This is a genomic window from Alkaliphilus crotonatoxidans, from assembly GCF_054658015.1.
This window is the reverse complement of the sequence record NZ_BAAHXS010000004.1, coordinates 1,038,090-1,095,760: the sequence shown is the minus strand read 5'-3', so window position 1 is coordinate 1,095,760 and position 57,671 is coordinate 1,038,090. Positions and strand designations below refer to the sequence as shown.

The following is a 57,671-nucleotide window of genomic DNA, read 5'->3' as shown; positions in this document are numbered from 1 at the left end:
TGTAAAAAGCTGCTCCCTCTTTGATACATATATTTTTATTTTAACTTTTTATCCATTGACAGTCTCTAATGTTCCCAAAAATGTTTATTTTTCATCATAATTAGGTTATTCTCCAAAATATACTCTGAAAGCTGAATTTCTGCCATGGCCCGTTCATAGCCGGCTCGGCACTGTTCAATATCAACAGGTTCACCCGTTTTTATATTCCAGGCCTTACTATTTTCAAAAATCCCATCCCGGGCCATAATAAACATCACATCATCTTGAATAAAGGAGCCCTTAGCTGTGTGAATTTGGTTGAGGGCAAAGGAATCTGTAGTGTTCAATAAATCCCTGCCAATAAGGGTGAAGGGGCTTATATCGATCCCCATCAAATTAGCCACCGTTGGCAGAAAATCCACTTGACCTCCAACTCGGGTAATTTCTTCTTGTATGCCTGAATTAGGCACATGTATAATCAGAGGTACCCTTAGCATTTCATCCTCTAAATACTCCTTGCCAAGAAATTCCTCTATATGGGCCGAGCTTTCTTCATCATGGAGCTTAATACCATGGTGATCACCATAAATAATAATGATGGAGTTTTCGTAAAGGCCCGCCTCCTTGAGGGCTTCTATAAATTCCCCTATGGCCCTGTCAAGGTAATTAACTGTTTGAAAATATCCACCCAAAATTGTATCCTGATAGGTTTCATCCAATTGCAGTCCCTGATCCTCCTCCTCAATTGTATAGGGGTAATGGGAGGTAAGGGTGATATAAAAGGAGTAAAAGGGTTCTTCAAAGGATTTTAAATGGGTGATGGACTGCCGGAACAGAGAACGGTCGCTTAAGCCCATCCCAATTATTTCATCCTCCTCCAAATCCTCAAGACTTATAAAATTATCGACCCCCAAGGTGGGATAAAAGTTATTTCGGTTCCAAAAGCTCTCTTCATTACCATGGAAGACTGCCGTTTGATAGTTTTGCCTTTTTAACAGCTTGGGAAGGCTCACCAGGTCCTTTTCTTCATATTGCTTATAGCTGAAATTTTTCAGGGAAGCATGCAAGCCCGTCTGGGAAACAAATTCGGCATCAGAGGTATTTCCCCAGCCCACCTGTTCATAATATCGAGAAAAGAAAAAGGAATCATTTTCTATCAGATTATTTAATACAGGTGTAATCCATTGCCCGTTTGTCTGTTTTTGCAGTACGAAGCTCTGCAGTGATTCCGCCTGAATTACAAAGACATTTTTTCCCCGGGCCAGACCAAAATATTGACCGTTATCTCTATGGGGCTCTTCTAAAATTTCCTGTATCATTGTCTCCTCTACAGGATGGGCTTCAACCTGTCCCATAAAGGATAGAAGGTCATAAAAATGGTAATTGATCATTCCCAGGTTAAAGGGGGTATAATAGCCCTCTTCCCTGCCAGGTAAGCCACTGCTTCCACCCCAGGCAGAGAAAATCATTAATATGATCACCAGATAGGTAATTAATCTATTTTTACGCTTTAATTCAATTGGTACCCAGGCCTCTTTCCTGGCAATGATGAATAGAAGAATAACATCGCCAAAAAATAACAGGTAATCAAGCCGCAGCAGGGAGCCTACACTGCTGGAAACGCCCTTCAGGTGCTTGGCCTGGTAAAAGATATGTACCGGAAGCAAGGTATAAAAGTGGCTGAAATACATGGTGTTGGCAAAGAAAAGAATAGACAGAATTAAATGGGTGCCCAGTAGGAACTTGATCCTTTTAGGCTGCCTCACCATGTTTACCAGCAAATAGATGCTGGCAGCGGTTAATCCATTTAATAGGGTAATTTGCCAATAGCCTTCTGTAATTCCCATAAAGCGATGAAAAACCATCAGCTTTAGCACCGTAATGATCGTTAAAAAAATCACTTCCCGATAGGGTCTGAGATCAATGAATCGTTTATTTGTCATACTACCGCCTCCGTAGACTTCAACAATCTTCCAACCTACATTTTAACACAAGTGATGGGAAAGTAAAAGTCTACTCTGATTTGACGGTATTGTCTATTTTTGTTTTTCCGTTAAATGCTTCCAATATCGGGCTGGCATCAGGCTTCTTTGGAGTTTTGGATTTCGCCTTTCAGGAATGGCAATATGCTTAAAATAGGTTTTCCATAGCTCCTGGAAATGGGATTCTTCAGCAGCCATTTCAGGAAGCTGCTCCTGGGACACATCGGTAAGAATCCATTCCCGACCGTTATAAAGGGCCCCCAGGCCCCTTTTCAAATCGTGGATTAACCAAGGCTGATCAGCCATTCTCCTGGCAAAATGGGGAGCAATCAGGGCAACAATATTGTGGTCGGGCTCGATGGGGGCATAGTATAGGCCCCTTTCCAACAGTTGAAACCTAACAAGCCCCAGCATTCGATGGGTTTCTCTGCTGACCTTCAGATTGATTTGATGCACAGGCAGCACATCATCATGGATCAGATTAAGGTCTACCTTGGGCCCCAGCTTCCATCCCAGTCTTAAATACCGGTAGATAATGGTTCCCGCCTGGGGCACCTCTGAAAGGAAGACGCCATATACATTTCTTAGGGCCCGTCTTGATATTTTATTGCCTATGGAATGATATACCCGGTCGGCCTTTTCCTGTTGGGTTGTGATAAATCGGGTATCATCCACCAGATTAGGCTGAAAGGTGGCCTGCTGCATGATCTGATCTGGCCTGGGCCCGGTATAATAGGCCTCATATATCGCTGTTAGCAGGCCCTCAAAGGTACCGTCATATAAATAAATAATCATTATAGCTCACCCGTCACAATGGTTTGTATATTTTCCAGCTTGAGGGGTACCAGCTGGTTTAAGAAGGAAAGCTGCTCTCCCTGATCCATTTGAAAGGATTTTTTTACGGGGGGAGCAATTAGACATTGGCGAATTAGGTTTTCCTTCATACCCACCTCACCATAGTATTTTCCTTGACAGGTAATAAAGTACTTTGCCCTTTTCAGCACTACTCCTATTTTCTTCAAGCCATCAAAGCTGATGGGTGCCATTCTTCTGGCGGCAATAATTCGCTGGGCCGATTTCACTCCAATTCCCGGCACCCTTAAAAGCATTTCAAACTCTGCCCGGTTAATCTCTATGGGGAACTGGTCAAGGCTTCTGAGGGCCCAATCAGACTTGGGATCAAGGGCAATATCAAAATTAGGCTGGCTTTCATTTAAAAGCTCCCCTGAGGTAAAGCCATAAAACCGTAAAAGCCAGTCTGCCTGGTAAAGCCGGTGCTCCCTCAGGGTGGGGGGATTGGTAAAGGCGGGCAAATTGGGATGGGTCACCACCGGTACATAGGCGGAATAGTAAACCCGCTTCATTTCATAGCGATTGTATAATCCCTCTGAAAGCCTGAGGATATTAAAATCGTCGTCTCCGGTAGCCCCTACAATCAGCTGGGTGCTTTGGCCGGCCGGCACAAAGGAGGGCGCCCTTCTGAATTGTCTTCTCTCCTCTTGGCTTTGATGAATCTGGTGTTGAATCAGGCCCATGGGCTTGAGAATGGCCTCCTTTTTCTTTTGGGGGGCCAGGAGCTTTAGCCCCTGACTGCTGGGCAGCTCGATGTTTACACTCATCCGGTCTACATATCTGCCGGCCTGGGCGATCAGCAGGGAATCGGCCCCGGGAATCCCCTTCATATGAATATATCCATTGAATCGATATTCTTCCCGCAGAAGCCTGGCGGTATTTAGTAGCAGCTCCATGGTATAATCGGGGTTTTTGGTTACGGCAGAGCTTAAAAAGAGGCCCTCGATATAATTACGCCGATAAAAGTTGATGGTCAGTTCTGCTATTTCCTGGGGAGTGAAGGTGGCCCTGGGCACCTGATTTGACACCCGGTTAATGCAATAGACACAATCGTAGACACATTCGTTGGAAAGTAATATTTTCAGCAGGGAAATACACCTGCCATCGTCGGACCAGCTATGGCAAATCCCACAGGCAGCAGCATTGCCGATTCCTCCCCTTGTATTTTTTCGATTACTACCGCTGGAGGAACAGGAAACATCATATTTGGCTGCATCAGCAAGGATTTTCAGTTTATTTTCCATATCCATCGGGACCCCTCCACCCCATTAAAATTTATCTATATTTTATCATAAATAACGAAAAAATCAAACATATGTTCGATTAATTTTAAAAATATTTTCTTCCATTAGCCTGTCCTGTATTGATCAAATCATGTCATCAAAAAATTATTAAGGGAATGGTATCTGCTGTCAATATCCATTCCCATCAAGCTATCGTCGTTCCTCTAATTCCTTCAATACGGCCTCCAGCGGTATTTCCCGTTCATTCAAAAGCACCAGCAGATGGTACAGTAGATCCGCCGTCTCGTAAACCAGCTCCTTTGTATCGGGATTTTTGGCCCCAATAATTACCTCAGCGGTTTCCTCCCCCACCTTCTTTAGGATTTTATCGATTCCCTTCTCAAAGAGGTAGCTGGTATAGGAGCCCTCCCTGGGCCGGTCCTTACGCTGGGCTATGACCCCATAGAGCTCAAACAAAATATCCCGGTTTAAGGACGCTTCACCGGCATCATACAGGCGATTAAAAAAGCAGCTTCTGGCCCCCGTATGGCAGGCATTTCCCCTTTGAACCACCCAAACCAGCAGGGTATCCTGGTCACAGTCATAGTCTATGGCCTTGACCATTTGAATGTTTTCAGAGGTCTCTCCCTTGTGCCACAGGGCCTGCCGGCTTCGGCTGAAAAACCAGGTTTCCCCTGTTTCCAGGGTTTTTTGAAGGGACTCTAAACTCATGTAGGCCACCATTAAAACCTCTTTTGTATGATATTCCTGCACCACGGTAGGAATCAAGCCTGCTTCATTGTACTTTAGGTCCTTTAGGTCAATCATTTTGACAGCCTCCTCATTTGAATACCCTTTTGGGCTAAGTAATCCTTTAGCAGGGGGATTTCCACCTCTTTAAAGTGAAAGAGGGATGCCGCCAGGGCAGCATCGGCCGCCCCCTCGGTAAAGGCTTCGTAAAAATCCTCCATGGTACCGGCTCCCCCGGAGGCAATAACAGGAATGGTTGCCTGTTGACTGATTTGTCTCGTGATTTCCAGGTCATAGCCTGCCTTGGTTCCGTCCTGATCCATGCTGGTCAACAGAATTTCTCCTGCTCCCAGGTTCTCTACCTTCTTAGCCCATTGAAGGGCATCAAGACCCGTATCCTGGCGTCCCCCCTTGACATAGACATGGTAGCTTCCATCCCTTTGCCTTTTCACATCAATGGCCACCACCACCGCCTGGCTGCCAAAGCGCCTGGCACAACGCTGTATCAGCTGAGGGTCTTTGACGGCGGCTGAATTAAGGGACACTTTATCGGCCCCGCTTTTCAAAACCTCCCGAAAATCCTCCAGGCTCCCAATACCGCCCCCCACCGTAAGGGGAATAAAGACCGCCTCGGCTGTACGCTTTACCACATCCAGCAGGATCCCTCTTTCCTCATGGGATGCTGTAATATCTAAAAAAACCAGCTCATCTGCCCCCTGCCGGTTATATTCCACCGCAGCAGCCACCGGGTCCCCTGCATCAATTAAATTGACAAAGTTTACACCCTTTACGACCCTGCCCCGCATCACATCCAGACAGGGAATAATTCTCCTGGCAATCATTTAAATTCCCCCAATTCAGCTAAGTCAATCCGTCCCTCGTAAAGGGCCTTCCCCACAATAGCTCCTTCAATTCCCATTCTCTGTAAGGCAGTCAAATCCTTTAGGCTGCTTATTCCCCCCGAAGCAATTATCTCGAGCCCGACGGCCCCTTTAAGGTTTTCTAATGCCTCAAAATTGGGGCCCGAGAGCATTCCATCCCGGCTGATATCGGTATAGACAATACGCCTTACTCCTTGTTCCTCCAGCCTCATGGCAAAATCCACGGCTTTGATACTGCTGGTCTTCACCCAGCCTTCGGTGGTTACCAGGCCGTTTTTGGCATCGATTGAAACCACAATTTCTTCAGAGAACCGCTTCAGGGCTTCCTTCAGCATCACCGGGTCCTCCAGGGCCTTTGTCCCCAATATGACCCGTTTGATGCCCAGGGCCAGCCATGCCTCTATATTTTCTAAACTCCGTATGCCACCGCCAATTTGAATGGGAATCGTGGCCGAAGTCACCATCTCCTTTACAATTTCATAGTTCCGGGCCCTTCCCCCAAAGGCCCCGTCCAGGTCCACCACGTGGAGCCACCGGGCACCCTTTTCCTGCCACAATCGGGCTACCTCCTGGGGCCAGTCGTAATAGACCTTTTCTTGATTTTTAAGGCCCTGGGTTAAACGAACACATTTGCCCCCCTTAATGTCAATGGCGGGATAAATTATCATACAATCACCTGCCTTAAATTTGACAGTATTTTCAGCCCCGTTGCCCCGCTTTTTTCAGGGTGAAACTGCAAACCATAAAGATTTTCTCCCTCCACCAGGGCCGGTAAGGGGTTGCCGTAATCCGTTACGGCCTTTACTACTGTGGTATCCTTCACAGCTGCATAGTAGGAATGTACAAAATAGACAAATTCTCCTTCCTCCACGTTCCTTAAGAGGGGGCTTTCTCCCCTGATCACCAGTTGATTCCATCCCATGTGGGGAACCTTGTTTCCCGGTGGAATTTTAACAATATCCCCCGAAAGCAGGGAAAGTCCCCGGCAGGGCTCCCCCTCCAGTCCATATTCAAAGAATAACTGCATCCCCAGACAAATCCCCACCAGGGGTTTACCCTTTTTATATTCCTTGAGAATCAGCCCATTGAGCTGCTGCTGCCTCAGCTGCTCCATGGCATCGGCAAAGGCTCCCACACCGGGAAGAACAATGGCCCTGGCATCGACTATGACCTTTTTGTCGTTGGTTACCACTGCATCAAGCCCCACCTGCTGAAGGGCCTTCTGGGCACTTCTTAAATTTCCCATTCCGTAATCTATTATCGCAATCACACTCACTCCTCCTTAGATTGACCCATCACAGGTGCCCCTTGGTGGATCGAACCCCCTCTATCCGATCATCCATTTCTGCTGCCTCCCCCAGGGCTCTACCAAAGCCCTTAAACAAGCTTTCAATGATATGATGATTATTTTTCCCGTGTAAAAGCTTCATATGAAGGGTGATGCCACTGTTAAAGGCCACGGCCCTGAAAAACTCCTCCACCAATTGTACTTCAAAGCTGCCAGTAAATTCCCCAGTGAAGGCCACATCATAATGAAGATAGGGTCTGCCGCTAATATCCAGTGACACCATGGAAAGGGCCTCATCCATAGGAGTGAAGGCCGTTGCATAGCGCTTTATTTTCGCCTTATCCCCCAGGGCTTCCTGAATCCCCTTCCCCAGTAAAATCCCCACATCCTCTACGGTATGGTGATAATCCACCTCAAGGTCACCCAGGGCTTGAATTTCCAAATCTAAAAGACCATGGCGGGCAATTTGCTCCAGCATATGGTTAAAAAAGCCGATGCCTGTATTGATTTTTCTCTGGCCCCCACCAGATAGAACCAGCCTTAAGTCGATACTGGTCTCCTTAGTTTGCCGTTTACCTTCAAATTGTCTCATCCCACTGCTCCTTCCGACATTGGTGTCACATTCAAATATTCATCCAGAAGCCCCAAGAAGGTGTTATTTTCCTTTTCTGTGCCAACGGTAACCCTAAGACAGCCGGCCAGCGGCCCCTGCTCCCCAAAATACCGTACCAGCAGCCCGTTATGGAACAGATGCTCATAAAGCCCCCTGGCCTTCTTCAGTTTAATGAGAATAAAATTCCCATGGCTTTCAAAGACCTCAATTCCCTCAATTTCCCCCATGAGGGCCTCCAGCCGCCTTCGTTCTGATAAAATTTCCTCGATCATTCCTTCCAGGGCGGCCTTGTTTTCCAAGCAGACCAGGGCAGCCTGCTGATCTAAACTGCTGACATTGTACGGGGGCTTAACCCGATTTAATATATCAGTGACTTCCCTTGAGGCAATGCCATAGCCCACTCTGGCCCCAGCCAGGCCGTAGGCCTTGGAAAGGGTTCGTAAGACCATTAGATTATGATAGTAGCCGGTCAAGTCTACGACGCTTTCACCATAGAACTCGTAATAGGCTTCGTCTACCACCACCAGGCCATTGGTACATTCAATGATCTTAATAATTTGCTCCCGGGGAATCACTCCCCCCGTTGGATTGTTGGGATTGGTCAAAAACACGATTTTGGGTCTATTTTCCCCTATGGCCCTTAAAAAGCTGGACAGGTTAAATTTAAATTCTTCCTCCAGGGGAACCTCCATGGTTTCACCCCCTGCAATTTGGTTGGAGATTTTATACATTGAAAAGGTTGGGGCCTGGGTTAATATTTTGTCTCCCGGATCAATAAAGGCTTGAAGAATCATGGAAATTAATTGATCTGACCCGCAGCCTACGATTATTTTTTCCGGGCTCACCATTAATTCCTTTCCAAGAACCTTCCTTAGCTCCCGGGCATCGGAATCGGGATATTGATTGACGGGTACCTCCATCAAAGCCCGGCCGATTTTTTGATTAAGCAAATAGGAAGCCCGGGTATTTTCATTGGCATCAAGCCTGATCATCCCCTTCAGCTCCTTCACCTCATAGGGGGTTAGCTGCTGAACACTTTTTTTAACCAATTGATTCATCATGATTATCAAACCTCACTTTTATGGCATTTTGATGGGCAGTCAGCCCCTCCTGCCGGGCCAGGGTCATGATCTCCGACCGAATGGCCCCCAGGGCTTCCCTTTCATAATAGATCACACTGGATTTTTTTATAAAGTCACCCACCCCCAGGGGTGAAAAGAACCGGGCGGTACCACTGGTGGGCAGTACATGATTAGGGCCTGCCATGTAATCTCCCAGGGGCTCAGGGGCATAGTGGCCTAGGAAGATGGCCCCGGCATTTTCAATATGGTTCATTAGCTCAAAGGGCTTTTCCACACATAGTTCCAAATGCTCCGGTGCAATGAGATTCGATAGGTGGGCCGCCTCAATCAGGTCCTTTGTAATAATAATTGCACCATAATCAGCCAAGGACTTTTCGATAATATTTCGCCTTTCAAGGAATGGGACTTGCTTCACCAGCTCCTGCTTAACAGCGGCGGCCATGGCGCTGCTATTGGTGATACAGATGGAGGATGCCAGTTCATCGTGCTCTGCCTGAGAAAGTAAATCGGCCGCCACATAGGCAGGATTGGCACTTTCATCGGCAATAACCAGTATTTCACTGGGCCCGGCAATCATATCAATATCTACATAGCCATAGACCAAACGCTTAGCTGTGGCCACATAAATGTTCCCTGGCCCCACAATTTTATCTACCTTGGGTATGGTTTCGGTTCCAAAGGCCAGGGCCCCCACCGCCTGGGCTCCGCCAACCCGGTAAACCTCTCGGATTCCCAGCTCCCGGGCTGCCACCAGTACCCCCGGATTCACCCTTCCTGTGGCCATGGGGGGTGTCACCATGGTAATTCGCTTTACCCCTGCCACCTTTGCCGGAATGGCATTCATCAGCACCGAGGAGGGATAAGCCGCCGTCCCCCCTGGAACATAGAGGCCTACACTGGACAAGGCTGTAATTTTTTGGCCCAGCACAACCCCCTTTTCCTCATAGGCAAACCAGGAATTTTCTTTTTGGCGACTATGGTAGGCTGTTATCTTTTCTATGGCCAGCTGCAGGGCCTTTACAAAATCCTTAGGCAATAGGTCGTAGGCCTCTTCAAACTCTGCCTCTGAAACAAGCAGGTCTGCCGAGGTTATTGTGACCCCATCAAAGGCCCGGGTATATTCCAACAGGGCACCGTCGCCCCTTTCCATAACACCATCCAGAATTTCCTGTACTTTTTGATTATATTTTTTAAAATCCAGGTCATTACGGGTATTGAACTGCTGCTGAAGGGCCTCATAATCAAGTTGGCTGTACTGATAGGTTTTAATCATTTTTTGTCCCCCTTAAAAAATACTTCTGTTGATTGCCTCTACTATTTTCGTAATGGGCTCCTGCTTGGTTTTGTAGCTTACCTTATTCAGCACCAGCCTGGCACTGACTTGGGCTACCTCCTCTAAAATCACCAGGCCGTTATCCCTTAAGGTATTGCCGGTTTCCACAATATCTACAATTACATCGCTCAGCCCCAACAAAGGGGCCAATTCCACAGAGCCCTCCTGCTTAATAATTTCCACCGATTGGCCTTTATTGGCAAAATATCTCCTGGCCACGTTGGGATATTTAGTAGCCACCCTCATATGCTTGGCACAGCAGGCCTGGGGCCTCCCTGCCACGGCCAGACGGCATGCTCCAAACTTTAGATCAGCCACCTCATATAGCAGCCTTTCCTGTTCAAGGAGTACGTCCTTCCCCACTACGCCCATATCCACCACCCCATGCTCCACATAGGTGGGAACATCCAGGGCCTTTAACAGCACCACCTGAATTTGGCTGTGGGGTAAATCAAATACCAGCTTTCTATTTTTTTCCCTTAAGGGACTACAGTCCAGGTGAATCCTTTCCAGTAAGGCAATTGCATCCTCTGCCAGGCGTCCTTTAGCCAGGGCCAGCTTAATTGTCTCCATTACCTTTCCCCCTGTACTGGCACCACCGAAATGGTACCGTCTTTTTTCACATACCAAATCTCGTCAACCTTTCTTCTTATGCAGTAATCCTTTATGTCTTCAGCCTCGGTTAAATGGCTGGCCTCTGCAATATATCCTTCTGCTCTGGCCTTTTTTAATACCTGGGCCTGAATCCTGTCTGCTGCCTGGTTAACCACCAGTACATGTATTTCTTGAGATTCCTTTAGCTTCTGTTGAATTTTTAATGCCTTTGTTATTTTATTGAGTATAAAGGCAAAGCCAATGGCAGGGCAGGTGAGGTCAAATTCATCTAATAATTTGTCATACCGGCCTCCGCTAACCAACACCACGCCTAAATCCTTAGTATAACCCTTAAAGACAATTCCGGTATAATACCCAATATGGGAAACCATACCTAAATCCAGGGAAATGTAGTCGTAATAGCCGTAGGCCTCAATGATCTCTACCACCTGGGCCAGCTCCTTGGCCCTTTCCCTTGCTTCTTCTGCCAAATTCAACTGCTTCAGCTCCCTTAACACCCCCTTGGGGTCTCCAAAGAGCCGGGGCAGCTTCTTTAATATTTGAGCGGTTTCCCCCTTAATTGACAGCCCTTCTATTAAACGGTCTATTTCTGGTAGATTCTTATTTTCAAGGGCATTCATTAACTGCTCCCTGGCTTCAGATTCCATGGCCAATCCCCTGATCATATCCTCTAAAAGGGTAATTTGCCCGATTTCCATTTGAAAATCTGACAAACCCAGGTTTAACAGACTTTCAATGGCGGTAATGATCACCTCAGCATCGACCTGGGGGCCCCTAACGCCAAAAAACTCTACCCCTGCCTGACGATACTCTCTTTTTTTCCCTGCCTGCTCCCGGTCAATTCGAAACACATTTTGAATATAGCAGAGCTTTAGGGGGTGAACAAAATCCTTCATCTTGGTGGCCACCAATCTGCCGATGGGAATGGTACAGTCGGGCCTAAGAACCAATAGACTGCCATTGGTATCAATTAGCTTGAACATTTTGTCCCCGTTTTGGTTTAAGTAATCCTGAGAAAATAAATCATAGTATTCCAGGGTAGGGGTGCTGACCTCCATATAGCCCCACCGACGGAAATCCTTCATCAGGGCGTTTTCTATTTCTCTACGGTAAAAACAGTCATCTATCAATAGATCCTGTACCCCTTCGGGGAGTAACACCTTTTTTGATCCCATGCTTCATCGCTCCATTGCTTTAATTAATTAAAGTGATAGTTTAAGAAAGTACTTGTTTATGATTGTACCTGCTGCATTTAAATTTGTCAATGGTTATTTTATTTCTGGTTTTTGGAAAAACATTTGATAATTTAGCAAAAAGTGAGAGGAGAGAAGAAGATTGTAAAGGAAATGGTTATTTTATTGAATAGGCGACTGTTTCTTTATAAAGAAAAATCAGCCGCCCCTTATGTACCATTAGTATCGGTAATATTCAATTGTTCATCAGCCTTTAGCCTTAAACAGGCCCAGAACACTGTTCCATTTTGCTGATTGTTCAGGATACAAGGACGATAGAAGGTTGTCCTTCACAGCTTTACCCATAGCATTTTTGACCTCGTCAATGGTGGCTTGAACAATCCTTTCCTTTGCAGCAAATGCTTCATCTGATTCCTTTATTGCCTCATTTAGGCTGGTCAGTCTTGAAGTGTGATTGGCCATATCCTTTGTATAGGCCTTTAAAATAGCCGATAGCTTTGTTGGGTCGGCCCAGTCTTGATCACTGTACCCAAGATATTTCTGGGCGTAAAGCTTTAATGGGTTTGCCTTAGGCTTAATGGGCCCTATGTCTGAATTGTAGAAAACCAGATAGCCCTTATCACGCATTTCCGACCTTTCAGCAAATTGATTGATCCCCTCTAAAAAGGATTGTGCTTCCTCGGGGTCGTCCAGGTAATTCTGCGCTATATATTCTGCCAGCTTCATACCGGCTTCCCTGTTAATGGCCCGGGTCTTCACATCCTCGTCCCTCTGACTGAAAATCATATCACCCAGCTCCTGGGCCAGCTGTTGAGGATTTTCAGCCTTTCCATCCAGCATATTGAATATAAAGTGCTCCACTGTTCCTTCCATAAAGGGTTTTACCTGAACCTCAATTTGTCCCTCCTGTCTGATTGGCCCTATCAACGATCCTTTTTCCAGCATTTTCAAGGTTTCAAAATCTAAATGGGAAACTTCGTCATAGCTGCCTCCAAACTTTTCTTTCATATAGTGTTGCAGCGCCTCACTGCTTATTGATGCTCTGACGGTTTCCCCTTCGTTAGCTGTCCCTTGTATATTTCTGCTGTCATGAAGTCCCGTTGACTTATCAACCTTGATTGTCTTATCGGTATAGGGAATATAGCTGATCTTTAGTGCGTCCACTGAAATGACCTCCTGTCCGTGGTATCGTTATCCTTAGTAATCTTTCACATATATAATCGGCATTTTTTGCACATATGTTTAAAGCCATCATTAATTTTTTGTGATGAGAGTTTGAAAGGCACAAATTTAAGACAGGACTAATATTTTATATTAAACGCTAATATCAGCGGGCCTGATTGATTCAAAAAAGGGGAGGCTGCTGGAATTAAATATCTTGCCTTGATGAATTGGCTGTGTATTTAATTGTAATGGGGGTAACTTTATAGTAAACAGGTAATGGGATGAAAGGAAAGGGGTTGAACTGTATGACTGTGCATAAGGGAAAAAACACGGTAGCAAGGGGAAGGCTTCATAATTTAATCAATGATCCCCTTTGGCTCTATATGCTGGGAATTACCTCCTTGTCGTTTCTACTGGCCGATTCCGCTGCCGGCTATCTGCTATCTTCTCTGCTGCTGGGGTTTACCCTTGTAAGTATTTATATTCTTTACATCGGTGGGGGTACCAGGCTTCATGACAGGGTTTTACAGCAGCTTAGCAGTTTTAATAACCAGTATACCATCATCTCGTCGGTTGAGTTGACAGATGGTAGTAAAAAGGGGTTTTTTGATTATATTCTCCTTTCGCCTAAGGGTATTTTTAATATTCGGGTGCTGGATTTTGAGGGTACCATGACAGGTTATGAAAATGATGAGTATTGGGATTATGTTAAGGTAATCAGCCCCTATGATGTCATCCGGAAAAGGGTAAATAATCCCCTGCATTTTCTACAGTACAGCCATGGAATTATTGAAGGGCTTTTGGAACGGCAGCATATTAAATATATTCCTCTGCAATCGTTTTTTGTAGTGAATAATTCCGATGCAACGATTGAAACCAACAGCTATGTTCCCATTGTTCGGGTGAAGGAACTGGCTGATTATATCGAAAATCATCAGGATCGCTCTAATATGACGGCCATTCTCAAGGAGCTTGAGGAGCTTTTCCTTTCAGGCCCCCATATTAAATACAAGGCTTCTAGCCTTTCAACAGAAGGCTAATGGCCTAGGGGGCTCATATCTATAGGAGATAAGATAGGGCTATTGTCGATATAGCCTTTTCTTTTTGCAGATTTGTATGGGCTACCAGACATTAAGGGCCATAACCAAAATAGCTGGAATCGATATAATCGATAATAAGGTAGATAGCGAAATGATCTGAGCCCCATAGGCATAATCTGCATTATACTGTTGGGCGAACATTGCCATTACTACCCCCGAAGGGGCTGAACTGGCAATTAACAAAACCATTTTCAAGGTTTCATATTGACTTGGCACCAATTTTAAGGCAAAAGCAATTACTGCTGGAATAATGATTAGCTTGATGGCACAGGTTTTATAGACCATCCTTCCCTTGAAAATTGATAGGAAAGGGCTTTCTGCAATGTAGGAGCCCAGTATAAACATGGCTAAGGGTGTATTCAGGCTGGCAACGATCCTAATGCTTTCTGACAGGGCATCAGGCAGGGGCCATGGAGATAGGAATACCAGCAGTCCAATTCCAAGACCTTTGAAGGCAGGAGTAGTCAATATTGCCTTAGGATTAAAGGTGTCTCGTTGACCCGAAATTAAATAGATGCCATAGGTCCAGGAATAGATATTGTAGGCTACGACAACCATTGTTAGATAAAAGACCGCACTGCTCCCCAGCAGCCCCTGTACCAAGGGAATACCAAAAAAACCTACATTGGGAAAGGCAGCTGGAAACTGCTCAAATCGGTTTCCCTTCCCTAAAAAGATTCTTGCAATAATAAATCCAATTCCCAGCACAACGAAGCCTAATGCCAGGGCTAAGGCCAATTCCTTTAATTTTGTTAAAGAAAATTCAATATTGAAGGCATTGATAATTACAATCGGTGTAACGGTCTTTAATAGAATATTAGAGATTTGTCTGCTTCCCTGCTTGTCTAATAGTTCTTTTTTTATCAAAATATATCCAAAGGCCATTAGAAAAAACATAATCATAATCTGATTCAGTATAATATGAATTCCCATATAGTCACCTCAACTAGTTTAAATAGTCTTAAATAAAAAGCACTACATTAATAATTATATTAATTAAGCCCATATCCTCCCCCTTTTTTCATTGAAAAAAAACCAAAGGGAAATAGGCATATTTTTTTGATGCCTTGGTCTTGACATAAATTAGCCCGTCGGTTGTGACGGGTACCAAATCATGGAATTAAATTTCTTTGAAGTCAACCAATATTTTACCTTATTCTGATAACAAGTGCAAATAATTTCAACAAGCAGGTGAACAAGCAAATGGCCTTCCTGCATCATGACAGGCCGGACCTTTGTAAAAGAAAAGAACTACCCCGTAGGATAGCTCTCGAATATGATATTCACTTTAATTGAATAACCTGCTATTTTTCTAAAATTCCCACCACCATTTTGACAAAGCATTCCCTTAAAAGGGGTAGTTTAGCCAATGGCTTGAAAAATGATCGTAAGGGTACCTCCCGATAGTATAAAAGCTGAAAATCAGTTTCCTTAATCAGTCGGTTAAACCACTTAACTGTCATCCCATTAATGTAGGAAAAATATTCTTCTCCCTGGTCGTTGACATCGATACGAAATTTGATCCGTTCTTCTCCATCGGGCAGATCCTTTACCTGATCCTTATAAACCTCGATAAGGGTTTTTTCATCAAAGAATAGATGTACCCAAGGAAAGCCAATGGCATCACTTAAGTGGGCACCAAAGGGATGGTAATAAGGAGGGAAATTCACATATAACCTTCCCTTCGGCCTCAACACCCGATGACATTCCTTTAAAACCGCCAGGGGCTGATCGACATGCTCCATGGCATCATTCATGATGATGGTATCAAAGGTATTTTCCTCAAAGGGCAGCTGGGCAGCATCCCCCAATACAAATTGAAATCGGTCTGCCAGCCCTTTATCCGCCGCCAATTGATTGGCCTCTGCCTCATAACGGGGAACCACATCGATTCCATAGACCTTTCTGGCCCCCTGGGAGGCATAATATAGCGTTTTTCCCGCTGCACCACAGCCAATGTCTAAAATAACCTTATCTAAAAACATTTCCTCCTTAGATACCCGTTCCAGGTAAAACTTCACTGTTTCTTCGCCCTTTTCAAACTGCCACTGGGCGTAGCTCTTTACCCCTTGATTTTGCAGATTAAAGGGGTGTACCGGCAGGGGAAACAGTTTATTAATTGATTTCAGTAGCTTTGTCTTAACCGCCATGGAATAACCTCTTTCTGACTATTTACTGTCAATAACAAAAATATGATCAACGATAAATTCTCCCTTTTCTGTCTTACCGGTGACCAGTACAACGTCGCCCTCTTTTAGTCCGCTTAATTTTGTGGTTCCGGTTTTTTTACTGTAGGTGGTTTTATCGGTAAGGATCAGCTCCTTAATTACTCTTCTTCCATCTTCCAGGCACTCTATTTCAATATACCTGCCCCGACTGTCGATATAGTCGATGACTCCATTGAGGGTGTCTGTGGCCACCTTCCTGGAGGTATAGATGGACACCACGGTTTTTCCTTCAATCTCGATTTCTACAAAGTAATTAACTCTTAAATCATAGATTTCTGCTTCTTTATCACCTATTTCAATTTCCACATCTTCCCCAAGGATAAATTCCTCAAGCTGCCCATCGGCTGACTCAACCTCCAGGGTCACCTGGTCAGTACCTATGGCCATGGTTCTAATGTAACCCTCCACTTCCCTTCGGATTACATCGGCTTCTACAAGCTTTACCTTGCCATATTCCAGTTCAACCCTTACTTCATCATAGAGTCGAAGGCTGGAAAATTTGGAGCTCTTTCGATCCCTAATGTACTTTGTAGACTTATCCATGTAGATAGTGATCACTTCGTCATCCCTGGTGGTGATTTCAAGATATTGATCATTTTCTGAACCCTTATCGGTAATTTCTCCGTCTACATAGGTTGTCATGCTTCTTCCCTGTACCTCTATCACCTTGTCGTTCTTTTGAATCAGCCTGACAATGTCCCCTTCTTTAAAGGAAGAAAGCGATGTTTCCCTTCCATTGAGGGTCACCTTTGTATTATCTGGTACGGTGAAAACACGAGTGGCATCCTTATCATTCCTCAGGGTAAGTACATTGTTGCCTCCAGTCAGGTATCTTACAAAGTATCCCTTAAAGGATTCCTGGCTGGTTTCTCCATGGATCTCCTTTACCATACCGTCTTCCAGTATGATTTTTAAGTAATGACCTTCCTTTAGATCAGAAAGCCTGGAATTTTTTCCGTCAATCCATACTCTATTGTTAGACTTAATTTCATAGGTATGTAAATGGTTTGACTTATCAATCATACTCAATATAGTTCGCCTGGAGCCTTCCATTACATTATTGAAGTATCCTGCTGTATCATACTCCTTGGCTTCTTCCTCATCATCTTCTTCCTCTTCCCTTATGTCTTCATCGGTCTTGCGATCCAATTCCTCTTGATATTCGTCCAGAATCTCGGCGGCTATAGAAATCAGCTTAGCTGTCTCGCCTCGGGTTAGATTATTCAAGGGTAGGAACTGACCTCCATTACTGGATTGGCTCAATAATCCTTCAGTAAGCATCATGTCTACATAGGCCTTGGCATTTTGAGGAATAAACATTTCGTCATCATAGGGAATGGTATAGGCAACCTTCGGTTCCTTTCCTCCGTAATATTCCAGTACACGGCCGATTAAAATCACCATTTCAAATCGTTTGATATTAGTAGGATTTCCATTAGTCATAAATTGATTCAATTCATTTTCCAGTACAATGTTCTCGCTGAGCATAAAGGCAACATATTCCCTGGCCCATTGAGGAATATCATGGCTATCTAGCTGAGATTGGTATTTAGCTGTATAGTTTTCTGTATCAGCATCATACTGTAAAAGCTTAGACAGCATTGTAATGGTTTCAAGACCAGAAATGGGATTATCGGGTCGATAGGTAGAATCACTATAGCCGCCGGTTATTTTTCTTTGATAGATATCCTTAACAAATTCCTCTGACCAATGATTCTTAATATCTGTAAAAATCAAGCTCTGGGCCATGGCCATATTGCCCATCAGCATGACGGCAATCACAACAAAAATAATCAAACTCCTTAATTTTTTCACCTTTAAGTCCTCCCTTACTCTTTAATATCCACTTTAATTATTTCTACATTTATACTGTTTTTCCTGCATTTTTCTCAGGAGCCCTTCAACAGATCAGATTATTCCCTGTCGCTCCACCACCAAACCAACGAAAAACCCACTGCAAACAAAAGAATGACCCAAATGTTAAATTCATGGGGCAGCAGCCCTCTGCAGGAACCAATGATAATACCTGCAAAGAAGTAGGAAACCAGCCCCTTATAGCGTTCATACATCTGCTCTAAAAACTTTAACAAAAGAACGATGCCAATGAGACTTCCCAAAGCAAAAATAATCAATGGCAAAAAGTTTAATTCTTTAATATTAAACAGCATGGTATCGTAAATTCCCATTAATATCAGCACAGAGCTGCCGGGAACCCCCGGAATTACCATGGCGGCACTGGAAAGGGCTCCGCCAATCATTAGAATCCACCAGTCAACCTTATCACCTGCTGTTAAAATACTGATGGGCTCTCCCACCATCACAAACCCAACAATAAACCCGGTAGCCATCATCAATAAATGTCTTTTCCCCATTTTAGGACAATCCTTTAATACCGACTTAATGGAGGCCAAAAGACAGCCCAAGAGAAAAGCCACTGTAACATCACGATGGGCCTCAAATACTATGGCAAAGAGGGAACCGCTGGCAAAGATTCCAGCAATTACGCCCCCGATCATGGGCAAATAAGGCTTTATATTTAACTTAGCCAGATCCTTTATCATTTTTTCATAAATACCTAGAATCACAAAAACAGTTCCACCGCTCATTCCCGGTAAAACGATAATAAAACCAATAATAAAACCTTGCAATATAGGATGCATGTTGTCCTCCTTCGGAATGCAAATATTAGGTTGTCTCAATTGGATATACAGATATAAATTGATTTGTATTATTTCAAGATTTCAGGCCCTATTTCCTTCCTGGTAATAAAGATTTAATAATTTGTATTTTTCAGTCATAACATTCCCATCTGTTGCCAACACTAAGGGAAACACCGGGGGTGAGACTATGACAAAGGATCGTTGGATTCAATTTGTGAAATTACTCTATAAGCGCTTTCAACAGGACGAAATTACTGCCCTAAGCGCCCAGATGACCTATTACCTGATTCTTTCCTTTTTTCCCTTTTTAATTTTTCTCATCACCTTAGTCACCTATACGCCCCTGTTGACCGAGGCATCTCTTTACCCATTGTCTAACATTTTGCCTCAGGAGACATACTTTTTAATTATGGAGGTGGCCATGGAGGTGATTTATAGCCGTAGTCTAACGCTTTTATCCTTTGGAATGGTCACCAGCCTGTGGGCGGCCTCCAATGGTATGGGTGCCATTCTTCGGGGAATCAACAAGGCCTATAACCAGGTAGATCACCGTTCCATCATCGGCCATCGCCTGTTGTCCTTAGGCCTAACCATTGGTTTTATTATCGTGCTGCTGACCACCTTCATTCTCCTTGTATTGGGTAGAGGATGGGCCAGCAGGCTCTTCAGGCTTTTGAGTTTTTCCCCGTACTTTTTGCAGGTTTGGGATTATATACGATATGGCATTTCACTCCTGATCATGTGGCTGGTTTTTACCGCCCTTTACCGCTATGGCCCCCATCGCCCCACCAGCTTTCGCGAGGTATTGGCTGGTTCCACCTTTGCCATTATCGGATGGGTGGGAATCTCTTTAATTTTTTCCTTCTATGTGGAACGCTTTGCCAATTTCACCTACATGTACGGCAGCATCGGCGGCGTATTTGTTTTGTTGATATGGCTCTATATCAGCAGTATTATTCTGCTTTTGGGGGCAGAAATCAATGCTGTATTGAGTATCGAAGAATTTTAGGTTATGATGGCACTATGGTGGTATAAATATCGTTAAAGGAAAAATAAGGGGGATCACGATGAAGATTACTCAGCTAAAACAGACAAAGGGGCTCCACTTTATTACAGAGCTGATGCAGGATTTCAGGGATAAAGAGATTACCGCCCTGGGGGCCCAAACGACCTATTACTTGATAATTTCCTTTTTTCCCTTTTTGATCTTTTTAATTACACTGATCAGCTATACGCCCCTGTTGACCCATCATTCCTTATCTACGCTTTCAAATGTTCTGCCTCAGGATACCTATAATTTTGTCATGGATATTATTTTTGAGGTATTGGAAAGCCGCAGCCTGGCCTTACTATCCTTTGGTATGCTTACGACCCTTTGGACAGCTTCCAATGGGGTGATGGCCTTAATTAAAGGAATCAATAAGGCCTACGAACAAAAAGAGAGCCGTTCCCTCATAAAGGTACGGCTGCTTTCAATTTTCTTTACCGTCGGACTGATTTTACTGATTGTTTTTGTATTACTGCTTTTGGTTTTAGGCAAAGCCTTAGCCCTGGTTGTGGCGGACTTTTTTGGCCTTTCCCATTATTTTTTACCCCTTTGGAATATTCTTCGCTATAGCAGTGCTCTGTTGGTGATGGTGTTTTGCTTTACCATATTGTATTCCCATGGCACCGCCAGTGGGTTTACTCTTAAGGCTTCCTTACCGGGAGCGGTGGCTGCTACACTGGGTTGGATATTGATTTCAACAGGCTTTTCTTATTATGTCAACCAATTCGGAAGCTATACGAAAATGTATGGCAGCATTGGCGGTATTTTTGTTTTACTCCTCTGGTTATATTTAAGCAGTATTATTTTGCTGCTGGGGGCCGTCATTAATCATATTCTTCAAAAACAAAAACAGGGGGCCTGTTAAGCCTTTAAATAGCCTGGCAGCTGCATATCAATTTTTAATATATGGTTTTTCAGCCATTCTACTAAAAAATTGATCAGCTCTATTGAGATCTCTGCCTGTCTTTCGTCGACGTCCTTATCAAAAAGCTGCTGCACCTTAGCCACAAAGGCACTGTGCTGTGCCCGGTGATTTTTAAAATATGACCAAAACCGGGCCAACTCCTCATCCTTTAGACTCTCCATATGATTTTTCATTAACTGCTCTTCATGATTAAAATGCTCCTGGGCGTACTGCCTTAGCTCTGTCAAAATCTCCATAATCTTGTCGTAGTTGTCAAATTCCAGCTGGGTTACAACCTGATCATTTAAATCATTGATCAGCTTCACCAGGTACTGGTGTTGATCATCAATAACATTCATACCCGTTTCATAAATTTTTTCCCAAACAAGCATTAAAATCCCCTTCCCTTGATATGATTTATCCTAATTTTATCATGTTTCACAGAAAATACAATTTTTTTCAACAAGATATGCTAGAAATTTTTTCATAAAAAAACTGTTGATAAGTTCTATCGTAATATAAAACTTATCAACAGCTTTCATCTTTATCCACCGTTCAAATACTTTATCGAATGGCCTTTAATTTAACGATATCATTCCAATTTTTAGAGGTCACCAGCTCCACCGCCGTCAAGTCCTCTCGAATGGTCTTCACCTCTGCTTCAACCCTGGCCAGGGTATGATTCATCTGGTCCATTTGGGCCCGCTGCACTTCACTGGCATGCTCTAGGGCCCTGAGAATACCGGTATGCTCACCTAAAAGCTGGGTATGCTGGCTTAAAATACCTTCATGCCTGTTTAAGATCTCACTGTGCTGATTTAGAATCTCACTGTGCTGATTTAGAATCTCGCTGTGCTGATTTAGAATCTCGCTATGCTGATCTAATATCTTGCTGTGCTCATTTAAAATTTCAGTCTGTTGATCCAGCTTTCCGTTTATTTGCTCCAGCAATGCTAAAACTTCACCGTCCATCTTACCACCCCTTTTCTTTACAGTGATGATAGCTATCTATAGTATACCATTTTAAAGCCTGTTCAACAACAAAGTCAGCCATAAATGTATTTTGTTTCCATCCATTTTATCACCACTTCAGGGTTATCTTTGCCTTTTCCCCGTAGTGGGTAACGGTATAAAGCTGATCCTCCTGTTTAACCCTTAGGTTTTCACCAATTACTTCAACATCGGTGTTGGCCGTAAACTTCAGCTCCTGCATACCAGGGGTATCAATCTCCAGCACCATTTGATTTTCCTCCTGATTAAGCTTCAAGGGCCCGTTGACCATGTGGAGTACGATGGGCATTGCTTCAGGCTCAGGGGCTTCCCTTAAAAAGCTAAGGCTGGTCTTATCACTTACACCAATATATAGACCTCCCTTGGCAGCGTATTGTATCACTGCATCACTTACGAGATTTCTATCCTTCATGCTTTCTCCCAGTTCCACCTTAATTCCGCCGGTACCAAGATATTCCTCCGCCAGCTCCGCCGGCACCTGACTGGTATCGGGAATAATCACCAGCTTGTCGTCTTCGACCTGAATTTCATAGGAGGTATAGAAACCATTGATAAAGGACTTAGCCATTTGTTCTTCCGTTACAAAGGCATACTGATACTTACTTCTAATTGTTTCAGCCACTTGAATCATATTTTTTAAATGATCCAGTCCGCCGGCCCCTTCTGTAATTTTGTACTCAATATGCTCAAAAAAGCTCAATGGAAGATCCATCTGGGCCAGATGATCATAGACCTCCAGGTAATAGCCGATATAGGGTGCCGGCGTTGACATCACCAGTGGTAATCGTTCTTTCCCTTCCATCATCATAAAGGGTATAGGCCAAATGTAGTCGGGCCCAAAGGTCGGGTCAGAGGGGGCATTGGGGGTTTTAAAGGCCAAATCATGCCAGATATTATATTCCATCATATTTTTAAAGCTCTGAACAGGATTGTCAATATTCACCCGCCAGGTATGTTGATTCGTACCGGTATATTTCCATGGCAGCCCAAGCTTTTTAAAGTTCTCTTGGTGTAAGGCCAGCTCTAATTTTTCCAATTCACTGTCTTTATGACTGTGGAAATAAATGTGGGGCATAATGGGAATATAGTTTTCCCTGGCATAATCTAAGGATTTTAGCAGTTCCTCCCGGTGGGGAAAGGTTTCAGACGATGTGTCATAGGCCAGGGCAAAGCTCAACTGTCCTGTTACCAGATCCTGAACCCCGTTTCCATTGTAGTCGATTAAAAAGGGAACAACATTTTTTCCGGTATATAAGGTGTTTTTACCATAGATATTCTTCCTGACGGTGGGCAGGGTTCCTTCACTCACCAGGTTGTTTTCCTCACGAAGGAAAATGTGTACGTCACCTGTTCCGTCTCCCACCAACAAATCTATACTTCCGTCTTGATTATAGTCTCCACCGTGGGGAGCAGCAAAGGAAGCCACCTTAATGGGCTCTGAGCCTGCTTTAAGCTCCTCAGGATCACCAAAGCTTAATTGCCCTTCTATCATCATGCCCTTTAACAGATAAACATAGCCCTCGGCATCCCCCACCAATAGGTCAACAATACCATCGCCATCAAAATCCACTGCAAAGGGGGCAGCATCCCCCTCCATCCTTAAAGCCTCGCCTTTATGGTTTTTAAGGGGTTGAGGCATTTCAAAGGTGTTGGACTGATTTATCAGCAGCCATAGCTCACCGGCTTCGTTTCCAACAATTAAATCCAGCCTGCCGTTAGCATTATAGTCTAGCACCGTGGGGGCTGTATTGGCGCCCAGCTGTATGGCTTTACCATTTTTATGGGTTAAATCAACGCCATCTCCATAAACCGGTTCCTGGGCTGTTCCTCGATTAATAAGCAGCTTCAGCCTGCCATCGTGGGTTCCCACGATGATGTCCAGCAACCCGTTTCCATTGTAATCAACAAAGTAGGGATAGGGCCGAAAGTTTTTGTCAATGGCGGAATAATAGCTTACCTCTTCAGGATACTGACCAAAGGTAATGTAGTCCCCTTCGGCATTCTTAATAAATTGCCCGTTCGAATAGTAGGATTCCTCCTCCTCACCTATAAAAACAGGCTCGGTGTTGGTTCCGATATTGGTGTGGTAGGTCAAGGTACCATACCATTCTCCCCAATCGTATGAACCCCTCACCAGGGTAAAGGTAGGAATTTGATTATATTCCTTCAGCATATCAATCCAGGTGATCAGCTCGAGGTTTTTAATTGAGGTCAGTACTTCGTAGTGATTTTGCCATGCCATTACGGGGCTTCCGTTTACTCCCATGACCTTTTTCAGTGCAACGCCATACTGCTCCTTGGCCACATAGCCCATTAATTCATTCAAAAGCTGGCTATTTCCCGATGAATAGAAAAATTGAAAGTATTGATTTGCTTCTCCTCGCTCCTGAAAATCATAACCGGTGATGTATTGGCTGTAGTTGGGCAGAAAATCAGAAAGGTTAATAACCCTTCCCTTTCCCTGTTCCTTAACCGACAGCAGGGATTGGCCTTCTGCACCAATGATCATTTGCCCTGAATTTAGCTTAGCAGCCTCAAAGGCTGTAGGTTTTTTTACATGACTCCTGTAATCCTCCTCGAAGGCTCTGGCCACCTGTTGAATCCCCTCATAATTGACCCCTAACTCAGGATATTCCAGGGTCGTTTCCATTAGGTCAATCTTCTCTCCCGGTACTACCCCCGTAAAGCCTTTAGGAAGCATGTCCATCAGCTTGTGGGGGAGGATTAGGGTGCCGCCTTCCGTCACAAAGCTTCTTAACCTCTTAATCATCTGCTTGTCCTGCTTTATGCTGGTAACGGCATCGTGAAGGTAGACGACATCATAATGATCAAGGTCTTCAGCCTTCAATTCCTCCACCTTTACCACATCCAAATTCAGCCCTACCACCAAGCTCTGGCTAAGCTGCTGGTAGAGAGGCAAATAGCTATCATCCTCCTGCACCAGTAGCAGCCTGATTTCATAGTTAACGCCCTTCGTAAGGGGATCTTCAATAGATAACTCTGTTCTGGTACAGGCAGTTATAATAAACGTCGGAATCAACAATAAAATGATCAAAGCCTTCCATTTTTCCTTCATTCTCAAGGTGAACCCTCCTATGTCGTAGTTTATATCTTCAATCATTATACCATAAAAAAACCTTCTGAGTTGACAAAGCCTTTAATGTAACTTTAAATATAAAATAGATCTAGGGTCTTATTCGTATTTAAAAACCTTTTCCCATTGCTTTGAAATTGATTCTCCATTCCTCCTGTGATATAATTATCGCCAAATATATAACAAGATTGGTAGTTAACAACATGAACACGATAAAAAAGGAGAGACGCAACATGAATCGCAGTACAGACATATTTAATCAAAATAAGCTGGTTTTAAAACTAATGTGGTTTTCCCTGATTCTCGGAATATTGGTTTGCGTACTAAATAAAATTCCCCAGCAGACCCTTTTGATGCTGATTGTTACGGGTCTGATTCTAGTTTCTACGGGTACTTTTTGTACCTATAAACGGCTTTGGGAAAAACAGGTTCGCTACATCATTCTAATTGGCCTGTCGGTTGTTTCTTACCTCATTATTTCTTCCAATCCCCATATGGGTAATTATTTAATGCTATTTTACTGCCTAGGGGTCATTACACTCTATCACGACCATCTATTAATTATCTTGATTGGCATGATTAATTTGGCTTTGACCAATTATTTTTATTTTCAATTTAAGCCAGTAATGTTTCCTTCCCTTGAAATTAAACATCTGGTATCGATGAATTTATATTTGGTGCTGTTAACCCTGGTTTTAGTCTTCCAGACCAGGCTAGGAGCCAATATGAGAAGGTCCCTTACCGACCAAAGTAACCAGTTACAGCAAGACAAGGAGGCCCTTGAGGGGATGTTTAATGAGATTCAGGGGATCGCCGCCACCCTGGGCAGCTTCAGTGGTGCCATGGCGGAGCAGGTCGTTGAAATTGGGGAAATTGCCAATGAAACCACCTGTATGTATCAGGAAATTGTCATGGGCTTTGAACAGCAAACAAAAAGCGTTAACGACATTAACCACTCGATACAATCAAGTGACCAGGCCATTCAAGCCCTGGCCGAGGCCTCTTCCTCCCTGAAGGAGCTGTCAGTTACAACGGTGGATATTTCAGCCAAGGGAAATGAGGAGACACATAATCTAAAGCACGAAATAGATGTGGTGGGATCAAATGTTGAGGAAACGGTGAAAATTATGGTAGATTTAACAAATCAGTCCCAGCAAATTGGTGAAATTTTAGGCGCCATTAGCCAGATAGCAGAGCAAACCAATTTATTGGCCCTCAATGCAGCCATTGAGGCAGCCAGGGCAGGGGAGCAGGGCAGAGGCTTTGCCGTGGTGGCGGAGGAAATCCGTAAGCTGGCGGAAAGCTCTAGAAAATCTGCCGAAGAAATCGGCCATATATTGGGCGACATTCAGGAAAAGTCCAGTGATGCATCAAATAAGGTTCAACGGGTATCTACCTCCTTTTATTCCAGTAAATTGGCGGCGGAGAAGACCGAGGGCTTCTTTAAGGATATTCATGATCATATTCATTCTGTACTGACCATGGCAGCAGAAATGAATACTCGGATTAAGCATTTGGAGGAAAGCTCACAGGTCATTACCAATGAAGCGGTTTCCATTGCCGGCGGAATACAGGAAACCTCTGCCGCCATTGAACAGGTCTCGGTCAGCATTGTTGAACAGGGTAAGGGAATAGAAGGGATCGTGAAGGAATTTAAAGAGCTTGATCAGCTTGGAAATCAGTTGAATGAGCTTGTACATAGAAAATAGAACGGTAACCACTCACAATAAAAATAGCACCTACTTAGGTGCTATTTTTATTGAACTGCTATATCATTCTACAATATTTTGAAATTTAACTAAGCGCTGACTTTACCCTTTCGTATCTTTGACTTTAAGAAGCTTGAAAAGTCGTCAAATAAGGTATACATAACCGGTACCACCACCAACGTCAATACGGTTGAAAGTGCTAAGCCGCCAATTACAACGATGGCCATGGGGGCCTGTAATTCTGCTCCATCACCTATGCCCAGGGCCAGGGGAACAAGACCTAAAACGGTGGTCAGGGTGGTCATTAAAATAGGTCTTAACCTTATGGGCCCTGCTGTCATAATGGCCTCTGTTCGGTCCTTCCCTTCTTTTCTCAGGGTATTAATATAGTCAATTAACACAATCCCGTTGTTGACGACGATACCTGCCAGCATGATAATTCCAATGAAGGCAACCACACTGAAGGCCTTGCCCGTTAAGAACAGTGCCAGGGCTCCCCCTGAAAAGGCCAGGGGAATGGTAAACATAATGATGAAGGGATTTAGCAACGATTCAAACTGAGCTGCCATCACCATATAAATTAACAGTATGGCCATGACCAGGGCTGTAAAGAGCTGCCCAAAGGCCTCCATAATCTCTTCATTTTCACCACCGAATTCATAATGATAGCCCTCCGGCATTTCATATTCCCTTAAAGCCCTATTTAAATCCTGAGAAATACTGCTTACATCACGGCCGACAATCTGGCTGGTCACACTGACCACCCGTTCCTGGCTCACCCGATTAATTTGGATAGGGCCCTTTTCAATGGTCACCTCTGCCACTTGATTTAAGGGAACACTAACCCCCACTGGCGTTGCAATGGTTAAATACTCAAGGCTCGCCAGGCTGCTGGTAGCGTCATACAGCGGTTTAATAACCACATCCAGCTCTTCTCCCTGGTATCGATACTTTGTGGCTGTCATGCCAGAGGTTTCACCTCGAACGGCGGAGGCCACTTGGGCTGCAGTTAAGCCATATACCGCTGCATTTTCCTTATTTACCAGTATTTCCACCTCTGGGACTGCATCACTTAGACTGGTTTTCACCTCACGGGTGCCCTCTACAGATTCTACAATCCTTTTAAAGTCATTTGATATTTCCTCTAAAACCTCCAGCTCGTCTCCCTTAATGCTAATACTGATGGGCGTACTGCCCGCTCCCATAACATTTGTAATGGAGGACTCAATTACAGATATTTCGGCTCCTGGTATATCCCTGACCAAGCCTCGGATTTCCTCTGCCACATCGGCAGTGGCCCTGGATCTTGAGTCCCTTAATACAATGGAAAGGGAGCCGGAGGCTCCTGAAGAGCTGCCTCCCATTAAAATACTTCCTCCACCAATACTGGAATAAACATATTCAATGTCTTCTATTCCTGTCAGTTTATCCTCTATGGCTATGATTTTTTCATCCACCTGTTGAATACTGCTTCCTAAGGGCAGCGTTACATCAATATTGATTCGCCCTTCATCCATAGCCGGGAAGAATTCCATCCCTACCCCCACCAGGGAGGCGATGCTTACTACAAAAATAACGGCAGCTAAAATGACCGTACCTTTTCTGCGTTTCAGGCCTTTTGCCAGAAGCCTTTGGTAGCTTTTCTCTACCTTGGCAAAAAGTCTGTCAAAGGCTTCATAGATCACATTCAAACGTTTTTTCTTCTTCTCCTGCCCCTCATCGTCCACTGTTAAAATTTTCGATGACAGCATGGGAATCAGGGTCAAGGAAACCAGTAGGGAAGCAATTAACGATAGGGTCACCGTCATGGAGAAATCTTTAAATATACTTCCAACCATTCCTTCAACAAAGACAATGGGAAGGAATACCGCAATGGTTGTAATGGTTGAAGCCGTTATGGCCATGGCCACCTCGGTTGTTCCCTTGATGGCAGCCTCTGCCTTGGAATAGCCCTCGACTCTGAGGCGGTAGATATTTTCCAGTACCACTATGGCATTATCCACCAGCATACCCACTGCCAGGGCCAAACCTCCTAAAGTCATGATATTAAGGGTAATACCATTAAAATACAGCAGAATAAAGGAGGCAATTACTGAAATGGGGATGGATGTTCCGATAATTAAAGTTGTTCTAATATTCTTTAAGAAAATATATAAGATTAAAATCGCCAACAGCCCACCAATAATTACATTCTGCACCACGTTGTTGATAGAATCTCTGATCATGGCTGAATTGTCGGCTATAACACTGATCTGTACTTCAGGGTACTCGGAGCGAAGCTTTTCAATTTCCCTGTTGATGGCGTCTCCCACCTGAACTGTATTTTTACCTGATTGCTTTTGTACGGAAATGTTAATACTGTTGTTTCCGTTGCTTCGGGAAATACTGCTGGTTTCCTTATTAGCTAAAACCACATCGGCAAATGTTCTTAAATTAATTACCTCTCCCGAAGACAGGGTAATGGGGGTATCCTTAATTTCCTCTAAGGATCTGAACTCTCCTACAACACGGATTGTCAGCTTTTGATCGGCCCGATCAACATTTCCGCCGGGCAGATTTAAATTTCCTGCTCCCAGAAGCTGGGCCAGCTGGCTGCTGTTGATTCCATACCCCAACAATTGCTCCTGATCAACAATAACCTGAATTCCCTCTGTGATCCCCCCCTGGATGTCTACCGAAGCCACTCCGTCCAGTCGCTCAAATCTTTGCTTAAAGGTATCTTCAGCCAGGGTTTGAAGGCCTGCCAGGTCTGTACCGGCCGATAGTGATATTTGATAGATGGGGGTGGAATTGGGGTCAAGCAGCATAACCATGGGGTCATCCGCATCCTCCGGCAGCATTCCCTTGATCAAGTCCACCTTCTCTCGCATGTCCAGGGAAGCAAAATCCATATTGGTTCCCTCGTTAAATTCCGCCAATACGATGGAGGTACCCTGTGAAGTCATGGAGCTGACCTCCACAATGTTTGAAACAGAGGCAATGGCCCCCTCTACTGGCTTGGTAATCAGACTTTCTACCTCCTGGGGCCCCACGCCCGAGTAGGTTGTGTACACAATGGCAATGGGAAATTCCATTTCAGGATACAGGTCGATGGGTAAGCGTGTCAGGGAAATGGCCCCCAACAGTACCACCACTAAAACTATCATGGTGATGGTAACGGGCCTTCTTACAGCTAATTTAGATAAGTTCACCGCTACTCACCCCTTACTACCTTTACTCTTTGGCCATCTTCAACATAATGTTGTCCCGAAACAATAACAGCATCGCCTTCATTGATTCCTTCGATAATCTCGACATAATCACCTGTGTCTAATCCAAGTACTACTTCCCTTTCAACTGCCCTTTCATCCTCCACTACATAGACAATATTGGCTTCATCCCGTTCAAGGACTGCATTACTCTTGACCACAATTGCCTTAGGAATAGAGGCGGTATCCAGCAAGACCTCGCCGTTCATACCGGGCCTTAAAAGCCCCGATTCATTGCTGATATTGATTTTTACAGGATACAGCTGAGTTCTTTGATCAACCGTAGGGCTGATAAATTCGATAACACTATTAAAGGAATCCTGGGAAGCAGCCGGTACGTTAACCTCTACCGATTGCCCCACCTGAAGCTGATTCACCATATTTTCTACAACATTTAACTGAATGTATACGTTGCTTGTATCAACGATCACCGCTGCCGCCTGGCTGTTGGTGGCAATCTGCCCTACCTTTACATTAATGGCAGAAACAACACCGTCAATCGGTGCCTTTACAATTGTATTATTAAAGCTATTCTTTGCCTGGTCATGGGCGATCTCTGCCTGCCTGTATTGTTCTTTAGCCTGCTGCAGTGATACCTCTGCCTGGGCAACCTGGGTCTTTGAAATCTCTAAGGGTTTTTCTGAGGCTGACAGCTCTGCCTGCTCTAATTGTGTAATGGAAACAGCCCCTTCCTCATACAGTCTGCGGGTTCGCTCCAGGTTCAGCTTTGCATTATCCACCTGTTCCTGGGTCATCTCATAGTTTAGCTGAGCAGTACGCAGGGCATTTTCGGCCTGGTCTACAGACTTAGAAGCCAGACTTAAGGAGCTTTCAGCCTGGTCCAGGGAGTTTAATATATCTGTTTGTTCTATGGTAAAAAGCACCGTATCCTTTGTTACCTTATCGCCCAGTTTAACATTAATACTTTCAACGATTCCCATGGTTTTGGGAATGACGTTGACCTCCTCGTTGGTGGCAATCTGCCCCCTGAGCCTTACCTGATTGGCGATTTCACCTTCAGTGGCAATTTCTGTTTCTACTGCCACATAGTTTTCATCATTTTCGCCCTCGCTTCCGGCTGTTCTGGCACAACCACTTCCTATGACAATTACCATGACCAGCATGACCATTATCAATAAATAGGTAACAGCTTTTTTTAACATTTATATATCCTCCATTTCTATAATTGTATCCAATCATACAGTACTGGCATTTGACTTGATCAATATGTTAAGACAGCCCTTTAATCCGCTATTTTATGATTATATTACACTTATGTTAGAAGTACAATTTACTGGGTTAATTTTTAATACATTTTTAATAAACCCTACGCCCCTTCATATGTTAAATTGTCCAAATGCAGAAGGACTGCCGGGTAATTGGCAGTCCTCATCTTTTCATGTATAATAGATGCATTTAATTAATCTGATTAAATAACACCACTGAAAAGCCATTCAGCAGGCCTCTTTTTTAACCATGAGTTGTAACAATCTAATCCAATGTAACATTGGCTACATTTTCGTTTCCCTGTACTGCTTGAACATTAACCTTCTTGTCAGGATATTTTTCCTTAATCTGCTGGGCGTATCGTTCAGCCAATTGATCAATTTCCCCCTGGCTTACGCCTTCTTCAATCATCATGGTAGCAATAACGTAGTCTCCCTTTTCATAGACCCGGCCATTACTCACCCCTGCTTCACTCTTTAAACCCTCTGTCAGATCCTGATCAATATTTTCCTCCTCTCGGCCCACATTGTCATTGGGCCCTTCGGTACCAGGGGTTTCAGTACCCGAGCCTTCAGGCGGCGCTTCATTGTTCCTTGTACAACCCCCTGCCAAAAGGATACTTGCCACCAGCATTACCAGAATAAATAATCTGATATTTTTTTTCATGCTAAAACCTCCGATTCTAATCAAAATTTAGCTTCATGACTATAGTATTGACTGTATCAGTGGTTTCAATTCTTTTTTAATGAAAACGCCTCTATCCCATTGACAGAGGTGTTTTTTTTACCCTATCGGCCAGCAGTCGCCATACCACCCTTTAAAACCAGGTCGATTTCCTTTCGGGTATTACTTAAATTGATAAAGGCTTTATGATATTCAAGCATTGATTGATTAAATTCCTGATGCTGCATTTGAAGCTCAAGCTTGCTGATTAGCCCCAGTTCAAATTGAATTTTGGCCTGTCTAAGCTTTTCTTCAGCCAGGTCCTTTGCCTCAAGCTGTTGAAACACTTCCTCCCGTAGCTTTTCATATTGAAAATATAGGTTTTTAACATATTGCTCCATGCTTTGTTCAGCATTGGTCAGGTTTAATAAATCTGTTTCGAGCTGTAACAGGGCCAGCTTATAGTCATTGTCGTCTTCATCAAAGGCAATCTCCATATTGTCGATTACCTCCTGCTGTATTTCCACATTGGTTTTTAAGGTTACTAAATCAAAATTATTTTCTCTAAAGCTTTTAAGTAATGTATCAAGCTCAAACTTCTGTAGATTCACTACAGTCGGTACCTCCAGCTTAATTTCAATGACCTCATTTTTATCAATGCCCACACTGTTTTTAATGGCATCAATCATAATTTCACGATTACTCTTCATCTCTTCTATGGAAATCTCCAGGGATCGCTTTTGGGACTTTAAATTCTCTACTGAGTAGTTGGTACCCATATTTAAATCCCTTCTTGTCTCTTCAATATTAATATTGGTATTCAAGGTGGCCAGCTGATCTTGCAATTGTCTGATTTGCTCATCCAGTAATAGCAGGTTGTAATAATCCTGTTGAATTTGAAGCTTTAATCGTTCGATTTCCTGGGCCTTCTTAATGCCAGCATTTTTTCCCATAAACACCAGGCTTTCCATTTGCTTCATGGTCTGGGCCTGTTGCTTCACCATGTTTTTATACTGTTTTTCTACACTCTCTTCAATTTCTACACTCATTTTGTAGTTTTCATAGGTTTTGTCCCGCTTCAGGAAGCTGCCCCCGGCCATGGCATATTCTTCCTTGTTTTGGGCCGTTACTCGGCGTCGGGTATCTAAATTCTTTTTGACCTTTTCAATATTTTCCTTCAAATCATCATAGTCCTCTTCGATGACATCATATTGAATTTTGGCTTCCTTGGCCTGGGCATCAATGGCGTTAATCTGGGGGTTATCCTCCAAAATCAGCCTTGTTAGATCATCCAGGTTATAGACCTTTACCGCTTCATTACCAAAGACAAAGCCGCTGGATAACACCAGTAGCGATAAGGCTAGGGCTAGGGCTCTTTTTATCATTTACTTCACCTCTTCTTCTTTTTACATAGCTTCATTTTATCAAATTCTTGTGGGACTGCAAATAAAAACCTGTTTTTTTAATATAAACTTAATGTTTCCCCCCTGCTAAGATGATATCATATGCTTTCATTATATATACGCAGTCCTTTGAAAAAAGTATGATATTTAGAAAAAAACATAAAAAGGAAGGGAAAATTAGTCCTATAGTTTGATTTTTATTCTTTGCTTATACTCCAGGGGCGTAACCCCCACCTCCTTCTTAAATACCCTGCTGAAATAATGCTGACTACTATACCCAACCAGCTGCGCAACCTCATGGATTTTTATTCCTATATGTTCTTCCTCTAGCATTCTTTTAGCCTGCTCCATTCTCATTTCCGTCAAATATTCTATGAAGGTCTTTCCTAATTCATTTTTCATTAGCTTGCCTAAATAGGAGGGGCTAATCTCAAACTGATCTGCTACCTCCTGGAGGGACAAGTGCTCCAGCATATAATGGCTGTCGATATAGCCTTTAATCAGCATTACAATTGGACTGTACCTTGCCTCCTTATCACTAGTCTGATCTGCAGCTGGCCCATTATGGGGGTGATTTTGCAGGTGTTCAATTCCCTTAAGGATAATCTCCTTCAGCTCCTGGGAATTCACCGGCTTTAACAGATAATCGAAGACCTTTAATTTAATCGCTCTTTGGGCATAGTGAAACTCATCATAGCCCGTAATAATAATGACAATGGAATCTGGCAGGAAATCATGAATCTTCTCAATTAAGCCGAGGCCATTCAAAAAGGGCATATTAATATCTACCAAAAGAATGTGGGGCCTTTGTTTTCTGGCTGAATCTAAAGCCATTTCTCCATCCTCTGAATCTGCATCTATTTCTAAATTTAGATTAAAGGATTCCAGCATCTTCTTTAATCCTTTTCTAATCTTTGGCTCATCATCTGCAATGAGTACCCTCCACATCAAATTCACTTCCTTTTTGTATCATTAATAAGTGGATGTCTTAATATGACCTCAGTACCCTTTCCATATTGACTATGAATCCTGACACCATATTCATTTCCAAACATGAGCTTGATTCTTTCATTCACATTAAACATCCCATAGCCAGTTCCTTCTCCCTTGCTTCTGCCCTTTAGCAAATCGATCATCTTTGTTAGTTGGTCTTGCTCAATTCCAATTCCATCATCTAGTACCCTTAGCTCAGCTTCTCCAGCTATTATTTTCCCTTCAATAACTATTTTCCCGGGCCCCTTCTTTTTTTTAATCCCATGATAGATGGCGTTTTCAACCAGGGGCTGTATAATCAGCTTTAATACCTTGTATTGTTTTAAAGCTTCCTCAAAAGTCAGCTCATATTGCAGCTTATCTTCATATCTAACCTTCTGAATAAACAAATAGCTCTGTATATGCTTGATCTCTTCTGAATAGGGAATTACTTCTTCTCCCCTGCTGATGGATATTCTGAATATGTTGGTAAGGGCTTCAACCATGGCTGTTATATCAGTTGCTTGATGCTCTAAGGCCATCCAGTGGATTGTATCCAGCGTATTATATAAAAAATGAGGTTGAATCTGGGCCTGTAAGGCCCTTAATTCTGCTTCCCGCTTATTTTTCTGTTGTATATAGACTGTGTTAATTAGATGATTAATTTGCCCCACCATCTTGTTGAAGCTTTTGGCCAATTGGCCGATTTCATCCTCCCCGGGATGAGAATAGACAATATCTAGTTTTCCCGCCTCTACATGCTTCATCAGGCCTTGCAGCTTCTTAACGGGCTTGACAATGGAGGATGATAAAAACAGAGAAATGATGATTAAACCCACGATAATAAAAAGCCCAAAGAATAAAATCATTTGTAGGAGCCTGTCGGTATCTGATGTCATTTCCTTCTCTAAAAAATGAATCCCCAATGACCACCCCTCTGCATAGGGAATTGGGGCGTACAAAACAATTATGTTGTTTCCGGCAGCATCCTGTATTCGATTAATTCCCTCGGGCTCTGCTATTGTCTTACCGTCCATATGCTTATTTCCACCATTAGCCTGGCCGTGGTTTTCAAATATGGTATCGCCCTGATGGATTTCACCCTTTTCTGCGGTAAATACCTGTCCACTTCCATCGCATATCCAGGCTAGTCCATTATACATTTTGATCTCTGATGCAATGGCTGATAGTTTTGACACATATATGGCTCCATTAATATAGCCTACGGTTTTTCCCTGGTCATTCCTGATGGAGTGGATAATCACAACGATGGGCTCTTCATTGGAACGGGAAATAATGGGTTCACTGATAACATAGTCTAAATCTTCAGCCATAATTTTCTCAAAATAGGGGCGATTGATTATATTAATATAGGTATCGTTAGTTACCCAGGCTCTTCCCTCCAGGGAAACAATTGCAAAGGATTCAAAGGCTTCCTTATGGCTTTCATCGATTTTTCTCATATAGGGCTTAATTCGGTCCATATCCATGGAAACTAGTGTCTCATTTTCAGTGAGTACCTTTAATTCTGCAATTCGCTGATTTAGCCAGGCTCCAACCTCGCCGGCCTTTGATGCAATAATCTGCTGGCTTAAATCGATTGTTAAGGGAATATTTGTATTCTTAATCTGATTTCTAACCAATACCACCAACAGAATAATCATGATTGTCGTCACCGTTGTAAAATAAAGCAGGATTTTTGTTCTTAAAGTTTTCATAATATACCCTACCCTTTCACCTATGCCTTAATCTTCCCTATACATTCAATTATACCGCTAAGCCAACATAATGTGCATCTTGACCCGAAGTAAGAATTTCATTCGTATCAAAAAATCCCTATAATAAAAGAACTTATAGGGATTTTTAATAACAATTCTACCTATTTAAGCACATTTTCCGCTGCTATTTTTCCAAATACGATAATATCGGTAATGGCATTTCCGCCTAATCGATTGGTTCCATGGATTCCACCGGTTACTTCCCCGGCAGCAAATAGCCCGGGAATAGGATTCCCTTCTCGGTCAAGCACCCTGGCCTGGGTATCTATTTTCAATCCCCCCATGGTGTGGTGTACAGATGGAGCTACTTTTTGAATATAGTAGGGGGCTTCAGTTAATCCTATCAGCTCGCCCCTGCGGTTAAAATCTTCATCCTTTCCCTTTTCGGCGAATTCATTATAGTTGGCGATGGTCTTCTTCAATTGGTCTACATTAATTTCAAAGAATTCTGCCGCCTCCTCTATTGTATTGGCTTCAATAATGGTACCTTGTTTAACTAATTTCTCAAATTCATCCATATACTCATTCATATGGCTGCCGTCTTTTATTGTTTTATCCCATACTAAATACCCCATTCCATCGGTTTGAGATAATATAGCCTTTGAAATCACATCACGTCTGTCCAGCTCCTCAACAAATCGATTACCCTCCTTGTTTACCAAGATGGCACCGTCAAATCTGGTATCGGCCACATAGGATAAAACCCCTGTAACGGGGCTGCAGGTTGGGTAGGTTTGAATATTTTCCATTCCTACCAGGGCGGCCCCCAGCTTCTCTGCCATAATCATTCCGTCACCTGTGGTACCGGGCTGATCTGTCGACATATATCTTTCATCATATTCTGCATTATATTTCTTTCGCATTTCAAGGTTAGAGCCAAATCCACCGGTGGCAATAATTACACCCTTATTGGCTGTAAAGATAATTTCATTACCATCCTTATCGACGGCCCTGACACCGTTAACCCTACCAGCTTCATCTGTAAGAATTTCTTCTGCCTTGGTTTCCAATTTTATTGGTATACCCATTTCCTCAGCTTTAGTGGTCAGCTTTCCGATCAACTCATTGCCAGAGCCCCCTTTGGGGTAAGCCGCCCTGGGCACGGAGTGTCCACCAAATTGCATTAAATAATCCTCTTTAAAGGATACATTAACTTCATCCCGTAGCCATTCAATGGCTTCCCGGGCATGATTGGCCAAAACCTCCACAAGCTCTTCGTCACCTTCGTAGTCCCCACCCTTTAAGGTGTCTTCCTTATAAAGCGCCACACTATCTTCAATTCCCAGCTTTTCTTGAATCCATGTTTCCGGTGCATTTAATTCTCCACCAGATATGAGTGTATTTCCTCCTAAAAAGGGCATCTTTTCAAGCAGCACTACATTGGCCCCTGCCCCCTTTAATTCTATTGCCGCCGTAAGCCCGGCTCCGCCACCGCCAATGACAACTACATCATAGGTTTCCTCCTGGGGTTGCTGATCCTTCTTTGCTTCCTTGGGTGCTGAATCAGGCTTTGTATTACACCCAACAACCGATATGAATAGAACAATGGCTAATATAATCGTACTAATTCTCTTCAATCGTTTCATAATCTTGCCTCCTGTTTTATTTTGTTATTTTTTTATCAATAACTATATTATAAGGCAGCTTATTGAAATTGTATTTGTAATAAACCGTAGTTTTTTGCACTTTTTTGTACGATTTTAAGATTGTCTGGAATCTTATGAACGAAAAAGCAACCCTTGATTAGATGAATAAGGGTTGCTGTAGATTAGCTTGTTCTTTTATATGTAGGTACCATCTTTTCTATGTATTCCTTTACCTCACCGCTGTTATTCAATAACAGCTCCCTTAATATATCAAGCTCTCTTTGCAAAAGCCTCATATCTGTAAAGAAGGGCTTACCAATAAATATCTTGTTATGCTTGGTGGCTGTCAGGCCTTCTTCTTCCATTAAAAGCTCCTCAAAGAGCTTCTCGCCAGGCCTTAATCCTGTTATTTCAATGGGTATATCTAGATCGGGCTCAAAACCTGAAAGCTTAATCAGATTCCGGGCCAGGTCAATGATCTTAACCGGGTCACCCATATCTAAAATAAAGATCTCGCCCCCCTTGGCCATGGCCCCGGCCTGCATCACCAGCTGCACCGCCTCGGGAATGGTCATGAAATACCGGGTTACCTCTTCATGGGTCACTGTTACAGGCCCCCCCTCGGCAATTTGCCTTTTAAAGAGGGGTATGACACTGCCATTACTGCCCAAAACATTCCCAAACCGAACCGCAACAAATTCTGTATCGCTGGTGGTATCCATTGATTGAATGATCATCTCGGCTACCCTTTTGGTGGCCCCCATAATGTTGGTGGGATTAACGGCCTTATCGGTGGAAATCATAACAAAGCGCTCTACCCCATATTCATGGGCACAATCGGCCACGTTTTTAGTACCGAAAATATTATTCTTAATGGCCTCCTGGGGATTATATTCCATTAAGGGAACATGCTTATGGGCCGCTGCGTGGAAAACAATCTGAGGTAGGTGTCTGGCAAAGACCTCCTGCATCCGTGATTTTTCTCGTATTGAAGCAATTTCAACTATAAGGTCTAAATGGGGGTACCTTCTTCGTAATTCATTTTGAACATCATAGGCATTATTTTCGTAATTGTCCAATACGATCAGCCTTCTGGGGCCGAAGGAGGCAATTTGCCTGCATAGCTCCGAACCAATGGACCCTCCGCCGCCGGTAACCAATACTACCTTGTTATTCAAGTATTTACTGATTTCCTGCATATCTAGATTTACCGGGTCTCGCCCCAATAAATCTTCAATGTCGACATCCCGAATTTTTTTAATGCTTACCTGTCCATCTATCAGCTCATAAATCCCCGGCACAATTTTAAGCTTACATTTTGTTTTACTGCATTCCTCCACAATCTCTCTAATTTCTTTTTTAGAGGAGGAGGGGATGGCAATAATGATTTCGTCAATTTTTTGGGCCTCGGCAACCCTTTTAATATGATGGCGGTCACCCAGCACCGGCACCCCATTAATTCTGGCTCCCTGCTTTAAATCATCGTCATCTATAATGGCCACGGGCTTGCTGTTCAGATGCTCATGATTTTTTAACTCCTTAATCACCATGGAGCCCGCCTGGCCGGCCCCAATAATCATGACCCGTTTCATATCCTTTTTAGCACCCAGTCCATAGACCCCGTTCTCCTTGATTAACCTCAGGGCCCGAAAGCTAAAGCGAATCAGGCCAATTAATAAAATATCTAAAATAAAGGTTAAGATATAAATGCTTCGGGGTAAGCGCTGCTCCATAATAAACATATAGCTTACGATCCCTGTATTGGCCACAAAGGAGGTGGTAACAATCTGCAGCATTTCTTCGATGCTGGCATACCTCCACAGATTTTTATAGAGACCAAAGACATAAAAAATGCTGACCTTAATCAAGGTAATGGTTACAGCGTTACTTAAATATACTGGAATATAGCTCTGGGCAACCGCTATATGTAGGTGACCGTCAAATCGAATAATAAAGGCCAGTACAAAGGCCAGGTTAATCATTATTACATCGGCAACCACCAAAAAAGCTGTCAAGATTCTTTTCTTCATTTTTCCACCGCCAATTTCAAATACTCTATATTTAATATACTATTTTTTGGCTATCAATTCAATTATTAGAAATAAAACATTTATATTACATTAAATCTAGGAAATTTTCCCTAAACGATATTAAACATAAATAACTAAGATAAAATCTACTTAGCAGCTTTTACTTTTTTAATACTTGTACTCAGAAAATAATATAGGATAATTCCTGTAAGGGCCCCAGCACTATCAATGAAAACATCCTTCACCTGTCCGGCCCGACCTGGAACAAATAGCTGATGAATTTCATCACTTATGGCGTAGATTACACAAATAAAAAGGGTTAGCCCTATTCTGCTAAACCCAGTGGGCTTACCCTGATTGATCGCATTGAATACCAATATACCTAATATAAAATAGGAAAAAAAGTGAGCATTTTTTCTAACCAGGTAATTTAGCCTACTTAAATTTAACTTTGTATTGGGAGTAACCTGCTCTACCTTTTCCATAACAACCTCGGCCACCCGTTTACTCATTTCATCTGACTGGGTGGCAGGTTGAGCCGATAGCAAGAAGATTATGGTCATCCAAAAAAGAACTAAGGCCCAGGCCAACAGAGTTTTTTTATCTAAACGCATATATTGCACTTCCTTCAAGGCCTCTACTTATTCTATACGGTAGCCTTTTTAAGCTTATTTTTTACTGCATTGATTATTGTATTCACTTCATCAATTTTCATAAAGTAAATTATGATGAAATAAAACAATCCGCCAATACCAATTGATATCATTAAAGATAAATTAGCAGAAACTTTTTGGAGTAAAGCATGGTAAGTCAGTTTGGCTATAAGACCCATCACCAAAGAGGCAGCCAATATCTTCACAAAGGAAATACTGATTTCCTTCATACCAAAGGAACCAATTTTTTTACGAAGGCTAAAGAACAACAAGCCTGTACAAAATATGGCTGAAATACTGGTGGCTAAGGCCAGGCCGCCAATCCCTAAAAATCTTGATAAAATAATATTTAGTATGATATTAATTGTCAAAGCGATGGCAGCGTTGATCATGGGTGTTTTGGTATCTTGCATGGAATAAAAGGCTCTGGATAAAATCTCCCTAAGGCCAAAGCCTACCATTCCAATGGAATAAAACAGTAAAGCAACGGATGTCATTGAAATGGCCTGTTGATCAAAGGCCCCTCTGCCAAATAATAATCTCACAACCGGCTCGGCAAAAATTATGGCCCCTATGGTGGCAGGAATCACCAATAAATTAATACTACCAATGGCCTCGGCAATTGATTTTTTCAAACCATTGTAATTCCCCTCTGCCGCCATTTTAGAAATTAAAGGATACATAGCAGTGGATACTGAAATTACAAAGATCCCCTGTATAAAACCATTGAGCTTATTGGCATAGTTAAGGGCAGATATACCCCCTACTGCCAGCTGAGAAGCAATGGTTCGATCCACCAGTACGTTGATCTGATTAACTGAGACACCAATTATAATGGGGAGTGCCAAGTAAAGCATATTTTTAATATGTTGATCCTTTAAGTTAAATACAAACCGATGCTTGTACTTTTTTCGGTAAAGAAAAGGTATTAAAAAAAGTAGCTGTGCGGCTGCTGCTAGAATACTGCCCAATGGCAGAAGCACAGTATTCACTTTACTACTAATGATAATAAACAATATGGTAACAATATTTAAAGGAAAACCAATTAAAGCCGGAGCAGCATAGTTTCCCTTAATTTGCAAAAATCCATTAAATACATAGATTAAGCCTGTGAAGTATATTCCCACCAGGCTAATTCGGGTAAATCTAATGGCTAAGGCCAGCACCTCTCCCTCAAAGCCTGATGCAAAGAGCTTTACAATGGGTTCGGTAAAGATTACGCCAACAATTGTAATTACTGTACAGATTCCTAGGAGTAAATTGATTAAATTATTGGTATATCGATTCCCCTCATCTTCTCCGTATTGATGGGTAATTTTACTATACATAGGAATAAATCCAGTAGAAATACCGGTTCCAATAAAGGAAAATATAACAGTTGGAATAGTCAGTGAAATTAAATAGGCATCACTAATGGCAGAGGCCCCAAAGAAAAATGATAGGGTGATTTCTCTAGTGAAACCCAGAACCTTTGATACGATGGTGATTATCATTAGTAGTAAAGCTGTTTTTTTCATAATGTTTCTCCTATATTACTGTATACTGAATTATCTAGTAAAATGTTATTTTATATTAATCTAGGTTGTTGAATGATTAGATTATGAAAAACTATATCAATAAAAGAAATAGGATATCAATTATCGATTCCAAGGGTATTTTCTAGAACGAACTCCTTGAATTTTCTTATTGTATTCATCCAGGTATGATAATAAAATCCAACGTATATGAGCGTTCATAACGTCGTTGTCCATATAATCTGGGGTTTACATTTTACAACAAAGTGATGACTTTTTTCATCTATTTTCCAATTTTATTATTAAACAACCTATAAAAGAGTATGACAGAACTTTTGTGTTGCTATTAGTCTCAACATTTTTTATATAGTCCCTAAAAAACTCTAGAACTACCTACACCATAGCAGATTAAATCAATAGTAAATAAATACTCATAATCTTTTTACCTCGTTTTTATGTTTTGCTCCTACAGCAAACTGCTTAAATCCAGATGATCTAGAGTATTTCTTAGCACATACCACAATTTATCAGCTATTATCTGCAGTTGGATATAAAAATCTTTCCGAATCTTCATTAATTGATATTGAATTTTTAGAACATATTGCTTCACAAGCTCTGCATCCAGTACTCTCATGTTTAATTTTTGTAAAATATAGCATTTAATATTCCATCTCCAACTTATGTTATAGTTTTATTCTTAACCTCGATAACAGATATAAAAGACCAATAATTATAGTTCCTGCATAACCTATAAAGAATCCATTATACACAGACCCTCTACCTATGATAACATATACCGTTCCAAACAATACCATCATTAATTGATTTGCCGAAACATTCTTTCTTTTAACAAGTCTCTCAATTATTAAAGTAATAACTGCCCAAATTATTGCAAATACTACTCCTCCCCAAGCAAAATTGGCAAATGCATCACCATAAAAAGTAGGATGCATAGAATACCCACTATTCAATGGTAACCCTTTCCAAGCACTACCCATACTGTAAGAAAAATCTGGTGGTTTTAGCCCACCAGTCAAACTTGTAGGAAATGCTATCAATAAAAGTCTTATATAAGTTTGCCCTTCAGAAAAGTTCTCAAAATTGTTTTCATGGTAAATAAAATGATAGAACGCATTTCGTAAGCTTAACTCGCCTTCTCCATTGAGTATCATAGTTAATACCTGTGAATTTACTTCAATGAAATTTGCGGTAATTAAATTACTGAATCCTCCATAAATGCGTAAAAGGCGTAAGTAATATACTAAATACACTGTGAACGCGGCTAAAATACTAAAAATTAAAATTTGCTTAATAGTAACTTTATTCTTTTGACTGAAGGTGAACAGAATGATTAGAGATACTAATGCAGGCAATACTATAATTCTATTCCCCGTTATAAATGTATACATTAATACAATTCCTAAGGAAACTAAAAATTTTCCCCGCTTACTTTGTTGCCCAAAAACTAAAATAAGTCCACCACATGCAAATAAAACAAAATTTGTATATCTAATGATGCTTTTCAAGCCCATTTCTCTATTTAATACATGGATTCTTCCCCATGATGCATTGATAATTGATCCTAGATGATTAATTACATATCCAATTAAAATTATCAAACATGTAATTAAAGCATAATAAGAATACTTTAAAAATCGCTTATCTTTTTCTATAGTTTTCACCTGATTTTCCATCGGCTCTTTATTGCTAATATCTATAATTAATGTTTTTCTAGTCATAAGTGTCATAAATAATCTAGAAATAAAATAGACAGAATTGAATAAAATTACAAACAATGATGCTTTAATCATAACTTCTGTATTATAGATATAATTGTTTGTTATTATTGATAAAAAATGAGGGATTCCAAACATAATTAATAAAGTCCCCCATAAAAACACTGAAATATACTTTTTCTTATACTCGAAAACACAAATGAGTATAATTGTAAGTAATTGGATAAAAGACAAGAAAATATTCATTGACTACTTCCTTTCACCTCATAAAAAAGTTCTACTTCTTTATCAATAGTTTTTTTTGAATAGTATTTATCATTAGTTTTATTAAAATCCACTTTCAATAAGTCTTCAAATAAAGGCTTAATGTCGATAAATCTTACATCATTTTCAATATATCTAACGTTATTAAATTCCCAAAACACCTCTTTGCATACATCAATATTAGAAGTAATTAACGGAATGCCGAATGTTGCCATTTCACAAGCCATAACTCCCTGCGCATCAGCTCTTGTAGGCAATAATGCACATCTAGATTTATCTAAATAACTCACTATTTCTTTATGATTCAAATGTTTTTCAACCCAAACAACATTATCTGCTTTTTCATTATACTTAAAAAATTCACCCTTACCTACAATACAAAATTTGAATTCTGGATTATTCTTTGCAATAGTATTCACAATATCAATTCCATACTTTGCACTATCTAAATTAGCTCTAATCGTTATAAAGTCATAATCTTTTTCACTTTTATGATCATATCTCAGTTTTTCAAAATTTTCACCTATAGAATTATAAATGATATGTTTTCTTCCTCCTAAAACAGAAGGATTGATTTTCACAAAGTTTAGAAACATTTCATACATCCAATTGCTTACAAAAACAAAATGAGCTTTATATAAAATCTTTTGGAAATAACCCTTCCAAAAATACAATTTATAAGTATCATAGATTTCTCTTGAAATTCTTGAAGCTAGAGAAGCCTTCTTTACATAATCATATGGTTTTGGATATATAGCAGATGCTCTTAATACTTCATGACCATGAAAAAAGAATACAATTTTATCAAATGCGCTCTCATATTTAGTTAAAAATTTATGATGTTGTCTAATATTTGGGGCGTGAGATATTAACAAATCGTATTTTTTATTTGACAATTCCCTTTCATATGTAGCTTCTGTATAGACTTTCACACCATCTATTTCATAATCATATGTGGCTGCAAAAGATAAAACGGAAACTTCAATATTATATTTTTGATACCAACAATTACGTGTATGAATGTATTGCAATGATACAAAACCATCAGGTCTAGGATAGTTAGTGGCTAATACTAGTAATTTCATAATTCACCTTCTTGATACGAATTGGTTTATCTTCTTTGGTTAATGAAACTTATATAACTTACTTATAATTTATATACATCATTTAAATCACATATGTTTTTAGTATCAAGAATCAGCTTATCTTTGATTAAACCAAGATTGTTCTTAATATGATCATGTGCTGTAATGATTACCAGAATCTCTATTTCATTTAAGAAATCCTCAAAATTCATGAACTGATGCTCAACAATTCTCTCTTTAATAAAAGGATCAAATACTTTAACTCCGAAAGCCAAGTGCTCGTCCATTCTTTCAAGAAGCTGAAGTGTAGGACTTTCTCTCGTATCATCAACATTCTCTTTGTAAGCAAGACCATAAATACCTATCTTTGAAATATCGGTGATATTATGCTCTCTCATGATATCTCTAATTCTTCCAAGTACATGTGAAGGCATCGAGTCGTTGATTTTTCTTGCAGTTAAAATTAAATTCGTAAGATCAGGATAATCACCAACTAGGAACCATGGATCTACTGATATACAGTGGCCCCCTACACCAGGACCAGGCTGAAGAATATTAACTCTTGGGTGCTTATTTGCAATTCGTATAATTTCATAAACATCCATATTATCAGTTCTACAAATCTTAGCTAATTCATTTGCGAATGCAATGTTAACATCTCTATAAGTATTTTCCACTACTTTCGACATTTCAGCAGATCTAATATCAGTAACAACTATTTCTGATTTGCAAAAGCTAGAATATAATTCTTTCACTTTTTCACCAATTGTAGGGTCATCAGCACCAACTGTTCTTGAGTTGTGTTCAAGTTCATAAATCATATTTCCTGGAATAATTCTCTCTGGAGCGTGGACAAGATGTACATCTGTACCAATAATTACTCCTCTATTTTCAATTTCAGGTCTGATATATTTATCGATAGAGCCAGGTGATATTGTTGATTCAATAATAATCACAGCACCTTTTTCGCAAATATCTAAAACTCTATTAACTGCTGCTATCACATATTTAGGATCCAGTTTTTTACTTGAATTAATATAAGGTGTAGGAACTGCAACTATGTAAGTATCAGTTTTTCGATACTCAGTAGTAAATTTAATCCCACTTTCAATAGCAGCATTAAATAAATCTTCTAATCCATCTTCTTCAAAAGTAAGTTTTCCTTTTGAAAGTGAATCTACTAATTTATTATTTAAATCTGTTCCAACAACCTCAACTCCGCTTTTTGCAAACATTAGTGCAGTTGGGAGTCCAATATATCCAAGTCCTATTACATTAATCATTTTTGTTCTCCTCCATAACTGAATCAATAACACTGATTAATTTATTTGTTAACACTTTAAAATCAAAATCTTCAGCGCCTTTTTTCGCGTTATCACTTAATTTATGATACTCTTCTATAGACATATTCTTTACTTCTAGAATAGTATTTGCAAGTTCCTGAGCGGTTGCATTTTCTAGTTCTATTCCACAGTCATATTTTTCTAAAATTGAGTAGCCCATTTTTACAGTTGAGATTATTGGTTTTCCTGAAGCCATATACTCAAATAATTTGTTTGAGCTATTCCCTCGTGACCAATTATATTGTGTTTGAGAGTAATTAAGGATATTAACAGATGATTTATTCAATATATAAGGGATGTACTTTTTTTCTACAAACCCTTTAACCACAACATTTTTTAAATCTTCTTCCTCTACTTGCTTTTCAATGTTCTTCCTTTGATTACCATCACCATATATCAAAAACTGAATATCTTTATACTCTTGTAGAATCGACGCTGCATCGATTACTTTACCTACATTATTCACTGATCTAATCGCACCAACATATACGACGTTAAATGTATCTTTTTCTAGATCCTCATCTTTCAAGATTACCGTATTAATTGATTTATTAAAGGCTTCAATATCTACTCCATTATTTATGTAATACGCTTTTTTTAGATCAATATCGCCACCGTTATCAACATCCCATTTTTTTTCTTTTATATAGTCTGTATCCCCTTCTTTGGTAAATATCAGAGCATCTGCATTCTTGTATATCCAATGTTCTCCAGCAATAAGGATCCTACCCGTTATGCTATTTTCTTTTGCTTTATTAAAAGCAAATATAGCCTCAGGCCATAAATCTCTTATCTCGCAAATACAAGGAACACTAAGCTTTTTTGCAATTTTTATACCTGCAACCATCGTTAATGGATGCACACTTGAAGCAATTATTATATCTGGTTTTCCGCGTTCTTTTAAGTATTCTTTTGTTGTAGGAAAAAGATTCTTATAAAAAACTAGCATATTCTTAATCCTATCAATACCATTTCCAATCGCTTTTGTAGTCTTAACAAAAACAAATGGCACTCCATTCTTTATATCTCTAGAAAATACTTTTTTTTCTATATTAATAGTATCGTTTGTGTTGTGGCGTACATTCGCACAAAAAATTGTTGGTTCATATCCCTGTTTAATTAAATTTTCAGCAAACCAATAATGTCTACCTCCACTACTAAAATAACTATTTGTAGCGTAATGATTCATTATCCAAATTTTTTTCCTCATATATAATCCTCCGCTACTGTTTTATTATCTTCACTTCATTAAATTTCATCATATAAACATCTTCATCATATTGCCCAATTACATCTTGATTCTCTTTACCTTCAAGATTGTTAATAATCATCCTAGGTACATTTACTCCACATTCATATGCATGAGGATACCCCCCACCAAAGCGTGGATTTACTTCAGAAATGTAGTACTCACCATTCACTTTGAAGATATCAATATCAATGATGCCTTTAAATCCTGCGACTTTAACAAATCTATTTATCAAATTAAATAACCTTTCATCTTTTACAGATACTGATTTGTCAGTCTCTCCAGCTCTCATCTTGATCTTCTCTTTTGTAAATATTGCAATCGGCTCACCTGATATCATGTCGATGAAAGTATCGGCACCGTATTCAATGCCATTCATAAATTCTTGAATCATTAGATTATCATATCTACTAAAAAGTAATTCTATCTCATCCCTTGTCGTGACTTTACTGATATTTATACTAGCGCTACCTCTTACAGGCTTAACAAATACCGGATATACAATAAGTCCAGCCTCAATGTCTTTATAGAACAGCTCTTTATCTACATAGCTCCGTATAGTTTTAAATTCATTCTCAATTAAGAATTCGTAGAATTGATATTTATCAAAGCACATCTTAACCAAATCATAATCAGAAATAATTGGAGTTGTTCCTATCTCGAGAAATGCATCCTTATTTTTTGCTAATAAACTCAATTCAGGATCAATAAGTGATAATACTCCCTTGATGTTATTCTCTCTGCAAATATTCAATATAACATTCAGATAGCCCTCATCATTCATTCTAGGTACGATAAAATGCTTGTTCGCATCATAAAGTGCGGGTGCAAGTTCACTACAATCCGTAGCCACAACCTGACCTCTATCGCCTAATTCATTCTTAAAGTATTGAACTATTTTATTTCTAGTTCCACAGCTTAATATCAATATATTCAATGGTTCAGTCATTCGCCAGTCCCCCTAAACTACTGATAATTAACATGAAATCATAAGAACTTCTCCATAATTACAAGATTATGATACTCACCTTTTATGAATCTTTCTTCAATAAGTTCTCCAACTTTTTTGTATCCCAATACACTCCACATTTTAAGTGCAGTATCATTATCAAAGACCACATTGAGTTTAATTTTCCTTATATTCAAATATTCTTTTGCAAATTTCTCGATCAAAGTACATGCTTCTTTAGCAAATCCACTTCCATGTGAAGCTTTATCGCCAATGTAGATGCCTATTTCACAAGTTCTGTGTATCCAGTTGATATCATATAAGCCCACCATTCCAATAGGGGAGTCCTGTATGTCACAAACAATGAATCTTTTATTGTTTCCCGTCATATCTATCATAGAATCGAGCCATTTTTCCTGCTGATCAATAGAAATAGGCATGAATCCTCCACCTAAGAATCTGTATATATCTTCATCATTTTTCCAATCATTTAACTGTTTTATATCCGACTTTAGTATTGGTCTTAGGTAGACTTTCTCACCTTTAATCATCTTGATCCCCTTTCGACTCAAATTCACATCATTTTGATTTTGATTCATTCATATATATATTTTCAGACTTAAAAATTCTCCTTAGAGTTCTAAATAAAATCTTAATATCAAACCACACGTTAAAGGAGTCAATATACTCATTGTCTACTTTTATTCGTTCATTCCAGCTGACTGAATTTCTAACAGTAATTTGTGCTAATCCAGTCACTCCTGGTCGCATAATAAATCTCTTCTTTGCCCATTCAGGATAATTATTATATCCATCGTATGGGAAGTAAGTAACAGGAGGTCTTGGCCCCACTAGGCTCATCTGGCCTAAGATCACATTGAACAATTGAGGCAGTTCATCTAAACTTGTTGCTCGTAGAAATTTCCCAATCCTAGTGATCCTATTATCATTTTCACTTTTAACACTAAGACCATCGCCGATCACCTCAGCGTTCACAACCATTGTTCTAAACTTTAGAATTTTAAAGGTCTTACCATCTTTCCCTAACCGTTCTTGTTTAAAAAAAACAGGTCCTTTTGATGTCAATTTAATCAATAATGCAATGATAGTAAGAATTGGAGAAATGATTATTGCTCCAATTAAACTTCCAAAGAAGTCTATTAACCTTTTTATGAGTAAGTGTAGTTCTCTCATTAAATATACATCCCATCTATTTTCATAATGATTTTATAATCCCACAAATTCTTTCCCAAATCACCATCCATCATCTTCATTCAAATGATAAGCATACTACTTATTCCAATCATTGATAGGCATGAAATCGATACCCTCAAACTGACCAAGCTCTCTTATAGTATTCAAAAATATATATTTTCTTAGCTCTGATCTAGTACCTTCAGTTACCCTCTACCAACAACATTGCTCATACAGTAATTGAACCCTAATTCTCTATGCCGGTAGTGCCTTACTAGTCTCTATCTTTGTGCGAACCAAAATCTAACTTTCTTGATATTCCCTTCATCATCAGAACAACTAAAGCTTTCTACAGAAGAATATGCTTCATTAGCTAAAAAGCGAAATGGTGTTGAAGTAATTCTTTCGTATTGCATCGGAAATATAATGTGGATTATATACCAGCCAAGGGGTTAGTGCGCTCAAAAAACTGGTTTTCTTCTAAAATAGGAGCAATAAACGTAAAAATAATGTTGAAAAAGACGCTTAAAAATGCGCTGTTTTTCTAAAAATAGCTTTGCCACTACAACTTAGAAAAGTCTATTTTGATATCTTAATCAAAAAATAAACTTAAAAATTTTTGAATACATCTTTAATAATTTTAATTGTTTGATTTAAATTACCATCAGTCATTTTTGTATCGGATGGTAAGCATACCCGACTTTCAAATATATCCTTTGAAATACTTCCATCTTGTATATGGCTATAAAATGGATATTCGCTGTAAAATGGCTGTAAATGCATTGGTTTCCATACCAATCTGCTTTCAATATTATATTTCTCTAATTCATCGACTATATCAAGGGGCTTAACCATACTCGATTCCTTAATAGTCATAATTGACAGCCAATAATTAGGCGTACCATAGTTGCAGATTGGCTGCATCTCTATATCACTCATATCACTGAAAGCTTCTTTATATCTTTCATATATTGCTTTTTTCTGCCTAATTCTTTCTTCAAGTACAGTTAATTGACCTCTGCCTATGGCTGCACAGACATTACTCATACGATAATTAAATCCTAATTCACTATGCTGATAATGTCTGGCTTGATCTCGAGCTTGAGTAGCCCAAAACCTTGCTTTATTTATTGCTTCTTCATCATCTGAAACAAGCATACCGCCACCTGAAGTCGTTATAATCTTATTTCCATTAAAAGAATAAATCCCAAACTTACCAAAGGTTCCACTCATTTTACCTTTATAAGTAGTTCCCAACGATTCTGCTGCATCCTCTATAATAGGTACATTATGTTGATCGCAGATTTCCTTTAATTCATCCATATCCGCTGATTGTCCATATAAGTTAACAACTATAACCGCTTTCGGCTTATGCTCTTTAAAAGCTTTTTCTAATGCTATCGGTGACATATTGTAGCTTTCAGGTTCACTATCAATAAATACAGGAGTCGCTTTTTGATAAATTATAGGGTTGCAACTGGCTGCAAAGGTAAGACTTGAGCAAAATACGATATCTCCCTCATCTACGCCTAAAGCAATTAGGGCCAGATGAATTGCAGCAGTGCCTGAACTTAAGGCGGCAGCAGCCTTTACCCCAACATATTCGGCAACTTCTTTCTCAAATGCATTCACATGGGGCCCCAATGGAGCAATCCAATTACTTTCAAAAGCTTCATTTACATACTCCTGCTCCTTCCCACACATATGGGGAGAAGATAGGTAAATTCTTTTGTTCATTTTAATCCCTCAATTTCTGCAATATAATACAACTATTTCACAATCGCTATCTTTTCGTCGGAGGTCTGCCAATACTCTATAAAGAAAGCAGCAAAAACTCCAATCATTAACCCTAGAACCGTAGCAATTGCAACATTTAATGCCTTTCTTGGAGCAACTGGTTTAGTAGTGGGATATGCCCTCGACATAACGGTAATTGTAGCTTCACCAATTTGCGAAGACTCAGTAACTCTTAGTTCTTCATACTTTTTAACAAAGGCATCGTAGGTGTTTTGGGCAATATTAACCTTTTGGTTAACTAATCTCTCTTGATGCTTTTTATCCTGCAATTCTACCTGAGTTTCTTCAATTTCATTTTGAAGAGCAATTAATACTTCTTTTATATTGGTGATATTTGACTCTACCTCTGCCAGTTCAATTTTTAATAGCGTAGCAGTATCTTCTATCGTCAGCTGCATTGTATCTTGGTTGTCTTGATTTTTAAGTAGAATTCGGTTCGTGTCCTTTGCTTCTTGCTCTGCTACCAAAATGCTAGATTTTAGTGCACTCTGTCTAATCTCAAGATCCGTCAGCTTAGTTTTATAATCTGTAATTTGTTGAAGCCTTGCTTCTATTTCTCGAGAAAGCTCAGATACTCCTCTGGGTTGTGATAAAAACTCTTTTAATTCCTCCAACGCCGCATCTAATTTTTCTTTTTCTATTGCCATTTGGCTTTCCACATAGGCGGAGGAGGTGGTGGCATTTTCCTTAGCTTTGTCTGCAACGAAAACTACGAAATTTTCCCCAACCTTATTGACAATTTGAGCGGCCTTTTCAGGATCGGTATGCTGCATTTTGATGGAAATTAAATTTGTATCTTTAATAGTTTCCAGTGTAATAGCTTCCGCTAAGCTGGCTACATCATATTCCTCTTCTAAGCCAAGCTGAGCAATGGTTTCTCTCATAACCCTAGGTGCAGTTATTTGCTGACGATAAGTCTCTAAAGTCATTGTAGGGTATTGGGACAAAGAATTTAATATACTATCTATGCCTTCACCCGTTGTTTGAGTTGATTGAATTTTATCACTATATTGTGAAGCCATTAAAACCATTCTTGTTTCATAAACGGGCTCTAGAATTAGAAAGCTTACGACTGCACTTAGTAGAATAGAAACAATTGTTATTCCAATGATAATTATTTTTCTTTTAATTAATATTTCAATTAATTCCCTAAGGCTGATTTCCTCCATTATATAACCTCCATAATTTCTATAAAGTTCAAGCTAATACATTATTCCACTTCAAAAATGGCAATACTCTCAACAGTAAAGTGTTCACTAGATTTAGCCATATGTTCAATTCTTAGATATTGGTACCCCTCTATTATATCATCAGTAGTAGTAAATTCTACTTCAATTTCATTTTGATTAATTAATGTAGGCGGTAATTGCACAGTTGTTCCTTCTCTACTATGGAGGGCCAATCTAGCATTTTCTACAGCCGAACCATCCTCTAATCGAATTTCCAACCTATATCGAGTATTAGGTTGCAGGGCAAAATTATTTGAATAGAACAACCCTCTCCCTTCAAGCTCATTGAGTATTTCTACTCCTTTCTTATCATATAGACTTAATTTTAAATTTGATCCCTCTGGCAGTGAGAGCCTCCATCCATCAGGTATATTATCTTGATCAGCGTCCATATCAAAATAACTTATATAAGCTAAATTATTTACCCGATTTACCTTACTGACATCATTAATATTTCTAGCTATGTACTTAACTCTGTTTATAGCTAAGAGCATTTCATCAGAGAATATAATTGGTTTATCTGTCTTCTGATTAAAAAATATTAGATCATCAACAATACTTTCTGCTCTCTGATACAATTCAAGAGCTAATTCCACATTGCCCCGTTGCAAAAGATTAGTAGCTTTAGCAACTAGCGAATTAAACTTTAGCTCATAGCCTCTTGTACGATAGGGGGCCAAAGCTGGTGCTTTATTAGCCAATTCTATAGCTTTATCAAATTCATCTTGTTCTATATAAGAAACCATTATCTTCTGGTACACCTCAATGTTATTTGGTGCATATTGTAATGCCTTTAATTGATGCTTTTCTGATAGATCTACCAACTCCTGATCTCCCTGTTGAGTACCAATTAATTGTAAGAGTTGTGCTAGATCAAGGCGATAATTATAGGTAAAAGGATCTCGCTTAACTGCCTTTTCAAAGGCTTCATAGGCTGCTTGCCCATCATTAGCTTGAACTGCCTGTACTGCTTTTAAAGCGGAGCTGTGGCCTGAATATAATGAAATAGATACTATTAAAAAGGGTAATACCAATACATAGCCAACACTATTATACATTTTGAACTTGAATTTTTGTGGTAACATCTTAATATCTAAGCATGCTATTATAGTCCAAAACAAAATCATGATACTAAAGTAAGAAAAGTTAAAATCTAAGGTACTATGGGCTAATAAAAAGAATATTGAAATTAATAGCACAATGCTTAGTTCCTCTTTTTCCTTAAAAGACTTAATTAATTGTAAAAATAGTACAGTGATAAGAGTCAGCAATATGCCAGTACCAATAAGACCAACATCTACCAGAGTACTTAAAAAGTAGCTATGGGTTGTTGTACTGGTATAGGGCTCTGATTGATACTGTTCATAGAGATTTGCCCAAGCTCCCCCACCAGCCCCTACTATAGGGTAGTCCTTAAATATTCTTAAAGCATCTTGATAAAATATTAATCGAGCAGTTGAACTCCGTTCAGATAGACTTATGGCATTAATCCTGCTTACCAAAGCTTCTGGTATGTACTTGTAGCTTAGTTTAAACTGATGAATGAGTTCTCCCTGTTGATCGTATAATTCTGCATTATTGAAAATAACCTTTGTTTTAGCATACAGATTTGTAAAATTAAAAATCAAACTATCAGTATCTTCATAAGTATCAAAGGGAATTTCTAGCTGTGTAAGTTCAGTAGTAGTGCCTATCTCTTGATGAAGCAAAGTTCTTTCATCCTCACTATTTAGCCCATAAATTTGTACTCGCCAAGGCCAATTAGTTTCATCCTCTATACCTTCAGCTTCTAAATCAATATGTAATACATAGCTATCATTACCATTAATATTCGAAACACTTCTGGAAACCGTATTGTTCCTATTTTCACTAACATTCAAATTATCGAGAACCAAAGGTTGGGTAGTACTAATAGCAACATAGCCCCCTCCCGCCCCAAGGAGTATTACAACTACAAGGAAAGCATAAACTGCTTTGGGCCGAATAGCCTGTATTTTATCTTTCAGGTAATCCATCAACAAATAGAGTAAAGCAAATAAGACTAGCGAACCTAAAAACACCAATACTTCTTTAGCCTTAGCTGCCCCTCCCATAAATTTTGTGAAGGGCTGCATTACTACTAGCGTAGGAATGGTAACTGTCACTAAATATGTTATCGCATTGATACGACTTTTTCCTTTCAATAAGACAATCAAAGCCAATGCAAATAAGGGCATCAACAACCACGCTGCCCTGGAATATGTAAAAATAAATGTGAAAAATAAGATAAAACCTGCGGTTGCATAGCCAGCTTTTTTCCATTTTTCTTTAGATTCATTCATTAAAGCAAAATTTATAAAAAACAGTGTGCCTACATAGGCAGCCAAGGTATTCGGGTATTGAAATGTGGAAGATATTCGATTTCCAGCAACCACTGCATCACTTAATTCACCAAAACCTATTGCAGAAAAGACACCTACTAAAGCAACTACAACTCCATTAAAAATTAAAGTCGATAGAATTATATTCTTGTACTTATTTTTTACGGCAAAATCTTTAACCATTAGATAAATAATAAAAACATTAAAATATCTAATTATTTCACCAATCGCATCTCTTAAGTTTACCCATTGTCCAAAAACTAGAGGTAATACATAAGAAAGAACTAGACAAAATGCAATATAATCCACAATATTATTAACCTCTATTTTAGACGTGTAAATTCGTTTATAAATTAGATAAAGGCTAAACAAAATAAAGAATAAAATATGAGTCATTAAGACTTCCTTATTGAATTCAATAAATAATCCTTTGAAAAATGGTGGATAAAACAAGAGGATCGATAATAATACTAGTATAAATAATTCCATTGAATTGTCTTGTTTTTTTGCTATTGTTTTAGTCTTCATATTGTTATCTCCTACCAACGTTAATTATTATAGATAAATTTAACTTTACCTATTAAATTATACCATTTTTTCATCATTGATGCTTTAATAATAAGATTACAATTCTATTACAATATTTTTTCAAAATTAAAAAAGGTTCCGCGGTTTTCCGCAGAACCTTTTTTAATTTTTACTATTAATTTAATCTAACAGCTTCAGAACTTTCTTCAAAATCAAGTTCATTTCCATTAGTGTCTTCAACTACTTGATCATAAACTACAGAGATATAATCTCTAGCTACTAATTTGCCATCAACTTCAACAGTGAAAGTTAATTCATCACCATCATTGTTCCATTCAGCCCAATTGTTGCCACCTATAATATCGCCATCGTCTACAGTAAAGCTTCTAGTAGAGAATGAGTTTTTATTCATAGCTTCAGTAAACTTAATTGTTACCTCTACTAAAGTTACATCATCATCTTTATCATAATCTCCCGCTACGGCTGAAATACTCTTAACTTCAGGAGCAATCTTATCTTTGACTTCTAATTTGTCAATAATTAGCTTGTCACCATACTTAGTAACAGTTTTAGTTTCGTCAGTTGTTTTATAAACTAACTTCAGAACACTATCAGATGATTTATAGCGAACATCAGTAGTTAGATCTTCATCCTCTAAAGTAATAGTTAATACCTTTCCATCAAAGTCATAGTCAAAATCTTTAGAAGTTAACTCTTTATTATCTACACCAGTTTGGAACACGAAATCAGCAATATTTAATTTATCAACTTCCTTCGTGAATGTAATCTCAATGGTTTCTTTGTCAATAGCTTGCATTTTGTCAATTTTGAATGTCTTAGGTGCATCTAGTCTTAGAACATCATCAAAAGTTAAAGAAGAAGTAAACAAACCATTTGCATCTTTAACTCTTGAAATAAAGAATGCATATTTTAAGTTATCACTTGGAGCATCAAATAGTTTAGAATTATTTGAGGCGTTTTCGATAGTAATTTCTACAACCTCAGCATCATCATCTGCCAAATCAATGTCTACATAATAATCATCTTCATCGGCAATTTCTTCTAATGTTGTAATCTTTCTATCGAAGTAGACAGAGTAGTTAGCTAAATCTAATACACTATATCTATCATCTTCTGTATCCATTGGTCTATCAAAATCAACAAGAATAGTGTATTCTCTACCTTCTCTCACTTCATACGCTGTAATAGATACTCCATCTTGAGTTAATGCATCACCTTTAACGCTAAAGCTTTTAGAAGTATTTACTTCTGTGTTTCCTAAGAAATCTTCTACACCATCAACTTCTAATACATATTTACCAGGATCTAATTTAGTTCTAAGATTAATTGTTACTACCTTATCCTTATAAGTTACAGCAGAGATCTTAGCAGCTTCTTTTCCGCTGTTTTCGTTAATAACTGAATAGTTATCCTTATCTTTAGCAGATTTTTCATCTAAGTTTTTATCAAAAGTAACTTTAAGAACCCGATCATTTCCAGTTGATTCAATCTTTTCAATTGTTGGAACTTTCATGTCAGGAGAAATTTCAGCCTCATATCGGATAGTTTTCTTGTTTACATAACCCCAATAATCTTCTAAGGCATCACCATCAACAAAGATATAAACTGTACCAGTAGGCATTAGGTTTTCTGAAGAGAATTTAATCTCTAACTCGTTACCATTTGCTTTAGACTCAGTCGATTTATTCTTTGTATTAGTATGATATACTTTTTCCGCATTTCTTTTTTCATTATTTTCTTTAAACTTGATGTTCTTATTGAAGATTAAAGTGATACCTTCTTCGCTGGCCTTTCTAAAACCAACTACTTCGATCTCGCTGTCATCTTCAATAACTTCTAGTTCAAATTCAGTAGTAGCAACACGATACTCAGCATAGTCTTTAATAGTGTTTTTAACTGTTAAGTTGATAGTTTCGCCATCTTTTAAATCAGAACGAAGTGTTACTAAGAATTCTTTATTGTTTTTCTTAGCAGCTTCTACATTGGCCACATTGATTTTCTTACCAGAAGCATTTTCTACTTCAAAAGCAGATCTAGTAGCTGTCGCAGTATCGACAGGCTCGCTGAAAGTTACAAGGATAGTTCTTTTACCGATTACTTCAGCATCTTCAACCTCTGGAATAGTAAAGTCAT

At 40.1% G+C, this 57,671-nt stretch carries 45 protein-coding genes (1 of these 45 only partly in view); 4 read left to right on the top strand and 41 right to left on the bottom strand.

Features of this window, described 5'->3' with window-relative positions; translation table 11 throughout:
* Positions 1-65: 65 nt before the first annotated feature.
* The 13 genes from ACYQ1I_RS07715 to ACYQ1I_RS07655 form a co-directional block, all read right to left on the bottom strand.
* Complete coding sequence (locus ACYQ1I_RS07715; RefSeq protein ID WP_459763994.1) at positions 66-1,922, bottom strand: LTA synthase family protein; 1,857 nt, start codon at positions 1,920-1,922, stop codon at positions 66-68.
* Between the two features lie 93 nt (positions 1,923-2,015).
* A complete protein-coding gene (locus tag ACYQ1I_RS07710; RefSeq protein WP_459763992.1) occupies positions 2,016-2,756 on the bottom strand; it encodes a TIGR03915 family putative DNA repair protein in 741 nt (246 codons plus the stop codon).
* Positions 2,756-4,063 (bottom strand): putative DNA modification/repair radical SAM protein, encoded by a 1,308-nt coding sequence (locus tag ACYQ1I_RS07705; RefSeq protein WP_459763990.1) that lies wholly within the window; start codon positions 4,061-4,063, stop codon positions 2,756-2,758. Before ACYQ1I_RS07705 ends, ACYQ1I_RS07710 begins: the two co-directional genes overlap by 1 nt.
* Before the next feature lie 183 nt (positions 4,064-4,246).
* Positions 4,247-4,864 carry a bifunctional phosphoribosyl-AMP cyclohydrolase/phosphoribosyl-ATP diphosphatase HisIE gene (gene hisIE / locus ACYQ1I_RS07700; RefSeq protein WP_459763988.1) on the bottom strand — a complete coding sequence of 206 codons (618 nt, stop codon included), beginning with the start codon at positions 4,862-4,864 and terminating at the stop codon, positions 4,247-4,249.
* Entirely contained in the window at positions 4,861-5,628 is a 768-nt protein-coding gene (gene hisF / locus ACYQ1I_RS07695) for an imidazole glycerol phosphate synthase subunit HisF (protein ID WP_459763986.1), read from the bottom strand. Before hisF ends, hisIE begins: the two co-directional genes overlap by 4 nt.
* Positions 5,625-6,335 (bottom strand): 1-(5-phosphoribosyl)-5-[(5-phosphoribosylamino)methylideneamino]imidazole-4-carboxamide isomerase, encoded by a 711-nt coding sequence (hisA, locus tag ACYQ1I_RS07690; RefSeq protein WP_459763984.1) that lies wholly within the window; start codon positions 6,333-6,335, stop codon positions 5,625-5,627. Before hisA ends, hisF begins: the two co-directional genes overlap by 4 nt.
* The gene (gene hisH / locus ACYQ1I_RS07685; RefSeq protein WP_459763983.1) at positions 6,332-6,937 is read right to left on the bottom strand and encodes an imidazole glycerol phosphate synthase subunit HisH; all 606 of its coding nucleotides are present in this window, start codon (positions 6,935-6,937) and stop codon (positions 6,332-6,334) included. The genes hisA and hisH overlap by 4 nt, the downstream gene beginning before the upstream one ends.
* 25 nt (positions 6,938-6,962) lie before the next feature.
* Positions 6,963-7,547 carry an imidazoleglycerol-phosphate dehydratase HisB gene (hisB, locus tag ACYQ1I_RS07680; RefSeq protein ID WP_459763981.1) on the bottom strand — a complete coding sequence of 195 codons (585 nt, stop codon included), beginning with the start codon at positions 7,545-7,547 and terminating at the stop codon, positions 6,963-6,965.
* Positions 7,544-8,629 carry a histidinol-phosphate transaminase gene (gene hisC / locus ACYQ1I_RS07675; RefSeq protein ID WP_459763980.1) on the bottom strand — a complete coding sequence of 362 codons (1,086 nt, stop codon included), beginning with the start codon at positions 8,627-8,629 and terminating at the stop codon, positions 7,544-7,546. The genes hisB and hisC overlap by 4 nt, the downstream gene beginning before the upstream one ends.
* Entirely contained in the window at positions 8,610-9,923 is a 1,314-nt protein-coding gene (gene hisD / locus ACYQ1I_RS07670; protein WP_459763978.1) for a histidinol dehydrogenase, read from the bottom strand. Before hisD ends, hisC begins: the two co-directional genes overlap by 20 nt.
* Before the next feature lie 12 nt (positions 9,924-9,935).
* Complete coding sequence (gene hisG, locus ACYQ1I_RS07665; protein WP_459763976.1) at positions 9,936-10,556, bottom strand: ATP phosphoribosyltransferase; 621 nt, start codon at positions 10,554-10,556, stop codon at positions 9,936-9,938.
* Positions 10,556-11,773 carry an ATP phosphoribosyltransferase regulatory subunit gene (gene hisZ, locus ACYQ1I_RS07660; RefSeq protein ID WP_459763974.1) on the bottom strand — a complete coding sequence of 406 codons (1,218 nt, stop codon included), beginning with the start codon at positions 11,771-11,773 and terminating at the stop codon, positions 10,556-10,558. Before hisZ ends, hisG begins: the two co-directional genes overlap by 1 nt.
* 264 nt (positions 11,774-12,037) lie before the next feature.
* Complete coding sequence (locus ACYQ1I_RS07655) at positions 12,038-12,955, bottom strand: hypothetical protein (RefSeq protein ID WP_459763972.1); 918 nt, start codon at positions 12,953-12,955, stop codon at positions 12,038-12,040.
* Between the two features lie 305 nt (positions 12,956-13,260).
* On the opposite strand from ACYQ1I_RS07655, the gene ACYQ1I_RS07650 reads away from it, so the two are divergent.
* The gene (locus ACYQ1I_RS07650) at positions 13,261-13,995 is read left to right on the top strand and encodes a nuclease-related domain-containing protein (RefSeq protein ID WP_459763970.1); all 735 of its coding nucleotides are present in this window, start codon (positions 13,261-13,263) and stop codon (positions 13,993-13,995) included.
* An 81-nt stretch (positions 13,996-14,076) separates the two neighbouring features.
* Here ACYQ1I_RS07650 and ACYQ1I_RS07645 read toward each other — a convergent pair whose 3' ends face one another.
* The 4 genes from ACYQ1I_RS07645 to ACYQ1I_RS07630 form a co-directional block, all read right to left on the bottom strand.
* Complete coding sequence (locus ACYQ1I_RS07645; RefSeq protein WP_459763968.1) at positions 14,077-14,988, bottom strand: AEC family transporter; 912 nt, start codon at positions 14,986-14,988, stop codon at positions 14,077-14,079.
* Between the two features lie 371 nt (positions 14,989-15,359).
* Entirely contained in the window at positions 15,360-16,205 is an 846-nt protein-coding gene (locus ACYQ1I_RS07640) for a class I SAM-dependent methyltransferase (protein WP_459763966.1), read from the bottom strand.
* 18 nt (positions 16,206-16,223) lie between these two features.
* Positions 16,224-18,098 carry an S-layer homology domain-containing protein gene (locus ACYQ1I_RS07635; protein WP_459763965.1) on the bottom strand — a complete coding sequence of 625 codons (1,875 nt, stop codon included), beginning with the start codon at positions 18,096-18,098 and terminating at the stop codon, positions 16,224-16,226.
* 98 nt (positions 18,099-18,196) lie between these two features.
* On the bottom strand, positions 18,197-18,943 hold the full coding sequence (locus tag ACYQ1I_RS07630) for a DUF368 domain-containing protein (RefSeq protein ID WP_459763964.1): 747 nt from the start codon (positions 18,941-18,943) through the stop codon (positions 18,197-18,199).
* Positions 18,944-19,130: 187 nt separating this feature from the next.
* Here ACYQ1I_RS07630 and ACYQ1I_RS07625 point away from each other — a divergent pair, with 187 nt between their 5' ends.
* The gene (locus ACYQ1I_RS07625) at positions 19,131-19,952 is read left to right on the top strand and encodes a YihY/virulence factor BrkB family protein (protein ID WP_459763962.1); all 822 of its coding nucleotides are present in this window, start codon (positions 19,131-19,133) and stop codon (positions 19,950-19,952) included.
* Between the two features lie 58 nt (positions 19,953-20,010).
* A complete protein-coding gene (locus ACYQ1I_RS07620; protein WP_459763960.1) occupies positions 20,011-20,856 on the top strand; it encodes a YihY/virulence factor BrkB family protein in 846 nt (281 codons plus the stop codon).
* Here the strand turns inward: ACYQ1I_RS07620 and ACYQ1I_RS07615 are convergent.
* The 3 genes from ACYQ1I_RS07615 to ACYQ1I_RS07605 all read right to left on the bottom strand — a co-directional run bounded on the left by ACYQ1I_RS07615 (position 20,853) and on the right by ACYQ1I_RS07605 (position 24,982).
* Positions 20,853-21,287, bottom strand: coding sequence for a bacteriohemerythrin (locus ACYQ1I_RS07615; protein WP_459763958.1), 435 nt, complete (start codon positions 21,285-21,287; stop codon positions 20,853-20,855). The genes ACYQ1I_RS07620 and ACYQ1I_RS07615 overlap by 4 nt on opposite strands.
* 172 nt (positions 21,288-21,459) lie before the next feature.
* Positions 21,460-21,867, bottom strand: a complete 408-nt coding sequence (locus ACYQ1I_RS07610) for a hypothetical protein (RefSeq protein WP_459763956.1) — start codon at positions 21,865-21,867, stop codon at positions 21,460-21,462.
* A gap of 109 nt (positions 21,868-21,976) precedes the next feature.
* On the bottom strand, positions 21,977-24,982 hold the full coding sequence (locus ACYQ1I_RS07605) for an FG-GAP repeat domain-containing protein (protein ID WP_459765316.1): 3,006 nt from the start codon (positions 24,980-24,982) through the stop codon (positions 21,977-21,979).
* A 251-nt stretch (positions 24,983-25,233) separates the two neighbouring features.
* On the opposite strand from ACYQ1I_RS07605, the gene ACYQ1I_RS07600 reads away from it, so the two are divergent.
* A complete protein-coding gene (locus ACYQ1I_RS07600; RefSeq protein WP_459763954.1) occupies positions 25,234-26,709 on the top strand; it encodes a methyl-accepting chemotaxis protein in 1,476 nt (491 codons plus the stop codon).
* A gap of 89 nt (positions 26,710-26,798) precedes the next feature.
* Here ACYQ1I_RS07600 and ACYQ1I_RS07595 read toward each other — a convergent pair whose 3' ends face one another.
* From ACYQ1I_RS07595 to ACYQ1I_RS07495, 21 genes are all read right to left on the bottom strand, one after another.
* The gene (locus ACYQ1I_RS07595) at positions 26,799-29,900 is read right to left on the bottom strand and encodes an efflux RND transporter permease subunit (protein WP_459763952.1); all 3,102 of its coding nucleotides are present in this window, start codon (positions 29,898-29,900) and stop codon (positions 26,799-26,801) included.
* A 2-nt stretch (positions 29,901-29,902) separates the two neighbouring features.
* Complete coding sequence (locus tag ACYQ1I_RS07590; RefSeq protein ID WP_459763950.1) at positions 29,903-31,120, bottom strand: efflux RND transporter periplasmic adaptor subunit; 1,218 nt, start codon at positions 31,118-31,120, stop codon at positions 29,903-29,905.
* Positions 31,121-31,448: 328 nt separating this feature from the next.
* Positions 31,449-31,850: a hypothetical protein gene (locus tag ACYQ1I_RS07585; protein WP_459763948.1), complete on the bottom strand. Its 402-nt coding sequence runs from the start codon at positions 31,848-31,850 to the stop codon at positions 31,449-31,451.
* 122 nt (positions 31,851-31,972) lie between these two features.
* Entirely contained in the window at positions 31,973-33,232 is a 1,260-nt protein-coding gene (locus ACYQ1I_RS07580) for a TolC family protein (protein ID WP_459763946.1), read from the bottom strand.
* Between the two features lie 201 nt (positions 33,233-33,433).
* Complete coding sequence (locus ACYQ1I_RS07575; RefSeq protein WP_459763944.1) at positions 33,434-34,198, bottom strand: response regulator transcription factor; 765 nt, start codon at positions 34,196-34,198, stop codon at positions 33,434-33,436.
* A 5-nt stretch (positions 34,199-34,203) separates the two neighbouring features.
* Positions 34,204-35,940, bottom strand: coding sequence for a cache domain-containing sensor histidine kinase (locus ACYQ1I_RS07570; RefSeq protein WP_459763942.1), 1,737 nt, complete (start codon positions 35,938-35,940; stop codon positions 34,204-34,206).
* 161 nt (positions 35,941-36,101) lie between these two features.
* The gene (locus ACYQ1I_RS07565; RefSeq protein ID WP_459763940.1) at positions 36,102-37,586 is read right to left on the bottom strand and encodes a flavocytochrome c; all 1,485 of its coding nucleotides are present in this window, start codon (positions 37,584-37,586) and stop codon (positions 36,102-36,104) included.
* Between the two features lie 182 nt (positions 37,587-37,768).
* The gene (locus ACYQ1I_RS07560; protein ID WP_459763938.1) at positions 37,769-39,616 is read right to left on the bottom strand and encodes a polysaccharide biosynthesis protein; all 1,848 of its coding nucleotides are present in this window, start codon (positions 39,614-39,616) and stop codon (positions 37,769-37,771) included.
* Between the two features lie 146 nt (positions 39,617-39,762).
* Positions 39,763-40,230, bottom strand: a complete 468-nt coding sequence (locus ACYQ1I_RS07555; protein WP_459763936.1) for a VanZ family protein — start codon at positions 40,228-40,230, stop codon at positions 39,763-39,765.
* 32 nt (positions 40,231-40,262) lie between these two features.
* Complete coding sequence (gene murJ / locus ACYQ1I_RS07550) at positions 40,263-41,786, bottom strand: murein biosynthesis integral membrane protein MurJ (protein ID WP_459763934.1); 1,524 nt, start codon at positions 41,784-41,786, stop codon at positions 40,263-40,265.
* 680 nt (positions 41,787-42,466) lie between these two features.
* Positions 42,467-43,765 carry a hypothetical protein gene (locus ACYQ1I_RS07545; protein WP_459763932.1) on the bottom strand — a complete coding sequence of 433 codons (1,299 nt, stop codon included), beginning with the start codon at positions 43,763-43,765 and terminating at the stop codon, positions 42,467-42,469.
* Positions 43,762-44,868 (bottom strand): glycosyltransferase, encoded by a 1,107-nt coding sequence (locus ACYQ1I_RS07540; RefSeq protein ID WP_459763930.1) that lies wholly within the window; start codon positions 44,866-44,868, stop codon positions 43,762-43,764. The genes ACYQ1I_RS07545 and ACYQ1I_RS07540 overlap by 4 nt, the downstream gene beginning before the upstream one ends.
* 62 nt (positions 44,869-44,930) lie before the next feature.
* Positions 44,931-46,151 (bottom strand): nucleotide sugar dehydrogenase, encoded by a 1,221-nt coding sequence (locus tag ACYQ1I_RS07535; protein WP_459763928.1) that lies wholly within the window; start codon positions 46,149-46,151, stop codon positions 44,931-44,933.
* Entirely contained in the window at positions 46,144-47,421 is a 1,278-nt protein-coding gene (locus tag ACYQ1I_RS07530; protein WP_459763926.1) for a glycosyltransferase family 4 protein, read from the bottom strand. Before ACYQ1I_RS07530 ends, ACYQ1I_RS07535 begins: the two co-directional genes overlap by 8 nt.
* Positions 47,422-47,434: 13 nt before the next feature.
* A complete protein-coding gene (locus ACYQ1I_RS07525) occupies positions 47,435-48,409 on the bottom strand; it encodes an ATP-grasp domain-containing protein (protein WP_459763924.1) in 975 nt (324 codons plus the stop codon).
* Positions 48,410-48,447: 38 nt separating this feature from the next.
* Entirely contained in the window at positions 48,448-48,960 is a 513-nt protein-coding gene (locus ACYQ1I_RS07520; RefSeq protein ID WP_459763922.1) for a GNAT family N-acetyltransferase, read from the bottom strand.
* Positions 48,961-48,988: 28 nt separating this feature from the next.
* Positions 48,989-49,603, bottom strand: coding sequence for a sugar transferase (locus tag ACYQ1I_RS07515; protein WP_459763920.1), 615 nt, complete (start codon positions 49,601-49,603; stop codon positions 48,989-48,991).
* 609 nt (positions 49,604-50,212) lie between these two features.
* The gene (locus ACYQ1I_RS07510; protein WP_459763918.1) at positions 50,213-51,340 is read right to left on the bottom strand and encodes a DegT/DnrJ/EryC1/StrS family aminotransferase; all 1,128 of its coding nucleotides are present in this window, start codon (positions 51,338-51,340) and stop codon (positions 50,213-50,215) included.
* A 32-nt stretch (positions 51,341-51,372) separates the two neighbouring features.
* On the bottom strand, positions 51,373-52,569 hold the full coding sequence (locus tag ACYQ1I_RS07505) for a GumC family protein (RefSeq protein ID WP_459763916.1): 1,197 nt from the start codon (positions 52,567-52,569) through the stop codon (positions 51,373-51,375).
* A gap of 41 nt (positions 52,570-52,610) precedes the next feature.
* Positions 52,611-55,517: an O-antigen ligase family protein gene (locus ACYQ1I_RS07500; RefSeq protein ID WP_459763914.1), complete on the bottom strand. Its 2,907-nt coding sequence runs from the start codon at positions 55,515-55,517 to the stop codon at positions 52,611-52,613.
* A gap of 175 nt (positions 55,518-55,692) precedes the next feature.
* Positions 55,693-57,671: the 3' portion of an Ig-like domain-containing protein gene (locus ACYQ1I_RS07495; RefSeq protein ID WP_459763913.1), read on the bottom strand. 898 nt of this gene lie beyond the right edge of the window; only the last 1,979 of its 2,877 coding nucleotides appear in the window; its start codon lies off the right edge, out of view — the gene reads right to left on this strand; it ends in the stop codon at positions 55,693-55,695.

What these genes read in the sequence shown, in the direction of transcription:
- ACYQ1I_RS07715 (WP_459763994.1), bottom strand. Translation starts at nt 1,922, where the DNA reads ATGACAAATAAACGATTCATTGATCTCAGACCCTATCGGGAAGTGATT.
- ACYQ1I_RS07710 (WP_459763992.1), bottom strand. Translation starts at nt 2,756, where the DNA reads ATGATTATTTATTTATATGACGGTACCTTTGAGGGCCTGCTAACAGCG.
- ACYQ1I_RS07705 (WP_459763990.1), bottom strand. Translation starts at nt 4,063, where the DNA reads ATGGATATGGAAAATAAACTGAAAATCCTTGCTGATGCAGCCAAATAT.
- hisIE (WP_459763988.1), bottom strand. Translation starts at nt 4,864, where the DNA reads ATGATTGACCTAAAGGACCTAAAGTACAATGAAGCAGGCTTGATTCCT.
- hisF (WP_459763986.1), bottom strand. Translation starts at nt 5,628, where the DNA reads ATGATTGCCAGGAGAATTATTCCCTGTCTGGATGTGATGCGGGGCAGG.
- hisA (WP_459763984.1), bottom strand. Translation starts at nt 6,335, where the DNA reads ATGATAATTTATCCCGCCATTGACATTAAGGGGGGCAAATGTGTTCGT.
- hisB (WP_459763981.1), bottom strand. Translation starts at nt 7,547, where the DNA reads ATGAGACAATTTGAAGGTAAACGGCAAACTAAGGAGACCAGTATCGAC.
- hisC (WP_459763980.1), bottom strand. Translation starts at nt 8,629, where the DNA reads ATGATGAATCAATTGGTTAAAAAAAGTGTTCAGCAGCTAACCCCCTAT.
- hisD (WP_459763978.1), bottom strand. Translation starts at nt 9,923, where the DNA reads ATGATTAAAACCTATCAGTACAGCCAACTTGATTATGAGGCCCTTCAG.
- hisG (WP_459763976.1), bottom strand. Translation starts at nt 10,556, where the DNA reads ATGGAGACAATTAAGCTGGCCCTGGCTAAAGGACGCCTGGCAGAGGAT.
- hisZ (WP_459763974.1), bottom strand. Translation starts at nt 11,773, where the DNA reads ATGGGATCAAAAAAGGTGTTACTCCCCGAAGGGGTACAGGATCTATTG.
- ACYQ1I_RS07650 (WP_459763970.1), top strand. Translation starts at nt 13,261, where the DNA reads ATGACTGTGCATAAGGGAAAAAACACGGTAGCAAGGGGAAGGCTTCAT.
- ACYQ1I_RS07645 (WP_459763968.1), bottom strand. Translation starts at nt 14,988, where the DNA reads ATGGGAATTCATATTATACTGAATCAGATTATGATTATGTTTTTTCTA.
- ACYQ1I_RS07640 (WP_459763966.1), bottom strand. Translation starts at nt 16,205, where the DNA reads ATGGCGGTTAAGACAAAGCTACTGAAATCAATTAATAAACTGTTTCCC.
- ACYQ1I_RS07630 (WP_459763964.1), bottom strand. Translation starts at nt 18,943, where the DNA reads ATGCATCCTATATTGCAAGGTTTTATTATTGGTTTTATTATCGTTTTA.
- ACYQ1I_RS07625 (WP_459763962.1), top strand. Translation starts at nt 19,131, where the DNA reads ATGACAAAGGATCGTTGGATTCAATTTGTGAAATTACTCTATAAGCGC.
- ACYQ1I_RS07620 (WP_459763960.1), top strand. Translation starts at nt 20,011, where the DNA reads ATGAAGATTACTCAGCTAAAACAGACAAAGGGGCTCCACTTTATTACA.
- ACYQ1I_RS07615 (WP_459763958.1), bottom strand. Translation starts at nt 21,287, where the DNA reads ATGCTTGTTTGGGAAAAAATTTATGAAACGGGTATGAATGTTATTGAT.
- ACYQ1I_RS07610 (WP_459763956.1), bottom strand. Translation starts at nt 21,867, where the DNA reads ATGGACGGTGAAGTTTTAGCATTGCTGGAGCAAATAAACGGAAAGCTG.
- ACYQ1I_RS07605 (WP_459765316.1), bottom strand. Translation starts at nt 24,982, where the DNA reads ATGAAGGAAAAATGGAAGGCTTTGATCATTTTATTGTTGATTCCGACG.
- ACYQ1I_RS07600 (WP_459763954.1), top strand. Translation starts at nt 25,234, where the DNA reads ATGAATCGCAGTACAGACATATTTAATCAAAATAAGCTGGTTTTAAAA.
- ACYQ1I_RS07590 (WP_459763950.1), bottom strand. Translation starts at nt 31,120, where the DNA reads ATGTTAAAAAAAGCTGTTACCTATTTATTGATAATGGTCATGCTGGTC.
- ACYQ1I_RS07585 (WP_459763948.1), bottom strand. Translation starts at nt 31,850, where the DNA reads ATGAAAAAAAATATCAGATTATTTATTCTGGTAATGCTGGTGGCAAGT.
- ACYQ1I_RS07580 (WP_459763946.1), bottom strand. Translation starts at nt 33,232, where the DNA reads ATGATAAAAAGAGCCCTAGCCCTAGCCTTATCGCTACTGGTGTTATCC.
- ACYQ1I_RS07575 (WP_459763944.1), bottom strand. Translation starts at nt 34,198, where the DNA reads ATGTGGAGGGTACTCATTGCAGATGATGAGCCAAAGATTAGAAAAGGA.
- ACYQ1I_RS07570 (WP_459763942.1), bottom strand. Translation starts at nt 35,940, where the DNA reads ATGAAAACTTTAAGAACAAAAATCCTGCTTTATTTTACAACGGTGACG.
- ACYQ1I_RS07565 (WP_459763940.1), bottom strand. Translation starts at nt 37,586, where the DNA reads ATGAAACGATTGAAGAGAATTAGTACGATTATATTAGCCATTGTTCTA.
- ACYQ1I_RS07560 (WP_459763938.1), bottom strand. Translation starts at nt 39,616, where the DNA reads ATGAAGAAAAGAATCTTGACAGCTTTTTTGGTGGTTGCCGATGTAATA.
- ACYQ1I_RS07555 (WP_459763936.1), bottom strand. Translation starts at nt 40,230, where the DNA reads ATGCGTTTAGATAAAAAAACTCTGTTGGCCTGGGCCTTAGTTCTTTTT.
- murJ (WP_459763934.1), bottom strand. Translation starts at nt 41,786, where the DNA reads ATGAAAAAAACAGCTTTACTACTAATGATAATCACCATCGTATCAAAG.
- ACYQ1I_RS07545 (WP_459763932.1), bottom strand. Translation starts at nt 43,765, where the DNA reads ATGAATATTTTCTTGTCTTTTATCCAATTACTTACAATTATACTCATT.
- ACYQ1I_RS07540 (WP_459763930.1), bottom strand. Translation starts at nt 44,868, where the DNA reads ATGAAATTACTAGTATTAGCCACTAACTATCCTAGACCTGATGGTTTT.
- ACYQ1I_RS07535 (WP_459763928.1), bottom strand. Translation starts at nt 46,151, where the DNA reads ATGATTAATGTAATAGGACTTGGATATATTGGACTCCCAACTGCACTA.
- ACYQ1I_RS07530 (WP_459763926.1), bottom strand. Translation starts at nt 47,421, where the DNA reads ATGAGGAAAAAAATTTGGATAATGAATCATTACGCTACAAATAGTTAT.
- ACYQ1I_RS07525 (WP_459763924.1), bottom strand. Translation starts at nt 48,409, where the DNA reads ATGACTGAACCATTGAATATATTGATATTAAGCTGTGGAACTAGAAAT.
- ACYQ1I_RS07520 (WP_459763922.1), bottom strand. Translation starts at nt 48,960, where the DNA reads ATGATTAAAGGTGAGAAAGTCTACCTAAGACCAATACTAAAGTCGGAT.
- ACYQ1I_RS07515 (WP_459763920.1), bottom strand. Translation starts at nt 49,603, where the DNA reads ATGAGAGAACTACACTTACTCATAAAAAGGTTAATAGACTTCTTTGGA.
- ACYQ1I_RS07510 (WP_459763918.1), bottom strand. Translation starts at nt 51,340, where the DNA reads ATGAACAAAAGAATTTACCTATCTTCTCCCCATATGTGTGGGAAGGAG.
- ACYQ1I_RS07505 (WP_459763916.1), bottom strand. Translation starts at nt 52,569, where the DNA reads ATGGAGGAAATCAGCCTTAGGGAATTAATTGAAATATTAATTAAAAGA.
- ACYQ1I_RS07500 (WP_459763914.1), bottom strand. Translation starts at nt 55,517, where the DNA reads ATGAAGACTAAAACAATAGCAAAAAAACAAGACAATTCAATGGAATTA.